Origin of the sequence: Cellulomonas sp. NPDC058312, from assembly GCF_042880135.1 — a bacterium.
GTDB lineage: Bacteria > Actinomycetota > Actinomycetes > Actinomycetales > Cellulomonadaceae > Cellulomonas.
The window spans coordinates 563,961-620,055 of sequence record NZ_JBHVZE010000003.1 but is presented as its reverse complement, the minus strand read 5'-3'; the positions used below and the strand labels follow the sequence as shown (position 1 = coordinate 620,055).

At 76.5% G+C, this 56,095-nt stretch carries 53 protein-coding genes (2 of these 53 only partly in view); 36 read left to right on the top strand and 17 right to left on the bottom strand.

The features are described from left to right. A protein-coding gene (locus tag ACFVXN_RS11810; RefSeq protein ID WP_389232164.1) for a response regulator crosses the window boundary here: on the top strand, positions 1 to 403 show its 3' portion. 257 nt of this gene lie to the left of the window's left edge; the window shows 403 of its 660 coding nt (coding positions 258–660); its start codon lies beyond the left edge, outside the window; its stop codon occupies positions 401 to 403. A 24-nt stretch (positions 404 to 427) separates the two neighbouring features. Here ACFVXN_RS11810 and ACFVXN_RS11805 read toward each other — a convergent pair whose 3' ends face one another. Further along, positions 428 to 1,582 (bottom strand): epoxide hydrolase family protein, encoded by a 1,155-nt coding sequence (locus ACFVXN_RS11805; RefSeq protein ID WP_389232161.1) that lies wholly within the window; start codon positions 1,580 to 1,582, stop codon positions 428 to 430. Between the two features lie 195 nt (positions 1,583 to 1,777). On the opposite strand from ACFVXN_RS11805, the gene ACFVXN_RS11800 reads away from it, so the two are divergent. From ACFVXN_RS11800 to ACFVXN_RS11760, 9 genes are all read left to right on the top strand, one after another. After that, the gene (locus ACFVXN_RS11800) at positions 1,778 to 3,067 is read left to right on the top strand and encodes an FAD-dependent oxidoreductase (protein ID WP_389232158.1); all 1,290 of its coding nucleotides are present in this window, start codon (positions 1,778 to 1,780) and stop codon (positions 3,065 to 3,067) included. A 169-nt stretch (positions 3,068 to 3,236) separates the two neighbouring features. Next, a complete protein-coding gene (locus ACFVXN_RS11795) occupies positions 3,237 to 4,133 on the top strand; it encodes a helix-turn-helix transcriptional regulator (protein ID WP_389232155.1) in 897 nt (298 codons plus the stop codon). Positions 4,134 to 4,176: 43 nt separating this feature from the next. Further along, positions 4,177 to 6,042, top strand: a complete 1,866-nt coding sequence (locus tag ACFVXN_RS11790; protein ID WP_389232152.1) for a CRTAC1 family protein — start codon at positions 4,177 to 4,179, stop codon at positions 6,040 to 6,042. Then, entirely contained in the window at positions 6,039 to 7,076 is a 1,038-nt protein-coding gene (locus ACFVXN_RS11785; RefSeq protein WP_389232149.1) for an enediyne biosynthesis protein UnbU, read from the top strand. The genes ACFVXN_RS11790 and ACFVXN_RS11785 overlap by 4 nt, the downstream gene beginning before the upstream one ends. After that, positions 7,073 to 8,089 (top strand): DUF1702 family protein, encoded by a 1,017-nt coding sequence (locus tag ACFVXN_RS11780; protein WP_389232146.1) that lies wholly within the window; start codon positions 7,073 to 7,075, stop codon positions 8,087 to 8,089. The genes ACFVXN_RS11785 and ACFVXN_RS11780 overlap by 4 nt, the downstream gene beginning before the upstream one ends. Further along, positions 8,082 to 9,422 (top strand): cytochrome P450, encoded by a 1,341-nt coding sequence (locus tag ACFVXN_RS11775; RefSeq protein ID WP_389232143.1) that lies wholly within the window; start codon positions 8,082 to 8,084, stop codon positions 9,420 to 9,422. The genes ACFVXN_RS11780 and ACFVXN_RS11775 overlap by 8 nt, the downstream gene beginning before the upstream one ends. Beyond that, the gene (locus ACFVXN_RS11770; RefSeq protein ID WP_389232139.1) at positions 9,419 to 10,018 is read left to right on the top strand and encodes a DUF5987 family protein; all 600 of its coding nucleotides are present in this window, start codon (positions 9,419 to 9,421) and stop codon (positions 10,016 to 10,018) included. Before ACFVXN_RS11775 ends, ACFVXN_RS11770 begins: the two co-directional genes overlap by 4 nt. Beyond that, complete coding sequence (locus ACFVXN_RS11765) at positions 10,015 to 11,637, top strand: FAD-dependent oxidoreductase (protein ID WP_389232136.1); 1,623 nt, start codon at positions 10,015 to 10,017, stop codon at positions 11,635 to 11,637. Before ACFVXN_RS11770 ends, ACFVXN_RS11765 begins: the two co-directional genes overlap by 4 nt. A 9-nt stretch (positions 11,638 to 11,646) precedes the next feature. Then, the gene (locus tag ACFVXN_RS11760; RefSeq protein ID WP_389232133.1) at positions 11,647 to 12,162 is read left to right on the top strand and encodes a DUF2505 domain-containing protein; all 516 of its coding nucleotides are present in this window, start codon (positions 11,647 to 11,649) and stop codon (positions 12,160 to 12,162) included. Here the strand turns inward: ACFVXN_RS11760 and ACFVXN_RS11755 are convergent, their stop codons facing one another. Beyond that, complete coding sequence (locus ACFVXN_RS11755) at positions 12,163 to 13,140, bottom strand: DUF1702 family protein (RefSeq protein WP_389232130.1); 978 nt, start codon at positions 13,138 to 13,140, stop codon at positions 12,163 to 12,165. Between the two features lie 212 nt (positions 13,141 to 13,352). Between ACFVXN_RS11755 and ACFVXN_RS11750 the strand changes: the two genes are divergently transcribed. From ACFVXN_RS11750 to ACFVXN_RS11740, 3 genes are read left to right on the top strand one after another with little or no spacing between them, the layout of a single operon-like run. Beyond that, positions 13,353 to 19,160 (top strand): SDR family NAD(P)-dependent oxidoreductase, encoded by a 5,808-nt coding sequence (locus ACFVXN_RS11750; protein WP_389232127.1) that lies wholly within the window; start codon positions 13,353 to 13,355, stop codon positions 19,158 to 19,160. Next, entirely contained in the window at positions 19,160 to 19,609 is a 450-nt protein-coding gene (locus ACFVXN_RS11745; RefSeq protein WP_389232124.1) for an acyl-CoA thioesterase, read from the top strand. Before ACFVXN_RS11750 ends, ACFVXN_RS11745 begins: the two co-directional genes overlap by 1 nt. A gap of 1 nt (position 19,610) precedes the next feature. Further along, complete coding sequence (locus ACFVXN_RS11740) at positions 19,611 to 20,111, top strand: flavin reductase family protein (protein ID WP_389232121.1); 501 nt, start codon at positions 19,611 to 19,613, stop codon at positions 20,109 to 20,111. Positions 20,112 to 20,205: 94 nt separating this feature from the next. On the opposite strand, the gene ACFVXN_RS11735 is transcribed toward ACFVXN_RS11740, so the two are convergent. The 4 genes from ACFVXN_RS11735 to ACFVXN_RS11720 form a co-directional block, all read right to left on the bottom strand. Continuing rightward, positions 20,206 to 20,532, bottom strand: a complete 327-nt coding sequence (locus tag ACFVXN_RS11735; RefSeq protein ID WP_389232118.1) for a hypothetical protein — start codon at positions 20,530 to 20,532, stop codon at positions 20,206 to 20,208. 13 nt (positions 20,533 to 20,545) lie between these two features. Then, the gene (locus ACFVXN_RS11730; RefSeq protein ID WP_389232116.1) at positions 20,546 to 21,352 is read right to left on the bottom strand and encodes a maleylpyruvate isomerase family mycothiol-dependent enzyme; all 807 of its coding nucleotides are present in this window, start codon (positions 21,350 to 21,352) and stop codon (positions 20,546 to 20,548) included. 95 nt (positions 21,353 to 21,447) lie between these two features. Next, positions 21,448 to 22,089, bottom strand: coding sequence for a 4'-phosphopantetheinyl transferase family protein (locus tag ACFVXN_RS11725; RefSeq protein WP_389232113.1), 642 nt, complete (start codon positions 22,087 to 22,089; stop codon positions 21,448 to 21,450). Between the two features lie 114 nt (positions 22,090 to 22,203). Continuing rightward, positions 22,204 to 22,476 (bottom strand): DUF1905 domain-containing protein, encoded by a 273-nt coding sequence (locus ACFVXN_RS11720; protein WP_389232110.1) that lies wholly within the window; start codon positions 22,474 to 22,476, stop codon positions 22,204 to 22,206. A 139-nt stretch (positions 22,477 to 22,615) separates the two neighbouring features. Between ACFVXN_RS11720 and ACFVXN_RS11715 the strand changes: the two genes are divergently transcribed. From ACFVXN_RS11715 to ACFVXN_RS11705, 3 genes are read left to right on the top strand one after another with little or no spacing between them, the layout of a single operon-like run. Then, positions 22,616 to 23,161, top strand: a complete 546-nt coding sequence (locus ACFVXN_RS11715) for a hypothetical protein (protein WP_389232107.1) — start codon at positions 22,616 to 22,618, stop codon at positions 23,159 to 23,161. Next, positions 23,158 to 24,528 carry a copper resistance protein CopC gene (locus ACFVXN_RS11710; RefSeq protein ID WP_389232104.1) on the top strand — a complete coding sequence of 457 codons (1,371 nt, stop codon included), beginning with the start codon at positions 23,158 to 23,160 and terminating at the stop codon, positions 24,526 to 24,528. Before ACFVXN_RS11715 ends, ACFVXN_RS11710 begins: the two co-directional genes overlap by 4 nt. Then, complete coding sequence (locus ACFVXN_RS11705; RefSeq protein WP_389232101.1) at positions 24,525 to 25,466, top strand: hypothetical protein; 942 nt, start codon at positions 24,525 to 24,527, stop codon at positions 25,464 to 25,466. Before ACFVXN_RS11710 ends, ACFVXN_RS11705 begins: the two co-directional genes overlap by 4 nt. A gap of 42 nt (positions 25,467 to 25,508) precedes the next feature. Here the strand turns inward: ACFVXN_RS11705 and ACFVXN_RS11700 are convergent, their stop codons facing one another. The 3 genes from ACFVXN_RS11700 to ACFVXN_RS11690 all read right to left on the bottom strand — a co-directional run bounded on the left by ACFVXN_RS11700 (position 25,509) and on the right by ACFVXN_RS11690 (position 29,021). After that, complete coding sequence (locus ACFVXN_RS11700; RefSeq protein WP_389232098.1) at positions 25,509 to 26,552, bottom strand: NAD(P)-dependent alcohol dehydrogenase; 1,044 nt, start codon at positions 26,550 to 26,552, stop codon at positions 25,509 to 25,511. A gap of 91 nt (positions 26,553 to 26,643) precedes the next feature. Further along, on the bottom strand, positions 26,644 to 27,927 hold the full coding sequence (locus tag ACFVXN_RS11695) for a glycosyltransferase family 2 protein (protein ID WP_389232095.1): 1,284 nt from the start codon (positions 27,925 to 27,927) through the stop codon (positions 26,644 to 26,646). Further along, positions 27,924 to 29,021 (bottom strand): hypothetical protein, encoded by a 1,098-nt coding sequence (locus tag ACFVXN_RS11690; protein WP_389232092.1) that lies wholly within the window; start codon positions 29,019 to 29,021, stop codon positions 27,924 to 27,926. Before ACFVXN_RS11690 ends, ACFVXN_RS11695 begins: the two co-directional genes overlap by 4 nt. Before the next feature lie 89 nt (positions 29,022 to 29,110). Here ACFVXN_RS11690 and ACFVXN_RS11685 point away from each other — a divergent pair, with 89 nt between their 5' ends. From ACFVXN_RS11685 to ACFVXN_RS11670, 4 genes are read left to right on the top strand one after another with little or no spacing between them, the layout of a single operon-like run. Continuing rightward, complete coding sequence (locus ACFVXN_RS11685; protein WP_389232089.1) at positions 29,111 to 30,280, top strand: hypothetical protein; 1,170 nt, start codon at positions 29,111 to 29,113, stop codon at positions 30,278 to 30,280. Beyond that, positions 30,277 to 31,425, top strand: a complete 1,149-nt coding sequence (locus ACFVXN_RS11680; RefSeq protein WP_389232086.1) for a glycosyltransferase — start codon at positions 30,277 to 30,279, stop codon at positions 31,423 to 31,425. Before ACFVXN_RS11685 ends, ACFVXN_RS11680 begins: the two co-directional genes overlap by 4 nt. Next, a complete protein-coding gene (locus tag ACFVXN_RS11675; protein WP_389232083.1) occupies positions 31,422 to 32,486 on the top strand; it encodes a hypothetical protein in 1,065 nt (354 codons plus the stop codon). The genes ACFVXN_RS11680 and ACFVXN_RS11675 overlap by 4 nt, the downstream gene beginning before the upstream one ends. Next, the gene (locus ACFVXN_RS11670; protein ID WP_389232080.1) at positions 32,483 to 33,319 is read left to right on the top strand and encodes a glycosyltransferase family 2 protein; all 837 of its coding nucleotides are present in this window, start codon (positions 32,483 to 32,485) and stop codon (positions 33,317 to 33,319) included. The genes ACFVXN_RS11675 and ACFVXN_RS11670 overlap by 4 nt, the downstream gene beginning before the upstream one ends. Here ACFVXN_RS11670 and ACFVXN_RS11665 read toward each other — a convergent pair. Further along, positions 33,310 to 34,563: a glycosyltransferase family 4 protein gene (locus tag ACFVXN_RS11665; protein ID WP_389232077.1), complete on the bottom strand. Its 1,254-nt coding sequence runs from the start codon at positions 34,561 to 34,563 to the stop codon at positions 33,310 to 33,312. The genes ACFVXN_RS11670 and ACFVXN_RS11665 overlap by 10 nt on opposite strands. Positions 34,564 to 34,710: 147 nt before the next feature. On the opposite strand from ACFVXN_RS11665, the gene ACFVXN_RS11660 reads away from it, so the two are divergent. Beyond that, complete coding sequence (locus ACFVXN_RS11660) at positions 34,711 to 35,013, top strand: hypothetical protein (RefSeq protein WP_389232074.1); 303 nt, start codon at positions 34,711 to 34,713, stop codon at positions 35,011 to 35,013. Here ACFVXN_RS11660 and ACFVXN_RS11655 read toward each other — a convergent pair. Then, on the bottom strand, positions 34,958 to 35,470 hold the full coding sequence (locus ACFVXN_RS11655; RefSeq protein ID WP_389232071.1) for a MarR family winged helix-turn-helix transcriptional regulator: 513 nt from the start codon (positions 35,468 to 35,470) through the stop codon (positions 34,958 to 34,960). The genes ACFVXN_RS11660 and ACFVXN_RS11655 overlap by 56 nt on opposite strands. Before the next feature lie 86 nt (positions 35,471 to 35,556). Here ACFVXN_RS11655 and ACFVXN_RS11650 point away from each other — a divergent pair, with 86 nt between their 5' ends. The 4 genes from ACFVXN_RS11650 to ACFVXN_RS11635 are packed head-to-tail and all read left to right on the top strand — an operon-like array spanning position 35,557 to position 38,946. After that, on the top strand, positions 35,557 to 36,579 hold the full coding sequence (locus ACFVXN_RS11650; protein WP_389232068.1) for a zinc-binding dehydrogenase: 1,023 nt from the start codon (positions 35,557 to 35,559) through the stop codon (positions 36,577 to 36,579). 16 nt (positions 36,580 to 36,595) lie between these two features. Next, positions 36,596 to 37,156: a cysteine hydrolase family protein gene (locus ACFVXN_RS11645; protein WP_389232065.1), complete on the top strand. Its 561-nt coding sequence runs from the start codon at positions 36,596 to 36,598 to the stop codon at positions 37,154 to 37,156. Between the two features lie 45 nt (positions 37,157 to 37,201). Beyond that, complete coding sequence (locus ACFVXN_RS11640) at positions 37,202 to 37,792, top strand: WHG domain-containing protein (protein ID WP_389232062.1); 591 nt, start codon at positions 37,202 to 37,204, stop codon at positions 37,790 to 37,792. Beyond that, on the top strand, positions 37,789 to 38,946 hold the full coding sequence (locus tag ACFVXN_RS11635) for a GDSL-type esterase/lipase family protein (RefSeq protein ID WP_389232060.1): 1,158 nt from the start codon (positions 37,789 to 37,791) through the stop codon (positions 38,944 to 38,946). Before ACFVXN_RS11640 ends, ACFVXN_RS11635 begins: the two co-directional genes overlap by 4 nt. A 25-nt stretch (positions 38,947 to 38,971) precedes the next feature. Here the strand turns inward: ACFVXN_RS11635 and ACFVXN_RS11630 are convergent, their stop codons facing one another. From ACFVXN_RS11630 to ACFVXN_RS11610, 5 genes are all read right to left on the bottom strand, one after another. Then, positions 38,972 to 40,459 (bottom strand): hypothetical protein, encoded by a 1,488-nt coding sequence (locus ACFVXN_RS11630; RefSeq protein WP_389232057.1) that lies wholly within the window; start codon positions 40,457 to 40,459, stop codon positions 38,972 to 38,974. Between the two features lie 189 nt (positions 40,460 to 40,648). Beyond that, complete coding sequence (gene nrdG / locus ACFVXN_RS11625) at positions 40,649 to 41,263, bottom strand: anaerobic ribonucleoside-triphosphate reductase activating protein (RefSeq protein ID WP_389232054.1); 615 nt, start codon at positions 41,261 to 41,263, stop codon at positions 40,649 to 40,651. Position 41,264: 1 nt separating this feature from the next. Continuing rightward, complete coding sequence (gene nrdD, locus ACFVXN_RS11620; protein ID WP_389232613.1) at positions 41,265 to 43,478, bottom strand: anaerobic ribonucleoside-triphosphate reductase; 2,214 nt, start codon at positions 43,476 to 43,478, stop codon at positions 41,265 to 41,267. Between the two features lie 270 nt (positions 43,479 to 43,748). Then, positions 43,749 to 43,958, bottom strand: a complete 210-nt coding sequence (locus ACFVXN_RS11615; RefSeq protein ID WP_389232051.1) for a hypothetical protein — start codon at positions 43,956 to 43,958, stop codon at positions 43,749 to 43,751. 75 nt (positions 43,959 to 44,033) lie between these two features. Continuing rightward, positions 44,034 to 44,987: an alpha/beta hydrolase gene (locus tag ACFVXN_RS11610; protein WP_389232048.1), complete on the bottom strand. Its 954-nt coding sequence runs from the start codon at positions 44,985 to 44,987 to the stop codon at positions 44,034 to 44,036. A gap of 290 nt (positions 44,988 to 45,277) precedes the next feature. Here ACFVXN_RS11610 and ACFVXN_RS11605 point away from each other — a divergent pair, with 290 nt between their 5' ends. From ACFVXN_RS11605 to ACFVXN_RS11585, 5 genes are read left to right on the top strand one after another with little or no spacing between them, the layout of a single operon-like run. Beyond that, positions 45,278 to 45,367 carry a potassium-transporting ATPase subunit F gene (locus ACFVXN_RS11605; protein WP_389232045.1) on the top strand — a complete coding sequence of 30 codons (90 nt, stop codon included), beginning with the start codon at positions 45,278 to 45,280 and terminating at the stop codon, positions 45,365 to 45,367. Then, positions 45,367 to 47,037, top strand: a complete 1,671-nt coding sequence (gene kdpA / locus ACFVXN_RS11600; protein WP_389232042.1) for a potassium-transporting ATPase subunit KdpA — start codon at positions 45,367 to 45,369, stop codon at positions 47,035 to 47,037. Before ACFVXN_RS11605 ends, kdpA begins: the two co-directional genes overlap by 1 nt. Before the next feature lie 5 nt (positions 47,038 to 47,042). Further along, on the top strand, positions 47,043 to 49,202 hold the full coding sequence (kdpB, locus tag ACFVXN_RS11595; RefSeq protein ID WP_389232039.1) for a potassium-transporting ATPase subunit KdpB: 2,160 nt from the start codon (positions 47,043 to 47,045) through the stop codon (positions 49,200 to 49,202). Between the two features lie 29 nt (positions 49,203 to 49,231). Continuing rightward, positions 49,232 to 49,840, top strand: a complete 609-nt coding sequence (gene kdpC, locus ACFVXN_RS11590) for a potassium-transporting ATPase subunit KdpC (protein ID WP_389232036.1) — start codon at positions 49,232 to 49,234, stop codon at positions 49,838 to 49,840. Between the two features lie 40 nt (positions 49,841 to 49,880). Then, complete coding sequence (locus tag ACFVXN_RS11585) at positions 49,881 to 50,573, top strand: GNAT family N-acetyltransferase (protein WP_389232033.1); 693 nt, start codon at positions 49,881 to 49,883, stop codon at positions 50,571 to 50,573. A 72-nt stretch (positions 50,574 to 50,645) separates the two neighbouring features. On the opposite strand, the gene ACFVXN_RS11580 is transcribed toward ACFVXN_RS11585, so the two are convergent. Beyond that, a complete protein-coding gene (locus ACFVXN_RS11580) occupies positions 50,646 to 51,890 on the bottom strand; it encodes a saccharopine dehydrogenase family protein (protein WP_389232030.1) in 1,245 nt (414 codons plus the stop codon). A gap of 180 nt (positions 51,891 to 52,070) precedes the next feature. Between ACFVXN_RS11580 and ACFVXN_RS11575 the strand changes: the two genes are divergently transcribed. From ACFVXN_RS11575 to ACFVXN_RS11550, 6 genes are all read left to right on the top strand, one after another. Further along, positions 52,071 to 52,700 (top strand): Type 1 glutamine amidotransferase-like domain-containing protein, encoded by a 630-nt coding sequence (locus ACFVXN_RS11575; RefSeq protein ID WP_389232027.1) that lies wholly within the window; start codon positions 52,071 to 52,073, stop codon positions 52,698 to 52,700. Between the two features lie 136 nt (positions 52,701 to 52,836). After that, positions 52,837 to 54,048, top strand: coding sequence for an OmpA family protein (locus ACFVXN_RS11570; RefSeq protein ID WP_389232024.1), 1,212 nt, complete (start codon positions 52,837 to 52,839; stop codon positions 54,046 to 54,048). Beyond that, positions 54,045 to 54,569, top strand: a complete 525-nt coding sequence (locus tag ACFVXN_RS11565) for a DUF3060 domain-containing protein (RefSeq protein ID WP_389232021.1) — start codon at positions 54,045 to 54,047, stop codon at positions 54,567 to 54,569. The genes ACFVXN_RS11570 and ACFVXN_RS11565 overlap by 4 nt, the downstream gene beginning before the upstream one ends. A gap of 31 nt (positions 54,570 to 54,600) precedes the next feature. Next, positions 54,601 to 54,882: a DUF4190 domain-containing protein gene (locus ACFVXN_RS11560; RefSeq protein WP_389232019.1), complete on the top strand. Its 282-nt coding sequence runs from the start codon at positions 54,601 to 54,603 to the stop codon at positions 54,880 to 54,882. Next, a complete protein-coding gene (locus ACFVXN_RS11555) occupies positions 54,879 to 55,604 on the top strand; it encodes a response regulator transcription factor (RefSeq protein ID WP_389232017.1) in 726 nt (241 codons plus the stop codon). Before ACFVXN_RS11560 ends, ACFVXN_RS11555 begins: the two co-directional genes overlap by 4 nt. After that, positions 55,601 to 56,095: the 5' portion of a sensor histidine kinase gene (locus tag ACFVXN_RS11550; protein WP_389232014.1), read on the top strand. It continues 474 nt past the right edge of the window; the window shows 495 of its 969 coding nt (coding positions 1–495); its start codon is at positions 55,601 to 55,603; its stop codon lies off the right edge, out of view. The genes ACFVXN_RS11555 and ACFVXN_RS11550 overlap by 4 nt, the downstream gene beginning before the upstream one ends.

Below are 56,095 nucleotides of genomic sequence, written 5' to 3'. Positions count from 1 at the left end.
GTCGATGCAGCCGTCCACGCACAAGATCACCGAGCTCGAGGAGCTGGGGATCGCCGCGTACCTGTCGAAGGTGGTCGACGCCGCGACGCTCTGCTCGGTGCTGACGGCGGCGGTGCACAGCTCGGGCGGCGGCGCGATCCGGGTCACGCCCGGCGTGGCGGACGCGGGCTCCCCGCAGGTGTCGCTGCGCGACGGGGACCGCGAGCTGCTGCTGCACATCGCGGCCGGGCGCAGCAACCGGTGGATCGCGCAGCACCAGTTCGTCTCGGAGGCCACGGTCAAGCGCCGCCTCGCGGACATCTACCGCGAGCTCGGCGCGTCGACCCGCGCGGGCGCGATCAGCCGCGCGTACCAGCTCGGCCTGATCCGCGACGAGGGCCGCACGCCCCCCGGCGAGCACTGACGCCCACCGGGGGGTGCGGACCGGTCAGGCGGGCAGGGCCGCGGCGAACCGGCGCAGGTCCTCGACGAACGTCCCGGGGACCTCCATCGGGGCGAAGTGCCCGCCGTCGTGCTCGGCCCAGTGCACGATCCGGCTGAACCCGGGCTCCGCGAACGCGCGGACGGGCGGCGCCGGGTCGTCGCGGTACACGGCGACGCCGAACGGCTTGTCCTGCACCGGCGGGGCGGGCGGCGGCACCGCGGCGGTCGGCAGCAGGGCGGCGTTGTCCGCGTAGAAGTGCGCGGACGACCCGCCGGTCTGGGTGAACCAGGTGATCGAGGCGCTGGTGAGCACCTGCTCGGGGGTCAGCGCGTCGGGCCCGGCGGACCAGGCGTCGTACTTCTCCAGCAGCCAGGCGAGCTGCCCCACGGGGGAGTCGGCGAGCGCGTACGCCAGGGTCTGCGGCCGGGTGGCCTGGAGCGCCATGTACGCCGAGCCCTCGGCCATGAACGCGCCGAGCCGGCCGAGCCGGGCCAGGTCCTGCGGGTCGAGGGCGCCCACGGCCGCGGGGTCGCCCGGCGGCGGGGGCGTCACGAGGAAGCTCACGTGCGCGGCGCGCGCCGCGGGGTCCATCGCGAGCAGCACCTGCGTGATCCAGGCGCCGAGGTCGCCGCCGTGCGCCACGTAGCCGTCGTACCCGAGGCGGCCCATCAGGGTCGCCCACGCGCCGGCGACCCGCGGGATCGTCCAGCCGCCGGTCGCGGGCTTCTGCGAGAAGCCGAAGCCCGGGATGTCGGGGACGACGACGTGGAACGCGTCCTGCGCGGACCCGCCGTGCGCGGTGGGGTCGGTCAGCGGGCCGATGACGTCGAGGTAGTCGGCCGCGCTGCCGGGCCAGCCGTGGGTGAGGACCAGCGGCGTCGCGTCCTCGTGCGGCGAGCGCACGTGGTACGCGTGCACCCGGACGCCGTCGATCTCCTCGACGATCTGCGGGTACGCGTTGAGGCGGTCCTGCACGGCCCGCCAGTCGAGGTCGCGCCAGCGGCCGGCGAGGTCCTGCACCCGCTTGGGCTCGGGGCCGCGCCGGCCGGGCTCCTGGTCCTCGTCGCGCCGGCCGTCGTCCGCCCAGCGCGTCCGGTCCAGCCGGGCGCGCAGGTCGTCGACGGCGGCGTCGGAGATGTCGATCGTGAACGGGTCCATCCCAGCTCCTGGGGGTCGTCGGGGTCACGTGCCTCGGACGCTAGGCCGCCGGCCCCGGCGCGCGGAACGGTCCGCGGCGACCGGAGCACGTGGGGAGTACCCGCGGCGCAGGTGGCGCACGTCAGGAGAGATCGCGGTGACGACGGCCCGGCAGCGTGGCCCGGGTCAGCACGCACCGTCCCGGGAGGTCCCCTCATGTCCACTGCCACGCACGCGGTCGTCGTCGGCGGCAGCATCGCCGGCCTGCTCGCCGCACGGGTCCTCGCGGACCACGCCGACCAGGTCACCGTCCTCGAGCGCGACGCGACGGACGTCGACGGCGTCCGGCGCGCCGTCCCGCAGGGGCACCACATCCACGCGCTGCTCGCGCGCGGCCACGAGATCCTCGAGGGGCTGTTCCCCGGGTTCACGCAGGACCTGCTCGGCCTGGGCGTGCCGATCCTCGACTTCGGGACCAGCGTCGCGTGGCACCGGGGGCCCGCGCGGTTCCAGCCGGGTCCCGCCGACATGATGTGCGTCGCCGCCGGCCGGCCGCTGCTGGAGAGCTACGTGCGCGGCCGGGTGCTGGCGCTGCCGAACGTGTCCCTCGCGCACGCCGAGGTCGAGGGCCTGGTCCTCGACGCCACGCGGCGCGCCGTCGTCGGGGTGCGGACCCCCGACGGGACCGTGGACGCCGACGTGGTGGTCGACGCGGCGGGCCGGGGGAGCCGGACGGCCACCTGGCTCGAGGAGCTCGGGTGCGGCACCGTCACCGAGGACGCCATCGAGATGGACCTGGTCTACACGACCTGCGGGTTCGCCATCGCGCCGGACTTCGACCCGATCGGCGAGGACATCGCGATCGTGTCGACCATGACCCCGGAGCTGCCCCGCGGGATGATCTACGCGCGGCTCACCGACCGGTACGCGCTGTCGCTGAACGGCCTGGGCACCCACGCCCCGCCGCGCGACTGGGAGTCGTTCCTCGCGTTCGTGAAGTCGCTGCCGCTGCCCGACGTGCACCGGTCCGTGCTGTCCGCCGAGCGGATCGAGGATCCGCACTCGTTCCGGTTCCCCGCCAGCACCCGGCGGCGGTACGAGCGGCTCGCGGGCCTGCCCGACGGTCTGGCCGTGGTCGGGGACGCGTTCGCCCGGTTCAACCCGGTGTACGCGCAGGGCATGACCGTCGCGGCGATGGCCGCCGACCGGCTGCGGACCCACCTGGAGGCGACCGACCGGTTCGACGCCCGCCTGTTCGCCCGCCAGCTCAGCCGGGTCGTCGACACGCCCTGGACGCTCGCCGCGGGCGGTGACCTCGGGTTCCCGACGGTCCGCGGCCGGCGCACGCTCGCGACCAGCATGGCGAACCGGTACGTGACCCAGGTGCAGCGCGGGGCGGTGAAGGACCCCGTGGTCGCGAAGGCGTTCCTGCGCGTCGCGGGGCTGCTCGAGGAGCCCGCGAGCCTGTTCCGCCCGACCATCGTCGCCCGCTCGCTCGCCGCCTGACCCGGTCGGGCCCGTGACCCGATCGGGTCAGGCGGGCGACCCGGTCGGGTCACGTCCTGACCCCGGAGGTCCCACGTGGGGGCCAAAGGCTCAACAAGTCCGCGTCCCGACCTCAGTGTCGGTCGCAGGGGCCCGGCGGACGGGTCCGGACGACCGAGAGGCGGGGGCCATGAACGTCGGGACAGCACAGCAACGGACCGGGGCGCTGCGCCCCGTGGGCCCGCAGCTGGTCGCACCGCGGCCGACGGCGGCGCTGCCGGAGCCGGCCGCGGACGAGTCCGCGATCCGCGCGGCCGTCGACCAGGCGGTGCTCGCGATGCGGGCCGACCTGTTCTGCGGCGCGGGGATCGCGGACATCGCGACCCGGACCTTCTACAGCAAGTTCCACTTCACCCGGGAGTTCTCCCGCCTGATCGGGACGACGCCCCGCCGGTTCCTCGCGGCGCTGCGGATGGAGCGGGCGAGCCGGATCCTGCTCACCACCGGGCTGTCGATCGCGGACGCCGGGACGATGGTCGGGTACTCCAGCGTCGGCACGTTCAGCACGCGGTTCTCGGCCCTGGTCGGGGTGTCGCCCCGGCAGTGGCGCGCGTGCGGCGGCCGGCCGGAGCCGGTCGGCGACGTCGAGGGCTGTGCCGGCGGCCAGCTGCGCGGGCACGTCGAGCTCGGCTCCGCGGCCGCCTCGGCGGACTGCGACCTGTTCGTCGGCGCGTTCGAGGACAGCATCGTGCAGGGCCCGCCCGCGGCCGCGGTGCGCCTGACCGGCCCCGGCGCGTTCCAGCTCACCGGCCTGCCGGAGGGCACCTGGACCGTCGCGGTGCTCGCCCGCGTCGCGCACCCGGTGGCCGGGGGCGGCACCCACGTGGAGTGGCTGCGCCAGTCCGCGCCGATGACCGTGTTCCCCGGCCGGCGCACCAGCCAGCTGCCCGCGCGGCTGCGGCTGCGACCGCAGCACCCGAGCGACCCGCCGGTGCTGCTCGGCGGGACGCACGCCGAGCCGGCCCCGCTCCCGCCGGCCCAGCGCAACCGGGAATACCCCCTGGACATGGTGTTCGACCAGCGTTGAGGCACGGCCGCCAGCGGACCGGACTCGACCCGAAGGAGCTCACGTGCCGACCTTGAAGTCGTTCGCCGCACCCGTCGCGGCGGTGGCCCTCGCGGGCCTGGCCTGGTTGCCCTGGCAGCCCGGCCCCTCCGCGCAGGCCACCGCCGAGGTCGCCGCCGGCGTCTCGTTCACCGCCCACGACCTGCCCGACTCCGACGGGAACCAGGAGCAGCGCACCGTCGCGCCGGCCCTGGAGCACATCCGTCCGTGGATCTCGGCGGTCGGCGCGTCGGTCGGCTCGCTCGACCTGCGGGGCCTGGGCCGACCCGGGGACGCGTGCCTCACCGACCCCCGCGACGACGCCCTGCGGGTGTTCCCCGTCCCGGGCAGCGGCGGCGAGGAGTTCGAGCCGTTCGTGCTGCACCCCGACGGCCTGCGGTGGGACGACACGATGGCGCCGATCGGCTGCGTCCCGGCGGACATCGACGGCGACGGCCGCCAGGACGTGCTCGCGTACTACTGGGGCCGGTCCCCGGTGATCTTCCACAACACCGGCCAGGACGACGGCCCGCCGAGCGCCGACTGGTTCACCCCGGTCGAGCTCGTGGAGCCCGTGCAGGTGTGGAACTCCACGGCGCTGAACGTCGCCGACGTCGACGGCGACGGGCGGCTCGACATCCTGGTCGGCAACTACTTCCCCGACGGGAGCCGGGTGCTCGACCCGCAGGCCACCGACGACCAGCGCATGCGGATGCAGCACTCGATGGGCAACGCGCGCAACGCCGGCACCAACCGCCTCTACCTCGGCGCCGAGCCCGGCCCGGGCGGGGAGCTCCGGTTCGTCGACGCCTCCGAGCGCTGGCCCGAGTCCTCCGCGACGTCGTGGACGCTCGCCCTCGGCATGCAGGACCTCACCGGCGACGGCCTGCCCGAGATGTACGTCGCCAACGACTTCGGCCCCGACCAGATGCTCGTGAACACGTCCGAGCCGGGCGACGTGCGGCTCACCGAGGTCCGCGGCGACCGCGACCTGACGACCGCGCGGTCCAAGGTGATGGGCCACGACTCGTTCAAGGGGATGGGCGTCGCGTACTCCTACGCCCCCGACGCCGACCTGCCGAGCATCCACGTCAGCAACATCACGACCGAGTGGGGCCTGCAGGAGGGGAACTTCGCGTTCTACCCGACGGGCGAGGGCACGGACCTGCTGGACGGGCGGTTCCCGTTCGAGGACCGCGCCGGCGACGTGAACCTCGCGATCAGCGGCTGGTCCTGGGACATCAAGCCGATCGACGTCGACAACTCCGGCCGCGACGGCTTCGTCCAGGCGACCGGCATGATCGTCGGCGACGAGGAGCTGTGGCCCCGCCTGCAGGAGATGGCGATGGGCAACGACCAGATCCTGTCCTCCCCGACGTCCTGGATGCGGATCGGTGCGGACGGCGACATCTCCGGCGACGAGGCGAACCGCCTCTGGGTGCCGGTGGGGGACAAGTACGCGGACGTCGGCGGCGAGCTGCCGTTCGACGACCGCACCGCGACCCGCGGCTTCTCCGTCGCGGACGTCGACGGGGACGGACGGCTCGACGTCCTGGCCGCGAACCAGTGGGCGCGCTCGCAGGTGTTCCTCAACACCAGCACCTCCCGCAACCCCACCGCGACCCTGAGCGTGACCCGCGAGGGCGAGCACGGGCCGACGCCGGTGATCGGCGCGGTGGTCACCGTCGAGGGGCCGGGCTACTCGCGCACCGCGCAGCTCTACCCCGCCAACGGGCACTCGGGCGTCTCCGGGTCCCAGCTGCACTTCGCGATGCCCGAGGAGGCGCTCGCGGACGCGACGGCCACGGTCTCGTGGCGCGACGCGGACGGCCCGCACTCCACGACCTTCGCCCTCACGGGGGGCGCCCAAGAGCTGAGGACCGACTCATGACCGACACGACGTCCGCCCCCTCGACCACCTCCGTGCTCACGCGCTCCGAGCCCGCGCCCCCGCCCCCGGCGGGCACGGCGACGCCCCCACCCGCGCCGAAGCGCGACCCGCGCCGCGCCGCGCTGCTCCGGTTCGCCATCTCCATCACCGCGCTGAACGTGGTCGGGCACCTGCTGCTCGGGTTCGAGCAGGCGCCGATCGTGCCCATCGCGGCCGTTCTGGTCGCGTACGCGGTCAGCATCGGGCTCGAGTGGCTCGACGCCTGGGCACGCGGCACGACGCCGGGCTTCGCGGGCGGCCGGACCGAGATGTTCTACTTCCTGCTCCCCGCGCACATCGCCGCCCTGGCCTGCGCGATGCTGATCTACGGCCAGAACCTCGGCATCTACCTGTTCGCGGTGGTCGTCGCGGTCGGCTCCAAGTACCTGTTCCGGCTCCGCGTCCGCGGCCGGCTGCGGCACTACCTGAACCCGTCGAACTTCGGGATCGCGGTGACGCTGATCGTGCTGCCGACCGTCGGGTTCGTGCCGCCGTACATGTTCCTCAACCGCACGGACAACCCGTTCGACTGGCTGATCCCGGTGTTCGTCCTCGGCGCCGGGACGCTGCTGAACTCGAAGCTCACCAGGCGGATGCCGCTGATCGCGGCGTGGGTCGGCGGCTACGTCGCCCAGGCCGTCCTGCGGGCGGTGTTCCTCGGGGACAACGTGTGGTCCGCGCTCGGCATGATGACCGGCGTCGCGTTCGTGCTGTTCACCAACTACATGATCACCGACCCCGGCACGACGCCGATGGCCCCCCGGCGCCAGGTCGTCTTCGGGCTCACCACGGCGGCGCTGTACGGCCTGCTGGTGGTGCTCGGCGTGGCGTACGCGATCTTCTTCGCGCTGGTCCTCACCTGCGCGCTGCGCGGCGTGACGATGAAGGTCGGCGAGGTGCGCCGGGTCCGCGCGGAGCGGGCAGCGTCGGCAGCGGCACCGGCGGCGTCGGACGCGACCCCCGCGGCGCCCGTGTCGGCGGGAGCGCGGGCGTGACCGGGGCGACGGCCGAGCGCGGCCGCGCCGCGACGCCGGTGCTCGGCCGGGCGGCGGACGGGCTGCGCGCCGCGCGGTCCCGGCTGCTGACCCCGTCCCGCACCCAGGTGGAGACCGGCCGGCGCGGGTTCCACCCGTGGGCCGTCGGCCCGAGCATCGTCGAGCCGGTCGGCAACGCGTTCCTCGACGGCTTCGCGCTCGCGTGCCGGGCGCCGACGACGCGCGACCTGCTCGACGACCTCGGGCGGCTCGAGCCGCAGTGGCGCGGGTTCGCCGCCGAGGGCGCCGCGATGGCCGTGACGATCCGGTCGCGCGTGGAGCCGTGGAGCCGCGACGCGCTCGAGCGGCTGCTGCGCCTCGGCAGCGAGCACAGCTACCTCATGCACGTCGGCGTCGGCTGGGGGCTCGCCCGGCTGCCCCGGCCCCTGTGGACCGACGTCGCCGTGCTCGACCGGGCCGTCGTGCCGCTCGTGCTCGACGGCTACGCGTTCCACGAGGTGTTCTTCCGCACCGGGTCGGTGCTGGACGCCCGCGCGACCCGGTACCCGCTCGACGCGTGGCCCGGCGGCGCCGCGGAGGCCACGCAGCACCTGGCCCAGGGGATCGGCCGCGGCCTGTGGTTCGTGGCCGGCGGCGACGAGACCCGGCTCGCGGACCTCGTCGCCCGGTTCCCCGCGGCGCAGCACGCCTCCCTCTGGGCGGGCACCGGCCTGGCCACCGCGTACGCCGGCGGCCGCGACGCCGACGGCATGCGCGCGGTCCTCGCGGCGAGCGGCCCGCACCGCGCGTGGCTGCGGCAGGGCTGCGCGTTCGCCGTCGAGGCCCGGGCGCGCGCCGGCACGCTCACCCCGCACACCCGGCTCGCCGCCGAGGTGCTCTGCGACCGGCCCTGGCAGGACGTGGTCGCCGTGGTCGACGCGCACCGCCCGCGGGTCCCCGACGGCGGACCCGGCGGCTGGCACGCGTACGACGGGTGGCGCACGGCGCTCGCGGAGACGTTCGGCGATGGCTGAGACCGCGCGCACGCTCGGCCCCGGTGCCACGGCGCGGGCGCTGCTGGCGCTCACCCGGGGCGACCGCGTCGAGCACCTGACCCGGCTCGCGGCGGCCCGGCCGCACGGGTCGGTGCTGCGGCTCCCGACCGGCCGGGTCGTGGTCGCGTGCCACCCCGACGTGGTCAAGCACGTGCTCGTCGAGCACGCCGACCGGTACATCAAGGGCATGGGCCAGCTGCACGCCCGCGAGATCATCGGCGACGGGCTGCTCACCGCCGAGGGCCCCGCGTGGCAGCGGCAGCGCGCCGCCGCCCGGCCGCAGCTGCGGGCCCGGGCGGTGCAGGACCGGCTGGGCCAGGTCGTCGAGGCCGCGCACGAGGCCGCCGACCGGCTGTGCGCGGCCGACGGGCGGCGGGTGGACCTGACGGTGCACCTCGCGTCGTACACGCTGACCTGCCTGGCGCGGACGTTCGGGTTCGACCCGCCGGACGGGCGGCGGATCCACGAGGCGTTCGAGGTCGTCCAGGACGAGGCGATCTTCCGCGCCGTGACGCAGGGCGCCGTGCCGCTGCGCTGGCGACCGCGGCGCGCCGCCGCCGTCGCCGCCGCCCTGCGCACCCTGCACGCCGAGGCCCGCGGGTCCCTCGGCGGCACCCCGCGGACCGAGGCGTGGGCGGGCGACGAGGGGATGATGTCGCTGTTCCTCGCCGGGTACGAGACGACCGCCAGCACCCTGGCGTGGGCCGCGGGATTCCTCGCGCACGACGCCGCGCTCCAGGACCGGCTCGCCGACGAGGGCGCCCGGCTCGACCGGGGGCGCACCCCGACCGTTGCCGACGTGGCGTCGCTGACCTGGGCGCACGCGGTGTTCCAGGACACGCTGCGCCTGCGCCCGCCCGTGTGGCTGATCAGCAGGCGGGCCGTCGCCGCCGACGTGGTGTCGGGCGTGCGGCTGCGCCCGGGCGACGAGGTGCTGCTGCTGCCCGGCGCGACGTCCCCGGACCGGTCGTTCGAGCCCGGCCGGGCGGTCCGCGGCGAGGGGCCGCCGAGCCCGCTGGCGTTCGGCGCCGGCCCGCGGTCCTGCCCCGGCGTCGCCCTGGCCGTGATGGAGGGCGTCGTGTGGCTCGCCGTCGTCGCGAGCCGGGTGCGGCTGCACGCCGTCCCCGACCGGGCGCTGCACCCGCTCGCCCGGATGTCCCAGGCGCCGGCGGGCGGCACGGTCGTCGACGTCCGCGCCCGCACCGCCCCGGGCGGCACCGCCCCGGCCGGCACCGCCCAGGCCCGCACCGCCCAGGCCCGCACCGCCCAGGCCCGCACCGCGCACCCCCACCCCACCGGGAGCCCCGCATGAGCCCGACCGACCCGATCCTGCGCCCCCGCGTGGCGCCGCGCGGGGAGCGCCCGACGCTCACCTCCGCGCAGACGCTCGCGCTCGAGGCGTACGCCGACACCGTGGTGCCCGGTTGCCGGCGGTTCCCCGACGACGTCGCGGTCGCCGGTGTCTCCCCGACGCCCGGGGCGGTCGAGGCCGGCGCGCTGCTGGTGCTGACCGACCCGGCGACCGGCATCGAGGACGGTGTGGGGGAGATGGCCGAGCTGCTCGACGCGCGCGCCGTCGACTGGGCGCGCGAGCAGGGCGTCGACGGCGTCGGCCGGTTCGCGGACCTCGACTACCCGCACCGGCGCCGCCTGGTCGCCGCGCTGACCGGCCCGGACGAGGACGCCCACGAGCTGTGGTTCCTCCTGGCGCTGTTCGCGACGATGGCGTACGACAGCGCCCCGCACCTGGAGACCGCCGCCGCCGTGGCCGCCGGGGCGCCCGGGCTGACCGCGATGGGCTTCGCGCCCCCGGTCGGCGGTCGGTGGCGCGCCACCCAGCCCTCGTACACGGTGCCGATGGCCCGACCGCACCCCGCGACCGACCCGACCACAGGGAGCATCGAGTGAGCGACCACGAGGAGTTCGACGCCGTCGTCGTCGGGAGCGGCTTCGGCGGCTCCATCCCGGCGTACCACCTCGCCCGCGGCGGCGCCCGGGTGCTCGTCCTGGAGCGCGGCCCGCGGCTGACCGCCGACGAGTACGACCAGTCGCTGCGGTTCGGCAGCTCGTCGACCCGGATCTTCGACTTCACCGCGGGCGACGGCATGAGCGTGCTCGGGGGGAACTGCGTCGGTGGCGGCAGCGTCGTGTACTTCGCGGCGATGCCCCGGGCGCCGCGGTTCGTCTTCGACCGCACCGGCGCGGCCGGCCAGCGGCTGTGGCCCGACGAGGTGGACCGCGACGCGCTCGACCCCTGGTACGACCGGGTGTCCGCGGCGCTGCCGGTCCGCACCCACACCTGGGACGAGGTCAGCAAGCCCGGCGGGCTGTGGGCGGCGGTCTGCGACCACGGCGGCCTCACCGCGAACCCGCTGCCGTCCGCCGTCGACACCAGCCGGTGCACCAGCTGCAACTGGATGATGTCCGGCTGCGTCGAGGACGCCAAGCGCTCGCTGCTGACCAACTACATCCCCGCCGCCGAGGCCAGCGGCGCCGAGGTCCGCCCGCTGCACGAGGTGCAGACCGTGGAGCGGGAGCCCGACGGCGGCTACCTGGTGCGCTACACCCACGTCGACCCGGTGGACTACCGGGTCACCACCGGCGAGGGCGTCGTGCGCGCGCGGGTCGTCGTGCTCGCCGCGGGCGCGGGCGCCACCCCCGTGATCCTGCAGCGCTCCGAGCCGCACCTCGGCACGATGCCCGACGCGGTCGGCCGGTACTTCTCCGGCAACGGCGAGCGGATCAACGTGGCCGTGATGGACGAGGACGCGGTCCGGGACCTGCTCCCCGAGGGGGCGACCGCCGGCGACCGGCCGTACGGCGCGTTCCAGGTCGGCCGCGGCCCGGTCGTCGCGACCTGGGACCGGCTCGACGGCACGCTGCCGGAGCACGAGCGGTTCGCGATCGAGCAGCTGTACTTCCCGCCGGGTCTCGGCACGATCCTCGCCCAGGCCCGCACCGACGACGGCCTGCCCGGCTGGTTCGGCCTGGAGAAGAAGGCGCTGCTGGACGAGTGGCGCAACTGGCTGATGCTGTTCGCGCTCGTCGAGGACGACAACGAGGGCGAGTTCGGCCCGCCGCCGCCGACCGGCAACGCGGTCCGGCTGTCCCAGCAGCTCCTCGGCCGCGGCACGCTGCGCTACCGGCCGCACGACTCCACGCTCGCCGCCTGGCGCGCGGCCGACGAGACGATCCGCCGGCTGATCGAGGGGCCCGGGTTCGGCACCGTCGACCCGTGGACCAACGACCTGGTGGGCGCGTACACCGTGCACCCGCTCGGGTCCTGCCGGGTCGGCACCGACCCCGCCACGAGCGCCCTCGACCACACCCACGAGCTGCGCGGGCACGAGGGCATCTTCGTCACCGACGGGTCCGCCGTCCCGACCGCGCTGACCGTCAACCCGTCCCTGACCATCGCCGCGCTCGCCGAGCGCGCGGTCCCGTTCGTCGTGGACCGCCTCCGGCAGCGCGGCGCGTCCGTCACCTACCGGGCCGACCTGCCCGCGCAGGTCCCCGTCACCGCCTGAGGAGTCGTCGTGGAGTTCCGATTCAGCCAGCAGGTCCCGCTGCCCGCCGCCGAGGTCGTCGCGCTGATGGGCGACGAGCCGTTCCAGGCCGAGAAGGCCGCCCGGCTCGGCGCGCAGAAGTTCGAGATGAGCACCGAGACGGGCCCGGGCGGCACCAGCACCGTCCGCACGCACCGCACGCTGCCGACCGTCGGGCTGCCCGAGTTCGTCAAGGCGCTCGTCAGGCCGGTCATGGTCGTCACCGAGACCGAGCGCTGGGAGCCCGCCGAGGCCGACGGGAGCCGCCGGGGGGTGTTCGAGATCGACGTGGACGGGGCGCCCGTCCGGTTCCGGGGGGTCGTCTCCGTGCTGCCGACGGCCGGGACGGCCGGGTCGAGCCTGACGTTCGAGGGCACGCTCAGCTCGACCGTCCCCCTGTTCCGCGCCCGCGTCGAGGAGGCCTCGGCCGCGCAGATCCGGGAGACGATGGAGGTGGAGTGCGCGGTGCTGACCGAGCGCGCGGCCCGCGGGGAGAGCGCGGCGTAGCTACGCGGCGGCGACCGGGACCAGCGCGTCCCGGATCTGCCGCCGCCACGCCTCGTACGCCGGCACGCCGCCCCGGTCGGCGAGCACCGCGCACGCGTCCACCAGGTCCGCGGCCGCCGCGACCGGGAGCCCGGTCAGCGCCGCCGTCGTGGTGGCGCTGTTCGCGGGGACCGACCCGGACTCCACCCGGGCCCGGGCGGCGAGCGCGGCGCCCAGCGCGAGGTCGGGCGCGTGCGTCCCGGCCAGGTCCCGCAGGGCGTCGAGGTCGACGTCGACCGCCGGACCCGCGAACGCGGCGGCGAGCCCCACCCCGGACCACAGGTCGCCGCGTCGCGCGGGCTCGGCCCGCTCGACCGCCGCGGCGACGTGCCGCGGCCGGCCGCCCTCGATGAACCACAGCGCCCGGCCGACGCCCTGGTCGGCGGCGCGGCCGAAGTACTCCGGCGCGCCGAGGAACGGCCAGGGCCGGGGCCGGGCGCCCGCGGTGCCCCAGCGGTCGCGGCCGAAGTACGCGAGGTCGAACCCGTAGCCGTCCACGGCGAGCCAGGACAGGGCGGGGTGGTAGCCGTCCAGGTCCAGGTCGGGCAGCGCGCGCGCCCAGAGCCGGCGCGGCAGCTTCGCCAGCGCGAACCCGATCCCGATGTACGCGAGGAAGTAGTGCGGCCGCGCGGGGCCTTCCACGAGCGCGCGCGTGCGGCTGCCGCCGGCGGTCGCGTCGAGGATCGTCGTCGCCATCACCGCACCTTCGTAGCCGAAGCCCCGCAGCGGCTCGTCCAGCAGACCGACGCGCGCGGCGACCGCGTGCGGCCCGGGCTGCTCGAGCGCCGACTCGAAGCCGACGACCACCGCCTGCGGGATCCGGTCGAGCCCGGCGCGCGCGGGCAGGTCGGGCTCGTCGAACCCGAGGTGGCGCGCGGTGACGGACGTGATCGACGGCGCGACGGCGAGCCGGAGGGCGCCGGTGAGCGAGAAGGACATGTCGGTCTCCTGCGGTCGGTGGGTTCGCCGCGACCCTAGGCAGCGCGATCCGGGCCGATCCACCGTCCGGGAGGACCTGAGCACCTGGGGAGGTGTGCCCGTCGCGCCGGCAACCGGGGAGAACTGCGCGCCCCCGGGCGGCGCGATCCTGAGGCTCGACCAGCGGTGCCGGACCACCCGCGCACCTCCCCGCCGAAGATGGAGCGAGTCCAGTGACGTCCCAGCGCATCGCCATCGTGGGGGTCGGCCTCCGGTACCCGGACGCCGCGACCCCCGAGGAGCTCTGGACCAACGTCCTCGCGGGCCGGCGGGCGTTCCGGACGCTGCCGCGCGAGCGCACCGACGTCGACGACTACGGGGACCCGGACCCCGCCGCGCCGGACAAGTTCTACGGCAGCACCGCCGCGGTGCTCCGGGACTACGCGTTCGACCGGGTGGGTCGGATGATCCCGGCGCGCACGATGGCGAGCACCGACACGACGCACTGGCTGGCGCTCGACGTCGCCGCGCAGGCCCTCGCGGCGGCCGGGTTCCCCGAGGGCGAGGGGCTGCCGCACGCCCGGACCTCCGTGGTGCTCGGCAACACGCTCACCGGGGAGTTCTCCCGCGCGAACGTCATGCGGCTGCGCTGGCCGTACGTCCGGCGGACCGTGTCGGCGCAGCTGGTGGAGCGCGGCTGGTCGGTGGCCGAGGTGGACGCGTTCGTCCGCGACCTCGAGCCGACCTACAAGGCCCCGTTCCCCGCCGCGAACGAGGACATGCTTGCGGGCGGGCTCGCGAACACCATCGCCGGACGGATCTGCAACTACTTCGACCTCGGCGGCGGCGGGTACACGGTCGACGGGGCGTGCTCGTCGTCGCTGCTGTCGGTCATCAACGCGGCGGGCGCGCTGCGCACCGGCGACGCCGACGTGGTGCTCGCGGGCGGCGTGGACCTGTCGATCGACCCGTTCGAGCTGGTCGGGTTCGCGAAGACCGGCGCGCTCGCGACGGGCGAGATGGTCGTCTACGACCGCGACTCCAACGGGTTCTGGCCCGGCGAGGGCTGCGGCATGGTCGTGCTGATGCGCGAGGAGGACGCCCGCGCGCAGGGCCGGCCGGTGCTGGCCTGCATCACCGGCTGGGGCATGTCGTCCGACGGCCGCGGCGGGATCACCCGGCCCGAGGAGAGCGGCCACCGCCGCGCCCTGGCGAACGCCTACGAGCGCGCCGGCTACCACCCGTCGACGGTGTCCTACTTCGAGGGGCACGGCACCGGCACCGCCGTCGGCGACGCGACCGAGATCGCCGCGCTCGCCTCGACCCGGGACGGCGTCGACGACGCCTGGCCCGCGGCGCTGGGCTCGGTGAAGGCCAACATCGGGCACACCAAGGCGGCGGCCGGTGTCGCCGGGCTGATCAAGGCGGCGCTGTCCGTGCACCACCAGGTCGTGCCGCCCGCGACGGGCCACGTGCACCCGCACCCGCTGCTGGGGACGCGGGCCGGCGCGATCCGCGTGCCCACCGGGGCCGAGCCCTACCGCGCCGGCACCCCGGCCCGGGCGGGCGTGTCCGCGATGGGCTTCGGCGGCATCAACACCCACATCGCGCTGGAGGGCGCGGACCCCGGACCCGTGGCGCCGGCCGTCGCCCCCGAGGTGACCGCGCTCGTCGCCGGGCGCCAGGACGCCGAGCTGCTGCTGCTCGCGGCCCCGACGGCCGAGGCGCTGCTCGCGGACGTCCACGAGCTCGCCGGGACCCTGGACCGCGCGGCGCGGTGCGAGCTCACCGACCTCGCGGTGCACCTCCAGCAGTCCGGGACGCGCGGCGCGTACCGGGTGGCCGTCGTCGCCCGCGACCCCGCGCAGGCGGTCACCCGGCTGCGGCAGGCCGCCGACCACCTCGCCGCGACGCCCGAGCCCGGGCGGCTCGTGCGCGTCGCCGAGGGCACCTGGTGCGGGGCGGGCGACCGGCCGGGCCGGATCGCGTTCGCGTTCCCCGGCCAGGGCGCCGGGCTCGGGGACGCCGGCGCCGTCGTCCGGCGGTTCGCCGCCGCGGACGCGCCCGAGCCCGCCGAGCAGGCCGGGACCGCCGGGCTGCAGCCGCGCGTCGTCCGCCGCTCGCTCCAGGCGCTCGCGGCGCTGACCGCGCTCGGCGTGCACGCGGACTCCGCCGTCGGGCACAGCCTCGGGGAGATCACCGCGCTGGCCTGGGCGGGCGCGCTCACCGACGCGCAGGCCCGCGAGCTCGCCGGGGTCCGGGGTCGCGCGATGCTCGCGCACGTCCCCCGGGACGGGGCGATGGCGGTCGTCGGCGCCGACCCGGACCGCACCCGCGCGCTCGTCGCGGGCACGGGCGCCGAGGTCTCCGGCTACAACGCCCCCGCGCTGACCGTGGTCGCCGGCCCCCGGGCGAGCGTCGACGCGGTGGTCGCGGCCGGGCGCCAGGCCGGGTTGACGGTCACGCCGCTGGCCGTCGAGCACGCGTTCCACACCGCGCAGTGCGCCGCCGCGGCCCGGGTGCTGGGCGAGCACCTGGCCGGCACCCGGTTCGCGCCGCTGCGCCGCACCGTCGTGTCGCCGGCGCTGGCCGCCGAGGTCCCGGCGGACCAGGACCTCGCGGCGTTCCTCGTCGAGCAGATGACCGACCCCGTGCGGTTCGCCGAGGCGGCCGGGCTGCTCGCCGGGCACGACCTGGTGGTCGAGGTCGGCCCGGGACGGACCCTCGGCGGGCTGGTCGCGGCGAACCTGCCGACGGTCCCCGCGGTCAGCACCGACACGGACGCCGCGTCGCTGGCCCCGTTCCTCGACGCGCTCGCCGCCGCGCACGCGCTGGGCCAGGACCTCCGCACCGACACGTTGACCCGCGGCCGCGCGCACCGGCCCCTGGCCCCCGGGCAGGAGATGACGTTCCTCGCGAACCCCTGCGAGTCGGCGCCCGAGCTCGGGTTCGTCCCGACGGCGGCGCGGGTCGATGCGGCCCCCGGGGCCGGGCCGGACCCCGCGGCCGGGGACGCCGGTGCGACGACCCTCGAGGTGCTGCTCGCCGTCGTCGCCGAGAAGGTCGACCTGCCGGTGAGCGTGCTCGGCCCGGCCACCAGCCCCCTGGACGACCTGCACCTGTCGTCGATCACGGTCGGGCAGATCACGAACGACGCGCTCCGCCGGCTCGGCCGCGGACCGCTCAGCGGCGTCCCGTCGTTCGCGACGTCCACGCTCGGCGACATCGCCGAGATGATCGACGAGAGGGGCGACGGCGAGGCGCCGACCGAGAAGGTCACCGGCGCCGGGCCGTGGATCCGCGCGTTCGGGCGGGACGCCCGGGTCGAGCCGCTGCTGCCGGGCCCGGGGCCGGCGCCCGCGACTGACGCCGCGCCCGGCGCGGACGGGTCCTGGACGCTCGTCGGCGACGTCGACGCGCTCGGCACCCAGGTCCGGGACGCGCTCGCGGCGTACGCCACCGGGGCCCCCGGCGTCCTGGTCAGCACCGCCGGGCACGGACCCGACGCCGGCGCGGACGCGATCGAGGCCGCACTCGCCGCGCTGGCCGCCCGCGCGGGCACCGGACCGGTGCCCCTGGTCGTCGTCCAGCGCGGCGACCACGGGGCCGCCGCCGCGGCGCGGTCGCTGCACCTCGAGCGGGTCGCGGCGCCGGTGACCGTGCTGCACCTGCCCGCGGACGCCACCGCGCTCGACCCCGCGGTCGCCGCGTCGCTCGCCGCCGACGTCGCCCGCACCCGCGACCACGCCGAGGTGACCTACCCCGGCGACGGCACCCGCGTGCGGCACACGTGGTCCGCGCTCGACCCCGCGGGCGGCGCTGGAGCCGCGGGAGCAGCGGGGCGCCCGGCGGCGCCGTCGTACCTCGGCGACCAGGACGTGCTCCTGGTGACCGGCGGCGGCAGGGGGATCACCGCGGAGTCCGCGCTGCGGCTCGCGACGGACTCCGGGTGCGCGCTGCTGCTGCTCGGGCGCGCGGCCGCGACAGACCCCGAGGTCGCGGCGACGCTCGCCCGCGCCGAGGCGGCCGGTGTCCGGCACCGCTACGTCGCGGCGGACGTCACCGACGCGGCCGACGTCGCCCGGGCGGTCCGCGCCGGGGTGGACGCGCTCGGTCCCGTCACCGCCGTGCTGCACGGGGCGGGCACCAACCACCCCGTCCGCGCCGCGGACCTGACCCGCGACCAGCTCGACCGGACCCTCGCCCCCAAGGTGCACGGGCTGCGCCACGTGCTCGCCTGCGTCGACCCGGCCCGGCTCCGGCTGGTGGTCGCGTTCGGCAGCATCATCGGGCGTGCCGGCCTGGAGGGCGAGGTGCACTACGCCACCGCCAACGACTGGCTCACCGAGGAGGTCGTGGCGTTCGGCCGGGCCCACCCGCACGTGCGGGTGCGGGCCGTGGAGTGGTCGGTCTGGTCCGGCGCCGGGATGGGCGAGCGCCTCGGGGTGCTCGAGCAGCTCCGGGCGCGCGGCATCGAGCCGATCCCCGCGGACTGGGGCGTCGCGCTGGTGCCCGTGCTGGTGGACGACCCGGACCTGCCGGACACGGTGGTCGTGGCGGGGCGCACCGGGTCGTTCGCGACCATGCGGCACACCCCGGCCGACCTGCCGCTGCTGCGGTTCCTCGAGCAGCCGCAGATCCACTACCCCGGCGTGGAGCTGGTGGTCGACGCCGAGCTCGCCGCCGGCACCGACCTGTACCTCCAGGACCACGTGCTCGACGGCGAGATGATCTTCCCCGCGGTGATGGGGATGGAGGCGATGGCCCAGGCCGCGGTCGCGCTGCGTCCGGCGCTGCGCGACGGGCTGGCCCTGACCGGGCTCCGGTTCGAGCGCCCCGTGGTCGTCCCCGCCGGTGGCACCGAGACCGTCCGGGTCGCGGCGCTCGTCGAGGGGGACGCGGTGCGGGTCGTCATCCGCACGTCCTCGACCGCGTTCGCCGTGGACCACTTCAGCGCCGTGGTCACCCCCGTGCCTGCGGCGCCCGACGCGGGCGACGACGACGGCCGGGACGCCGGGGCGCTGCCGCGGGTCGAGGTCGACCCCGACCGCGACCTCTACGGCTCGCTGATGTTCCAGGGCGCGCGGTTCCAGGCGGTGCGTGGCTACCGCGTCGCCCTCGCGCGCACCGCCGTCGCCGACCTCGACACCGCGGCCCGCGAGGAGTGGTTCTCGCCGGTGCACCCCCGCGAGCTGCTGCTGGCCGCGCCCGGGGCCCGCGACGCGATGATGCACGCGATCCAGGCGTGCGTCCCCGACGCGGTGCTGCTGCCCGAGGGGGTGGACCTGCTGGTCCCCGCGATGGCCGGCTACCCCGGGGCGTCGGTCGTCATGGAGGCGCACGAGGACACCCACGACGGGGACGCCTACACGTACCGGCTCGCGTGCCACGACGAGCACGGCCTCGTCGAGCGGTGGGTCGGCCTGCGGCTGCGCGCCGTCCTGCGGCACGCGCCGCGCACCCTGCGGTGGAGCCCCGTGATGACCGGCCCGTACCTGCAGCGGCAGTCCGAGGCGTTGTTCGGCCGGGGGGTCGAGGTCGCCGTCGAGCCGCACGCGCTCGCCGCGACCGGCCGGGGCGACCACCGCGCGGCCACCGACCGGGCCATCACCCGGCTGCGCCCGCGGCTCGCGCTCAGCCGGCGCGGGGACGGCCGCCTGCTCCTCGACCCGCAGACCCACGCGTGCTCGTCCCACCACCAGGACTTCACGATGGCCGTCGTCGGCCCGCGGGACGTCGCCTGCGACACCGAGGCCGTGGTCGAGCGCGCCGAGGCCACGTGGGCGGACCTGCTCGGGGACGGCTGGGCGCTCGCCCGCGAGATCGCCGCCGCGACCGGCGGGGACCTGCACGAGGCGGCGACCCGCGTCTGGGGCGCGATGGAGTGCGTCCGCAAGGTCGGCCACACCTCGGTCGGACTCGCACTGACCACCGTCACCGACGACAGCGTGGTGATCGCCGCGGGCCCGTACCGCGTCATCACCTGGGTGCTGCCCGTCGGCGGGACGGGCACGATGTTCGCACTGCTGGGAGGCAGCTGATGTCGCAGGACTACTACGAGATCCGCCACGTCGTCGGGTTCGAGGAGACCAACCTCGTCGGCAACGTCTACTACGTGAACTACCTGCGCTGGCAGGGCCGGTGCCGCGAGCTGTTCCTCAAGGACAAGGCCCCGACGGTCCTGCGGGAGGTCCAGGACGACCTGAAGCTGTTCACCCTCAAGGTCGAGTGCGAGTTCTTCACCGAGCTCGCCGCGTTCGACGAGGTGGCGATCCGGATGAGCCTGGTCGACCTCGGGCCGAGCCGGCTGGAGTTCAGCTTCGACTACGTGCTGCTCGCCGACGGCACGGAGACCCTCGTCGGGCGGGGACGGCAGAAGATCGCGTGCATGCGCGGGCCCAACCAGAACACCGTCCCGACCCGGGTGCCCGAGGACCTGGTCGCCGCGCTCGAGCCGTACCGCGGCGAGCCGGTGCGGCAGGCGGTGTGACGTGCAGGTGACCCCGACCCGGCTGCGGAGCGTGATGTCCCGGTTCGCGACCGGGGTGACCGTGTTCACGACCGCCGGCGAGCACGCCCACGCGATGACCGCGAACGCGTTCACGTCCGTGTCCTGCGACCCCCCGCTGGTGCTCGGCTGCGTCGCGCAGTCCGCGCGGATGCACGAGCTCCTGGCCCCGGGCGCGTGCCTCGGGGTGTCGATCCTGTCCGTCGACCAGGAGCCGATCGCCCGGCACTTCGCGGACCGGCGCCGGCCCCTCGGCTGGCGCCAGTTCCACGACCTGTCCTGGTGGTGCGGCCAGCGCACCGGCGTCCCGCTGCTCGCGGGCGCCGCGGCGTGGCTCGAGTGCCGGGTCGAGGCCGTCCACCCGGGCGGCGACCACGGCATCGTCGTCGCGCAGGTCCTCGCCTGCGGCGAGGGCGCCCCGGGCGCCCTGACGTTCGTCGACGGCACCTTCCGCCCCCTGCTCGCCCCCACCCCGACGCGCTGAGGTCGAGGGTTCGGAGCGGAACGGGCTCCGGAAACCCTCGACCTCGCGTGAAACCCTCGACCTCAGTGCCCGCGACGGGGGGGGGAGGAGGGGGTCAGGGGAGCGTGAGCGTGCCGGCGACTAGCGTGACGCCGTGCGGGGAAGGAGCCCCGACCAGGGCGTCGCGCAGGTGCGCCTGGAACGCCGCGAACTCCGGCAGGTCGCGGAGCACCGGTTCCACCACCGGGTCGAGGACGTGCGCGAACGTCCCGGTCCCGGTGACGTGCGCCGACAGGTAGCGGCCGGCGTGGCCGCGGGCGCCGATCGCCGCGACGACGTCCCGGACCACGGCCTTGGTCGCCTCGACCGCGTCGTCACGGACCTGGTACGTCATCACCTTCAGCGCCGGCGCCTCGTCGGTGCCGGGGGTCGCGTGGCTCATCGTGGCGCCCCGCTCAGACGGCGTCGACGCGCGGCTTGAGCGGCTGCCGGCCGGTGCCCGCGGGGCCCCGGTAGGCCTGCGCGACCTCGAGGTACGACCACGCCTCGGGACCGATGGCGTGCAGCACCAGGTCGTCCGGGTGCCGGCGCCGGGACGCCAGCAGGGCCAGGTCGACGGCCTCGCCGCACACGATGTTGGTCGCGCCGAAGTCCCCGGCCTCGACGGTGCCCCCCGACGGCAGGCTGACCGCGAACCGGAAGCTGCCGCGCGGCTCCTCGAGCCCGCGCGCCTGGTACCCGAACGCGAGCGTCCGGTGGATGAACGGCACCAGGTGCCGGACCCGGTCGGTCCGGACGACCTCGCGGCCCATGGCGTCGGCGACGTCCTGGCCGTGCGCGAACAGCTCCAGCATCCCGGCGGCCGTGAGCACGGAGACGGGCAGCGGGTTCACCAGCCACGGCACGACGTCGTCGGGGGACCGGGACCCGAGCGCGCGCCCGGCCTGGTCGACGGCGGCGTCGAACCGGGCGAGCACCTCGTCGGGCGACCCGGTGTTGAACATCCCGAGCGCGTGGTTCACGGCGGCGTCGAAGCCGACCTCGGCCGCGGGGGCGGTCATCGCGGCGAACCGGTCGGCGTCGGAGGCGGCGGTCGCGGCGAGCGTGAACACGAACGCGAGGTGGGCGACCTGGTCGCGGACCCGCCAGGGCTCGGCGGGCGTCACCTGCTCCCACGCGGACGCGTCGAGCGACGCCACCAGCTCGCGGAAGGCGGCGGCCTCGAGGAGGAAGTCGTCGAGGACCTCGGGGTTCGCGGTCATGGCCATACCTCGCTTCGATGAGACGACGTGACCTGGTCAGTGAACCCGCGGGCCCGGGGCCGGACACCTCCCGGTGTGCGCCCTTGGCGACCGGGTCAGCGCGCGTCCGGCCGCACCCCGTGCCGGTGCAGCGGGCGGGCGCCGTCGGCGACGGTGACGGACCCGGACGCGCCGCCGTGCAGCGCGACCGCGGCGAGGTGGTCGGTGTCGCCCGGCAGGTCGAGGTCCCGCAGCGCGAGCCGGGCGGGGTCCGGCAGCCGGCCCCCGGTCCGCACCACCGCGGCCGGGGCGTCGGCCCGGGCGAGCAGCAGGTCGTCCCGCGGCGCGAGCAGCCCGGTGCCCACGGCCTTGAGCACCGCCTCCCGGCGCACCCAGGACCGGGTCAGCGACCGGGCGTCCCAGCCGGCCGGCGGGCGCTCGCCGGCGGGGACGGCGTCGTGCAGGTCGTCGAGCAGGGCGCCGACCGCGGCCACCGCCTCGACGTCCACGCCCACCTCGGTGTCGCCCGCCCCGTCGTCGCCCGCCCCGGGGTCGTCAGCGGTGACGACCGCGAGCAGCACCCACGCGCCGGCGTGCGCGACCGAGAACGACGGCCCCCCGGCGGCCCGGGGCCGCCCCGGCGCGGCCTCGCCGGGGCCGTCGACCCGCAGCCCCACCGCGCGGGCGGGCACGCCCAGCGCGTCGCCGAGCACCGACCGGGCGAGCGCGCGCCCGGTGACGAACCGGTCCCGGTCCACGGCCCGGTGGAACCGGTCGGCCCGGCCGACCTCGGCGGGCGTGAGGAGCGCGACGCCCCCGCTGCCGACCGGCAGCGGGGGCGTGCACCAGACGACGACGTCCGTCCTCGCCCCTCAGCGCTTGGTGATGGTGACCGTGACCGGGTCGCCGAGGTCCTTGCCGAGCGCCTTGCGCACCTTGGCGTTCAGCGACACCATGTGCCCGCCCGTGCCGGTGACCATCGCCCCGACGTTCTCGAGCGTGACGTCGTCGACCTTCGCGTCGACCTTGACGGTCTTGCCGGTGCCGAAGAACTCGGCGGACCCCGGGATCTCCACGCAGGTCCACATGTCGCCCTTGACCTCGACGCCGATCGTCGTCTCGAAGCTGATCTGCTCAGTGCTCATGCCGTCCAACGTACCGGCGACCCCCCGCTCAGGGGTGGGGGAACGGGGTGCCGGCGCAAGTCAGGAGATCGCGCCGCGTCCCCGCCTCGCCACGCTGGTCGTGGGCCGGGCGTCCCGGTCCAGACGCGGAGGAGCGACGATGACGCAGACGACCGCCGGCCCGGCCGCCGTGCCCGGGCTGCCGAGCGCGGGCCCGCTGATGCGGGCGCTGCGGCGGCACCACACGTCCTGCCTGACCGTGTTCGCGGTGATCGTCGTCGCGCACTGGGCCGAGCACCTGGTGCAGGCGTTCCAGATCTACGCGCTCGGCTGGCCGACCAGCGAGGCGCTGGGCGTCGTCGGCCTGTGGTTCCCGTGGCTGATCCGCGCCGAGGTGCTGCACTACGCCTACGCGATCGTCATGCTCGTGATGCTGTGGCTGCTGCGCGACGGGTTCACCGGCGCGGCGCGCCAGTGGTGGATGCTCGCGTTCGGCCTGCAGTTCTGGCACCACATCGAGCACCTGCTGCTGCTGCTCCAGGCGACCTTCGGGTTCACGCTCGGCGGCGGCCCGGTGCCGATGAGCCTGCTGCAGTTCTTCGTGCCCCGGGTCGAGCTGCACCTGTTCTACAACACGATCGTGACGGCGCCGATGATCGTGGCGATGGTGCTGCACCTGCGCGCGCGGTCCCGGGCGGGCCGGTGACCGCGGCCGGCGCCGTCGTGCGCCGCCTGCTCGCCGTCGTCCTCGCGCTCGTGGCGCTGACGCTCGGCGGCGCCGGTGCCGCGAGCGCGCACACGACGATCGACCTGGTCGACCCGACCGACGGCTCCCGGCTCACGTCCGCACCGGAGCAGCTCCAGGTGCGGTTCGGGGAGTCGCTGCCGCTGCGCGACACCAGCGTGCGGCTGGCGCTGTCGTCGGGCCGGACGCTCGCGGAGGGGCCGCTGACCTCCGACTCCACCGAGCCGGCGAGCGACGAGGGCACGTTCACGCTCCCCGAGGACCTCGCCACCGGCAGCTACATCGTCACGGTCACGGCGCGCGGGTCGGACGGGCACACCCTGTCGGAGGCGTTCGCGTTCACCGTCGGGGACGCCCCGCTGGTCCGCGCGGAGGGGGCGACGTCCCCGACCGACTCCCCGGGGCTGATCGCCCTCGCAGGTCTGGCGGGGTTCGTCACCGCGGCGGGGCTGGCCGCACTCGGGTTCGGGTACGTCGCGTCGTGGTGCTGGCCCGAGGTGCTGCGCCGCCCGCTGGCGCGGCGGATCGCCGCCGCCGGCACCGGCCTGGTCGCGCTGGGGTCGCTCGCGGACCTGGCGGCGCTGTGCTGGGCGCAGGGCGTCGGGCCGGTCGGGGTGCTCGGCTCGCAGGCGGGCCGGCTCCTGCTGCTCCGGGTCGTCGGGCTGGCGCTCGTGGTCCTCGCGGGCCGGGCGTTCGCCCGGGTCGCCACGACCACCGGCACGGCGCGTGGCACCCGGCAGAACCTGCTGCTGATGGCCGCGGTGCCGCTGCTGCTCGGGGTGGTCGGGTCGTCGCACGCGGCGGGCGACGCCTGGAGCCTGGTGACGCTGCTCGCGGGCTGCGTGCACGCGGCGAGCATGGCGCTGTGGCTCGGCGGGCTGGCGTGGCTGTGGCTGTCCTCCCGGGACGACACCACCCCGACCGTCGCCGCCGCCCGGTTCTCGCGGACCGCGACGGCGTGCGCCGCGACGGCCGTCGCCACCGGGGTGTTCCTCGCCTACCGGCTGACCCAGGGCGGGTCGTGGTCGGTGCTGGCGTCGGGCTACGGGGTGCTGCTCGCGGTGAAGGTCGCGCTGGTCGCGGGGCTGCTGCTGCTGGCGCGCCGGACCCACGGCGCGCTGCTGGCGGTGGACCGCGCGGAGTCCGCCGGCGACGGGACCGGGGCGCCACCGCCCGGCACCGGGTCGGGACCGGGGCCGGTGGCCGTGCTCGCGCCGGCGACGGCCGCCCGGCTCCGCCTGACCGCGGCGCTGCGCGCGGAGTCCGTCGCGGGGATCGCGGTGCTCGCCGCCGCGGGCCTCCTCACCTCGATCGGACCGGGCGCGTGACCGCCCCGACGCCCCGGCCGGCGCCCGTCGGCGCGCCCGTCGCGACGCCCGGGACCACGACCGCGGGTGGACCCGAGCCGCGTGCCGGGACGGTCGTGGGCGTGCTCGTCGCCGTCGCGGCCGGCGTCCTGGTCGCGGTGCTCTGGTCCTACGAGTTCGTGGACGACGTCGTCGGCGGCTCGATCACCCGGCTGGTGCTCGGCGCGGACCGGGCGGTCGACCCCGGGCTGGTCGGCGCGCTGGTGTTCGCCGTCGCCGCCGGCCTGGCGGGCACGTTCACCGCCTGCAACATCGCCTGCTTCGCGTCGATCGGGCCGCTCGCCGCGCGGTCGGGGTCCACGGGGGCGTCCCGGGGCGCGCTCGTCCGGCACGCCGCGGGGCAGCTCGGCTGGCTGGCCCTGGGCATGAGCGCCGTCGCCGCGGTGTACGGCGCGGTCGTGATCGCCGCCGGTGACCGCGCGCCGATGCTCAGCGACGCCACCGTCGCGGGGCTGCCCGCGCGCCTCGCCCAGGCCTCGGCGATCAACGTGCTGTTCGGGGTGGGCCTGGCGGTGGTCGCGTCCCGCTACCTCGCGGGTCGCCCGTCGCGCAGCCGGCTCGGGGTGCTGGGGCTCGGGGCGCTGCTCGGCCTGCTGGTGGTCGGCCGGCCGTTCCCGATGTTCCGGGAGGTGCTGGACCACGTCGTCGCCGCGGGCCCGCTCGCCGGCACCGGCATGCTCGTCCTCGTGGTGCTCGGCAACCTCGCGGTGGTCGCCGTGGTCTACCTCGCGTTCGTCGCCGTGGCCGGTCCGGCGCTCCAGCGGTTCGTGCTGCGCCACCAGCGCGGCGTGCTGCGGGTCAGCGGGCTGCTGCTGCTCGCGCTGGCGGCGTTCTCGGTCGCGTACTGGGGGCTGCGCATCCCCGCGATGTTCGGCCTCGGGTGGTTCCCGTCGGTCTGACGGCCGGGTCGCGGGGGTGCGCAGCCGCACCTCAGCCGCGGATCACGCCAGCGTGGCGGTGTCGATCACGAACCGGTAGCGGACGTCGGAGCGCAGCACGCGCTCGTAGGCGTCGTTGACCTGGTCGGCCGCGATGACCTCGACCTCGGGGGCGATGCCGTGCTCGGCGCAGAAGTCGAGCATCTCCTGGGTCTCGGCGATCGACCCGATGCTCGACCCGGCGAACGAGCGCCGGTTGCCGAACAGGGTGAACACCTGCACGGGCAGCGGCTCCGGCGGGGCGCCGACGGACACCAGCGTGCCGTCGAGGCGGAGCAGCCGCAGGTAGGCGCCCAGGTCGATCGGCGCGCTCACCGTGTTGACGATGAGGTCGAACGTGTTCGCCAGCGTCTCGAACGTCGAGGCGTCGCTGGTGGCGTGGTAGTGCTGCGCGCCGAACCGCAGGCCGTCCTCCTGCTTGGACAGCGTCTGGGACAGCACGGTCACCTCGGCGCCCTGGGCGGCGGCGATCTTGACGGCCATGTGGCCGAGCCCGCCCATGCCGACGACGGCGACCTTCTTGCCCGGGCCGGCGTGCCAGTGCGCGAGGGGGGAGTAGGTGGTGATGCCGGCGCACAGCAGCGGGGCCGCGGCCTCGTACGGGATCGCCTCGGGCACGCGCAGGACGAAGTCCTGGTCGACCACGACGTGGGTCGAGTAGCCGCCCTGGGTGATCGTGCCGTCCCGGTCGACCGAGGCGTACGTCTGGGTGTTGCCGCGCAGGCAGTAGTTCTCCATGCCGGCGAGGCAGTTCTCGCACTCGCGGCACGAGTTCACCATGCAGCCCACGCCGACGCGGTCGCCGACCCGGTGCTTCGTGACGTCCGCGCCGACCTCGACGACCTCGCCGACGATCTCGTGGCCGACGACCTGCGGGTACGTGATGGGACCCCAGTCGCCGCGGACGGTGTGGATGTCGGAGTGGCAGACGCCCGCGTAGCGGATGGCGATCAGCACGTCCGCGGGGCCGACGTCGCGGCGCTCGATGGTGGTGGGGACGAGCGGCTCGGTGGCCGAGGGGGCCGCGTAGGCGTTGACAGTGAGCACAGTTCTCCAGTCGGTGTGGTGCGAGGGGGTGGCCTCCAGCAGAGCACGCCGGGCCACCACGCAGACAGACCCTGCCAGTACACCCCTCGTCTCACCACCCGCCGAGGTAGGCCTCCAGGTCGGGCTCGTCCGGCAGGGCCACCACGTCCGACGTCGTCACCGCGACGGCCGGGAACAGCGCGTCGTCCCCCCACCTGCGGCACCGCGCCCGCGCGCGCCGGGACACGACCCGCAACAGCAGCCCCCCGGCCGGGTCGCGGAGCGCGACCTCGCGCAGCCCCTCGGCCGTGACGCGCGCCACGGCGTCGGCCACCGCGGCGCCGCGGGCCAGCACCGGCTGCTCCAGGACGACCTCGACGCGCACCCGGTCGAACCGCGGGTCCGCGGGGTCGGGCCCGTCCGGGTCGACCGCGACCGCGCCGGGCACCGCAGCGCACACCGAGTCGAGGCCCACGAACCGCTGCGCGGCGCTCGCGGGCGGTCCCGGCGCGCGCACGACCACGTCGACCCGCGCCGGCGCCAGCCCGCGCGGCCGGGAGCCCGGGACCGGCACCAGGTCGGCGAGCCGCAGCGTCTCGGCGTTCTTCGCCGCGCGCGAGGCCGTGTCCCCCCGCCCCGACCAGTCGGGCCCGTCGTGCCAGGCCACCGCGGCCGGGACGTGCGCGAGCACGGCGCCGGCGAGCCACGCCCGGTACGCCCACTCCCAGTCCTCGCCGCCGTAGGACGTGAACCCCTCGTCGAACCCACCGGTCTCCGCGAAGAACGCCCGGGTGCACGCGATCGTCGCGCCGATCACGTACCGGTAGGAGCGGTCGTCGGCGTCCAGCAGGTCCCGGCTGCGGCGGTACGCGTCCACCAGCCACGCGGGCTCGGGCAGCGCGTGCGCGGGGCCGAGCCGCTCCACCGGGTCGTCGACGGGGGTGCCCGCGAGGTCGGCGTGCCGGCGGCGGCCCACCGTCACGGCGTCGGCGGTGAGCGCCGGGAGCCGGGTGAGCTCGCGCAGGTACGCCGGCTCGGGGGTGGTGTCGGCGTCGAGGAAGACGAGGACGTCGCCGCGGGCGTGCGCCGCCCCGCGGTTCCGTGCGGCGGCGAGCCGGAAGCCGCGGTCCGCCTGCCGGACCAGCCGGACGCCGTCGGGCACCCGCGGGGGCCGCGGCGAGCCGTCGTCGACGACGACCACCTCGGTGCGGTCGGCCGGGTGGTCCTGCCGGGCCAGGGCGTGCAGGGTGCGGTCCAGCTCCGCCTGCTGGTCGTAGTGCGCGACGACCACCGTGACGCGGGGCGGGGAGTCCGGGACGACGCCGTCGAGCAGGTCCCAGCGGTTCCCCGGCAGGGCCACCCCGGCGGGAGCGGTCCGGCCCCCGGGGCCGCTCACGCGCCGGCCCACCAGGTCCGGTACGCCGCGGCGACGTCGGCGAGCGTCGGCGCGAGGTCCGTGCCGGGAGGCAGGGCCGTGGACGCCGGGTCCCGCCAGGCGTGCACCAGCGCCTCCGGCAGCAGCCCGGGCGCGTAGGGGGTGAGGGTGCCGGGCCGCAGCGCCGCCATCTCGCGGGCGTACCGGGAGCTCACGACCAGGGGCCGGCGGCCCTGCTCGCCCCAGTCCAGCAGCGTGCGGGACGCGGACAGGTGCTGGTGCGCGGCGACGGGGATCCCCGGGCCGCGCAGCGCGGCGCGGAACGCCTCGTCGTCGAGGCTGCCCGTGACCCGCAGGTCGACGCCCCGGCGGTCCGCCTCCGCCCGCAGCGCGTCGACGTCATGCTCGTGCCCCGCGGACGGGCCGCCGACCGCGACCACCGCCACCTCGGCGAGCGCGTGCCCGGCGGCGCGCAGGCGGTCCGCGGCCACCGCGACCGCCCGCACCACGTCGTCGTGCCCCTTGCCGGGGTAGACGTAGCCGGCCACGAGCGCCACCAGCGCGGCCGGGTGCGCGTCCCCGAGGGCCGCCGAGGCCGAGGCCGGTGCCGTGGCCGACGCCGGGGACGCGCCGAGCGGGATCACCGCCACCGCCCGGTCGGCCGGCACCACGTCGTGCTCGACCAGCAGCAGCGCCTCGTGCCGGCTGTTCACCACGACGCCCGCCGCCGCAGCCGCGACCCGGGCGTAGCCGGACACCCGCCGCGGCAGGTTCACCACCCCGTCGGAGGGCTGCGGGACGTCGTGCAGCGTGACGGTCAGGCGTGTGACGTCCGCGACCCGCTCGACCAGCGCCGCCGCCTCCTCGGGCCCACGACCCAGCAGCCGGTCGGTCACGTGCAGGTGCACCCGCGGGTACCCCGCCGCGACGCCGACCAGCTCGGCCGGGTCGCTGACCTGCACGACCGTGGCGTCGGGGTCGAGCAGCCGGACCTGGTCGGCCACGTCGCGGGCGTAGCGGACGACGCCGTGGCGCGCCGGACCGGTCAGCAGGAGGGCGGGCGGGTCGGCGGGGGACACGGCGGTCATCGTCGTGGAGTCGCGGGAGGTCGGCAACAGCGCCACACTGCGCCTACCCCCTCGTCGCGGTGCTGCTGGAGCCCAGCGGCCGGCACCGGTCGGCGCGCGGGCCGACGAAGGACGAGATGACGCACCTGCTGACATCGACCCTGGGCGAGGACCACCCGGCACCCGTGCCGCCCGCGACGCCCGCGGTGCGCGTCGTCGCGGTCCCGGCGGCCCACCCCTACGTCGCGCGCGTGACGGCCGCGTCGGGCGTCACCGTGCTGCCCGACCCGCTGCCCGCGGGGGCGGAGCCCGGCCGCTGGTGGCCGCCGGTGGCGCTCGACCCGGCCTGGGTCGCCGCGCACGCCGCGGACGCGGACCTGCTGCACGTGCACTTCGGCACGGAGTCGTTCACCCCGGAGCACCTGGCGCGCACGCTCGACGCGGCCCGGACCGCCGGGTGGCCGGTCGTGCTGACCGTGCACGACCTGGACCACCCGCAGCTGACCGACCAGGCGCCGTACGCGGCGCAGCTCGACGTCCTGGTGCCCGGCGCGGACGCGGTGCTCACGCTGACCGACGGCGCGGCGGCGGAGATCCGCGCGCGCTGGTCGCGCGAGGCGCTCGTGGTGCCGCACCCGCGGCTGCTCGCCGACGGGGCCGTGCCGGACGCGGCCCCGGCACCCGACCGCGCGGTGCTCGTCGGGCTGCACCTGAAGGACCTCCGGCCGAACGTCGACGCGGTCGGCGCGACCCGGGCCCTCGCGGCGGCCGTCGCGACGCTGACCCGCTCCGGCCGACCGGCCCGCGCCGAGGTGCGGCTGCACCGGCAGGTCCGGGACGCCGCGGCGCGCGACGCCGTCCGGGCGGTCTGCGCCGCGGCGCCCGGGGTGGAGCTCGTCGAGCACGACCGGCTCGACGACGCCGCGCTGGCCGCGTCGCTGGCCCGGCTCGACGCCTGCGTGCTGCCCTACGTGCACGGGACCCACTCCGGCTGGCTCGAGCTCTGCTGGGACCTCGGCGTGCCGGTCGCCGCGCCCGCGGTCGGGCACTACGCCGACCAGCACCCCGACGGGTCGGTGGCGTCGTTCGCGCGCGACGGGTCGGACGGCGGCGCCGCCGGGCCCGGCGCCACTCTCGCGGTCGCGTTGACCGCGCTGCTCGACCACGGCACGGCGACCCGCCCCGGCACCCCCGCGCGCGCCGACCTGGTCCGGGTCCGCCGGGCCCGCCGACGGGCCGACGACGCCCGGGTGAGCGCGGTCCACGCCGACCTGTACCGCCGGCTCGTCGCCGGGCGTCGCCGGTGAGCGCCCCCGCGCCGCTGCGCGTCCTCGTCGTCGCCCCGCTGCGGTTCCCGATCCGCCAGCCGCACGCGGGCGGTCTGGAGTCGGCGGTCTGGAACGAGGTCCGGGGTCTGCGGGACCGCGGCCACGACGTGACGGTGATCGCCGTCGCCGGGTCCGACGTGCTCGGCCCCGGGCCGGACGAGTTCGTCCTGCCCACGCTGGACTGGCCCGCGGGCGCGCCGACCAGCGACTCCCGCTACCCCTCGGGGTCGCTGGCCCGGTCCGTCGCGGCGCTCGACCGGGCGCTGGACGTCGTCGCGCGCGCCCCCTACCGGTACGACGTGATCTCGAACCACTGCCTGCACGGCCTGCCGCTGCTCCGGTCCGCGGAGCTCGGCGTGCCGATGGTCTCCACCCTGCACACGCCCGCCGAGCCCGAGCTCGTCGCCGCGGCCCGCGCCGCGGCCGGGACGAGCCGGTTCCTCGCGGTCAGCGAGCACACCCGGGCGGCGTGGGCGCGCGCGGGCGTCCGCTCGACGGTGCTGGGCAACGGCATCGCGCCACGGGACTGGCCCGCGGGTCCGGGCGGGCACGGGCTGGTCTGGTTCGGTCGGCTCGTCCCGGAGAAGGCGCCGCACCTCGCGATCGAGGTGGCCCGCGCGGTCGGCCGCCCGCTGACGATCGCCGGCCGGGTCGGCGACCAGGCCTACGCGGAGCGGCACGTGCTGCCGCACCTGGGCGACGACGTCCGGTACGTGGGCCTGCTCCGCCGGGCCGACCTCGCCGACCTGATCGGCCGCAGCGCGTGCGCCCTGGCCACGCCGGTGTGGGAGGAGCCGTTCGGGCTGGTCGGACCGGAGGCGCTGATGTGCGGGACGCCCGTCGCGAGCTTCGCGGCGGGCGGGGTGCGGGAGATCGCCCGCGTCGCCACCGGGATGCGGACCGCGCCCGTCGGGGACGTCGGGGCGCTCGCGGCCGCGACCCGGCGGCTGCTGGACCGCACCGCCGCCGAGCCCGACCTGCGCGGCCGCGTCCGGGCGGCGGCACGCCGGCACTTCTCGCTCGACGCGCGGCTCGACGCCCTCGAGCGGGTGTTCGACGGGCTCGTGGGCGACCGGTACGACACGGCGACCGGGCTGACCGGGCTCACGGGGCTGACGGCATGACCCGGCCGACCGTCGCGTGGTACGTCCACCACCACGGCCTCGGTCACCTGGGCCGGCTGCGGGCGGTCGCGCCGCACCTGGACGCCGACCTGCTGTGCCTCAGCACGCTGCCCGAGCCCGCCGGCCTGCCGGACGGCTGCACCTGGGTCCGGCTGGACCGGGACGACGACGTCCGCCCCGGCGGGCCCGACCCTGCGCGCGCGGACCCGACCGCGAGCGGGCTGCTGCACTGGGCGCCGCTCGGGCACGCCGGGCACCGCGCGCGGCTCGCGCGGATCGCCGCGGAGGTGGCCGCCCGGCCGGTGACCGCGTTCGTCGTCGACGTGTCCGCCGAGGTCACGCTGCTCGCCCGGCTGCTCGGCGTGCCGCCCGTGGTGGTCGCCCAGCCCGGGACCCGCGACGACGAGCCGCACGCCCTGGCCCTGCGCGCCGCGGTGCGCGTCGTCGCGCCCTGGCCCGCGGGCCTGGTGCCCGCGCCGCACCTGGACGCCGTGGCGCGGAAGGTCGTGCACACCGGCGGCATCAGCCGGTTCGAGGGCCGGGTGCCCGACGCCGGCCCGCGGTCGGGCGTGCTGCTGCTGGCCGGACGCGGGGGCACGGAGGTCACCGGGGCGCAGGTCGACGCGGCGGTGCGGGCGACGCCCGGCCGCACGTGGAGCCTGCTCGGCTCGCCCGGCGGCTCGCCCGGCGACGTGCCCGGCGGGGTGCCGGGCGCGGGAGCGGGCCGGTGGGCGGACGACCCGTGGGACGAGCTCACCGGCGCGGGCACCGTCGTGACCTGGGCCGGCCAGGGCTCCGTGGCGGACCTGGCCGTCGCCGGCGCCCGGGCCGTGGTCGTGCCCCAGCCCCGGCCGTTCGACGAGCAGGTGGCGACCGCCCGTGCGCTCGACGCCGCCGGGCTCGCCGTGGTGGAGCCGACCTGGCCGGACCCGGCGCGCTGGCCCGAGGTGCTGGACCGAGCGGCGGCGCTGGCCCCGGACTGGTCGCGCTGGCGGACGGCCGGAGCCGCGGCGCGGGCCGCGGCGGCGATCGAGGACGTCGCCCGCGGACGGCTGCGGTGACCGGCGCGCTCGCGGGCTCGGGCGCCGCCCGCGCGGTCGTGACGCTCTGCTCCGGCCCGCGGGTCGCGCACCTGCGGCGCCAGCTCGCGGCCCTGCGCGCCGTCCCGCGGCTGGTCACCGTCGTCGTCTGGGTGGGCGACGACCCGCCGCCGGCCGACCTCGGCGCGGACGCCGTGCTCCGGGTGCCGCCGGGTCCGCACGGGCTGCGCCTCGCCGCGGCGCGCAACGCCGGCGCCGACCACGCGGTGCGGCTGGGTGCGGACCTGCTCGTGCTGCTCGACGCCGACTGCGTGCCCGGGCCCGTCCTGCTCGACCGGTACGAGGCCGCCGCCGCGACCCACGGCTCGGCGGTGCTGTGCGGTCCGGTCACCTACCTGCCCGCGGGCGCCGTGGTCGACGACCCGGCCGCGCTCGTCGCCGCGACCCGGCCGCACCCCGCGCGCCCCGCACCCCCCGACGGCGCGGTGCTGACCGCCCGGGACGACGAGTACGACCTGTTCTGGTCGCTGTCGTTCGCGCTCACCGCGGACCGGTGGCGGGACGGTCCGCGGTTCAGCGAGCGCTACGAGGGCTACGGCGGCGAGGACACCGACTTCGCGGCGTCGCTGCGCGCGGCCGGCGTCCCGCTCGCGTGGGTCGGCGGCGCGCACGCCTACCACCAGCACCACCCGACGAGCTCCCCGCCCTGGCAGCACCTCGACGACATCCTGCGCAACGGCGCGACGTTCGCCGACCGGTGGGGGCGCTGGCCGATGGAGGGCTGGTTGCGGGCGTTCGCCGAGCACGGTGCGGTCCGGTGGGACGGCCGGACCTGGCGGCGGACTCAGGCCTGAGGGGCGTCGTCGCGCCGGGCCGGGCCGAGCAGCGCGTCCGCGGCGGCGAGGACGTCCAGCGCGACCGCGTCCGCGGTGTACGCGTCCGCCCCGGCGCGCGCCCGGGTGCCGATCGCCGCGGCCGTCGCGGGGTCGGCGAGCAGCGCGTCGACCGCCGCGGCCAGCGCCGCCGGGTCCGCGGGCGGGACCATCCGGGCGTCCACGCCGTCCGTGCAGAAGTCGTCGTAGCCGCTGCCGGTCGTCACGACCACCGCGCTGCCGATGGCCTTCGCCTCCAGGGCCGCGTTGCCGAACCCCTCCCACCGCGACGGGCAGAGCGTCACCGCGGCCTCGCGGACGCCGCAGTAGAGGGTGTCGTCGTCGACGTGCCCGAGCCAGGTGACCCGGTCCCGCGCGCCCGGCGGCAGGGCGGCGAGCAGCGCGGGCCGGTCGGGCTCGAACCGCCGGTCGCCGCTCGCGCCGGCGAGCACCAGGCGGGCCGTGGGGTGGCGCTCGGCCACGTCGGCGAACGCCGCGAAGGCGTCCGTCACGCCCTTGCGGCGCTCCAGACGGCCCAGGAACAGCACCACCGGCCCGTCCGCGGGCGGCCAGCCCGGCGGGAGCGGCGCGACCTCGGCCGCCGCGCGGACCCGCTCCACGTCGATGCAGTTCCGGACCACCCGGGCCGGTGGCAGCGCCCGGAACCGACCCTCGGTCCAGCGCTGCATCGCCCGCGAGATCGGCACGAGCCCCGCCGACCTCCGGACCTGCCGGTCCTCCAGCGCGATCTGCAGGGCGGTGACCAGCGCGCCCCGCAGCCCGAAGGAACGGAGCGTGAACCCGGAGGCCTCCGTGGTGAGGCGGGTGCTCGTCGCGAGGTTGGTCAGCAGCGGGGCCCCGCGCGGCAGGGCGACGCCGAGCGCGCCCCACTCGGGCAGGAGCACCCGGTCGTAGGACGCCGCGCGGGAGGCGCGCCGCACCGCCAGCGCCCGGCGCAGCAGCGCGACCGGCCGGGGTCCGCGGGACGGGCGGCTCGCGGGCAGCAGGTGCACCGGGCCGAGGTCGGCGACCGCGGGCAGCGGACCGTCCGGGAGCACCAGCAGGTCGACCGCGGCGCCCGCGCGGGCGAGCGCCGGCAGCAGCGACGCGTAGTGCCGTCCGATGCCGCCGGTGTACCCGGTGAGACCGGCGTACTCCGTGACGGCGACGAGCCACCGCCCGCGCGGGGCGGGCACGCCGGGGTCGGGGGACTGGTCGTGGGGCACGCCCCATGGTCGCCGAGGTGGGCGGTCCCCGCAGGTCAGGACCTCCGTCCCCTATCGCGGGGCCCCGACCTGCCGATCGGGGGACCGAGGGCGCACGCCCGCCGTCGTCGTGCCCTCCGCCCGACCCCGCCCCCGAAGGGACCCCCTGTGCTGCGACCGACCCGGATCCTGCTGCGCGACGGCGAGTCCCGTGCGCTGCTGCGCGCCGTCGACCTGCGGGGGCACACGGTCCGCATCGAGGGGACGGCGGCGAGCCTGCGGGTCGAGGACGCGAGCACGGAGACGCTGCTGGTGGACGCGCCGATGGCCCAGCTCGAGCTGATCGACGGCGAGTCCATCCACTACACCGGCGCGGGCCGGATCATGGACTCCCGCGAGCTGCGCTACCTCCGGATCACCCTCGAGTTCGCGGAGCCGACGGAGCGGTCGCTGCCCCGCGCGCCGCGCTGACGGCTCCGGCCGCGCTGACGCCCCGCACGGCGCGGTCGAGCACCCCGAGCAGCACGGCCTCCTCCTCCGGCGTCAGGTCGCCGAGCATCGCGGCACGGGTCGCCTCGACGTGCGCGGGGAGCAGACGGTCCACCAGCGCGCGGCCGGCGTCGGTGATCGTGGCGACGACGCCGCGGTCGTCGTCGGGCGACGCCGCGCGGGTGCACAGGCCCCGGCGCTCCAGCGCGGTCACCTGGTAGGTCAGGCCGCTGCGGCTCAGCAGCACGCCGTCGGCGAGCTCGGACATCCGCAGCGCGGGGCGGTCGGTGGCGTCGAGGCGCACGAGGATCCGGAACTGCACGTAGGTGAGGTCGCCGGCGGCGCGCAGGTGGCGTTCGGCGGCCTGCTGGAGCAGGGCGCTCGCGTCCAGCAGGGCGAACGCGGTGCGGAGCTGCTCGAGCGGGCGGCGGGTGGTCACCGCACCAGGCTAGTCCTTCGAATCCGAACGACCCTGGGCTATCGTGGCCAGGTCGTTCGAATTGGAACCACCGTGGAGGCCGCCCGATGCCCGAGACCATCCGCACCGTCGTCGTGACCGCCCCCGGCACGGCCGAGGTCCTGGACGCGCCCCGACCCGCGGCCGGCCCCGCCGACGCCCTGCTGCGCGTGCGCGCCTGCGGTGTGTGCGGCTCCGACGGCTTCTACATCCACCGCGGCGGCATCCCGCCCCGGGAGGGCGCCACCCCCCTGGGTCACGAGATCGCGGCCGAGGTCGTCGAGGTCGGCGCCGACGTCACGGGCCTGCGGGTGGGCGACCACGTCGTCGTCGACCCCACCGCCGCGCGCAGCGGCATCATCGGCAACGGCGGCCCCACCGGCGGGCTCGCCGACCTGCTGCTGATCGAGGACGTGGTCGTCGGCGTCAGCCTCGCCGTCGTCCCCGACGAGGTGCCGTGGGAGGTCGCCGCGCTCAACGAGCCGATGGCCGTCGCCAAGCACGCCGTCAACCGCCTGCACCCGGTCGCGGGGGAGAAGGCCGTCGTCTTCGGTGCCGGGCCCATCGGGCTCGGCGCGCTGATCGACCTCACCCGGCGCGGCCTCGACGTCGTGGTCGTCGACGTCGTCCCCTCGCGGCTCCAGAAGGCCCGCGAGCTCGGCGCGTCCGCCGTGGTCGACTCCGCCCGCGAGGACCTCGCCGCCCGGCTGATCGAGGCCCACGGCGACACACCGCTGCGCCCCGGCGACCACCGGCCCGGCACCGACGTGTACCTCGACGTCGCCGGCGCGCCCGCGGTCATCGAGTCCGTGCAGCGCCTCGCCAAGCACGGGGCGCGGCTCAGCGTCGCCGGCGTGCACAAGCAGCCCGTGCCCGTCGACCTCGGCGCGCTGCTCAGCACCGAGATCACCATCAGCCTGTCCCGCGGCTACCCGACCGAGATCTTCGAGGTCACCCAGGACATCGTCGCGGACTGGCGCCGGTACGAGCGGATCATCAGCCACCGCGTCCCGTTCGAGCAGGTCCACGAGGCGCTGCGGCTGGCGAGCACCCCCGGCGCGGCCGAGAAGGTCGTCGTCGTCCTCCCCTGACCCGAGAGGTCCCCGCATGGCACTCAGCACGCTCGACCCCGGCGCGGCGCTCGTCGTCGTCGACCTCCAGCTCGCCACCGTCGCCGGCCCCACCGTGCGCCCGACCGCCGACGTCGTGCGGCGCTCCGCGGCGCTCGCGGCGGCGTTCCGCGCCGGTGGCCGAACCGTGGTGCTCGCCGCCGCCCGGCTCGACGCCCCGCCCCCGGGCCGGACCCAGGTCGGCGGCGGTCGCCCCCCGGTGCCGGCCGCGGCGCTCGCGCTGGTGCCGGAGCTCGACCCGCAGCCCGGCGACCTGCGGGCGGAGCACCACGGCTGGAGCGCGTTCGGCGGCACGACCCTCGCCGACGACCTGCGCGCCCGGGGCGTCGCCCAGGTGGTGCTGGTCGGCCTCGCCACGTCGTTCGGCGTCGAGTCCACCGCCCGGGCGGCGTACGACGCCGGGTTCCACGTGGTCGCGGTGGTCGACGCGATGACGGACTTCAGCGACGAGGCGCACGCGCACACGACCGGCCGGGTGCTGCCCGTGCTCGGCGAGACCGCGACGACCGACGAGGTGCTGGCGGCGCTCGCGGGCTGATCGAACACCCGTAGGGCTCTCCCTACAGGGTGTAGGTTGTGACGCATGACCCGCGCCGGACTCACCCCTGCCGTCGTCGTGGCCGAGGCCGCGGCGGTCGCCGACGAGCTCGGCTTCGACGCGATCACCGTCTCGGCCGTCGCCCGCCGGCTCGGCGTGCAGAGCGCGAGCCTGTACGCGCACGTCCGCGACCGCGGCGCCCTGCTCGACGGCGTCACCGCGCTCGCGATGGCCGAGATCGCCGCCCGGATGGCCCCGGCCATCGCCGGTCGGTCCGGCCGGGACGCCCTGCGCGGGTACGCCGACTCGTACCGCGACTACGCCCGGGAGTTCCCCGGGCGGTGGGCCGCGCTGCAACGCCGGGCCGGGCCCGCGGCCGTCGCCTCGACCGCCGCGGTCGACGTCGTCGCGCTCACCGACGCCGTCCTGCGCGGCTACGCGATCCCCGACACGGAGCGCGTGCACGTCGTCCGGCTGCTCGGCGCCACGATCAACGGCTTCGTCACCCTGGAGCAGATCGGCAGCCTCGACCACCGCGCACCCGCCCCGGAGCAGTCCTGGGACCGCGCGGTCGACGCCCTCGACCTGCTGCTCCGCACCTGGTCCGCCCTCCCCGCGAAGGACACCCCCGCATGATCGACACCCCCGTCACCCCCGACCTGCTGCACGGCGCCGCCGAGGTCGAGACCACCGACCGCGGCCTGCGCCCGCACCGGCTGCCCGCGTGGGTGCGCCGGCAGTTCCCCGACGGCCAGCTGCTCGGGATGGAGGTGCAGCCCGCCGGCGTGCGGCTCGAGGTCGCCACCACCGCCCGGACCCTCGAGGTCGTCGTGCACCCGCAGCGCATCGCCTACGTCGGCGCCGAGCGGCCGCGCGGCGCGCTGGACCTCGTCGTCGACGGCGTGCTCGTGGCGTCCGACGTCCTCACCGGCGGCGACGCCGTCGAGGTCGACCTGCGCACCGGCGCCACCGCGTTCGTGCCGGGCGAGGCCCACACCGCGACGTTCGCCGACCTGCCCGCGGGTGAGAAGCGCCTCGAGGTCTGGCTCCCGCACAACGAGCAGGTCGAGGTCGTCGGCCTGCGCGCGGACGCCCCGGTGCGCGCGGTGGCGTCGACCCGCCCGCGGTGGGTGCACTACGGCAGCTCGATCAGCCAGGGGTCCAACGCCGCCACCCCCGCCGGCACCTGGCCCGCCGTGGCCGCACGGCTCGGTGGCGCGGACCTGCGCAACCTGGGGTTCGGCGGCAGCGCGGTCGTCGACCCGTTCGTGGCGCGGGTCGTCCGGGACACCCCCGCGGACCTCATCAGCGTCAAGGTCGGCATCAACGTCGTGAACCTCGACGCGATGCGGCTGCGCGCCTTCGTGCCCGCGGTGCACGGGTTCCTCGACACCATCCGCGACGGTCACCCCGACGTCCCGCTGGTGCTCGTGTCGCCGCTGTTCTGCGGGATCCACGAGGACGCGCCCGGCCCCGGCGTCATCGACCCCGCGTCGATCGGCACCGACCAGATCCGGTTCGGCGCGGCCGAGGGTGCCGACCTCGCGCACGGGCGCCTGACGCTGCGCGTGATCCGCGAGGCGCTGGCGGACCTGGTGGAGCGCCGGGCCGACGACCCGCACCTGCACCTGCTCGACGGCCTGGGCCTCTACGGCGCGGCGGACGCCGAGACGCACCCGCTGCCCGACGCGCTGCACCCCGACCCGGCGACGCACCGGCTGATCGGGGAGCGGTTCGCGGGCTGGGCCTTCGGGGCCGGCGGGGCGTTCGCGGGCACGCCGGCAGGCTGACGACGCCCCGCGGAGCGCCGTCCGGTCAGAGGTAGCCGCCGGTCCCCGAGTCGGCGACGAACGGCTTCGGGCCGGCGGCGGTGCCCCGCAGCAGGACGGCGCCCGGCTCGGACGCGTGCCGGACGAGCAGCCAGCGCAGCCCGGTCGCCGGGCAGGTCCGGACCACGGACGCGTCCCCGAGGTCGACGCCGTCCAGGAGGCCGTCGTCGCCACCCTGCAGGTGCTGGGCGGCGTAGCCCTCGGCCACCTCCCCGCGCAGGTGGGAGGCCTGCCAGCACGCGCACCGCTGCAGGTCGACCAGCTCCTGCTCGCGTGCGCGCGCCTCGGACCGCGCGGCCTGCCGGACCAGGTTCCAGCGGCGCAGCCGTCCCATCGCCGCGGGCGCGCCGATCGCACCGACGATCACCGTCGCCAGCACGGACAGGTCCAGCACGCGGCTCTCGCCCAGCTCGACGCCGGGCGCGACGGCCTCCGAGACGAGGACCGTGACGAACAGCGCGGCGATCACCCCGACCGCCCCGGCGAGCACCGCGAACGCGACCCGTGCCGCGCGACCGCCGAACGTCGCCCTGGTCCGGCGGCGGATCAGGCGCGCGGCCTGCTCGTCGACCTCGCCGAGCTGCGGCATCGTCCGCGGCCGGGTGCGGAACGCCCCGAACCAGAGCGTCGGGACACCAGCCGCGACGACGGCCACCGGCAGGTGGATCAGCGCGGTCGCGGCCACGAGGAGCGCGGAGCCCACCAGCGCGACCAGGAACGGCATCGCCGCCGCCAGCCGGGCCACCCGCAGCGGGATCTGACGACGGAGCGCGCCGATGGCGGTGCTGCCCGGACGCAGGTCGGCGAGGGTGTCGAGCAGGAGCAGGGCCGCCGCGCCGTCCTGACGGCGGGCGAGGTCGTCGACGACGCCCTCGACGACGACGGTGTCGCGGTCGGCGCGCGGCTCGACCTCGAGCAGGGCCTGGGCCACGTCGAGCACCGTGGCGGCCACGCGCCCCGGCTCGCCGCCGCGCTGCCGCAGGTGCGCGACGGCCCGTCGCCGGACGGAGAACGGCGTGCGGTGCGCCGGGAGGCCGAGCGCGGCGTCGTCGGCGAGCGTCAGGTCGCCCGCCTGCTCGGCGGCCGCGGCGACGAGGTCCGCGTGGACCGGGGCGTGCGAGGGCGGCAGCGTCGCGCCGAACCGCAGGAGGGCGCCGCGGGCCTCGGCGTCGCCCTGTGCGGTCCAGCAGGCCAGCGCGACGACGTCGGCCCAGCCGCGCGGCTTGTCGACGAGCAGCTGCGCCCGGTCGGCGTCCGGGAGGAGCGCCAGCGCGTCCGCGGGGCGGCCGAGGACGAGCAGCAGGCGCGCGCGCTGGGCGGTCCGGGCCGCCTCGTGGTCGGCGGGGACCGACGCGAGCAGCCGCTCGGCCACCGCCAGGGCGTCCACCTCGTCCGCGGCCGTCGCCCAGGCGGACCGGAGCTCCGCGGCGTCGTCCAGGCCGGTGGGCTCCGAGGGCGGGGCGGTCGAGGTCACGGGGAGCACTATGGCGGTCGTCGGTCCCCGCGCGCAGCCCGTTGGTCCACCCCGCCCCGCGAATCGCCCGGATGGCCCACCCCCACCCCGCCCCCCACCCCCCCACCCCGCCCCCCGCGAGGGCGCACGCGACACCACGAGGGCGTACGCCACGACGTACGCCCTCGTGGTGTCGGTTGCGCCCTCGCGTCAGATGAGGGCGCGGCGGTCCACCGGGGCAGGGGGGTGGGGGGCGTCCGGGACCTGGGGGCACGGGACCGCCCGACCGGCTCGTAGGGATGCCGGGACGTCCAGCACCCGCTGGTTGCGGCTGCCGCGGAAGGCCAACCCGAGGTCCCGCTGGGCGAGCTCGAACCGGCCGTCGACCAGCACGTCCACCTCGGCGAGCAGCGCGGCCTTGTCGTCGTGCCCGGCGGCGGCCCAGTCCAGCAGCTCCTCGAACCGGTAGCCCGTCCAGCACCAGACGTCGCGGGCGTGGCCGTGCTCGGCCCGCAGCCGTCGCACGACCCGCAGGCAGACGGCGGTGCTGAGGAACGGCTCCCCGCCGAGCAGCGACAGGCCCTGCACGGCGGGGTGGGCGAGGTCGGCGGCGATCCGGTCGTCGAGGGAGTCGTCGAACACGGTGCCGTACCGGAACGACCACGCGGCCTCGTTGAAGCAGCCGGCGCAGGCGAACGGGCAGCCGCTGACGTACAGGCTGCACCGCACGCCCTCGCCGTCGACCATGACGAACGGCTTGTAGTCGGCCACCCGGTCCTGGCTGAGGCGTGCGGACTGCCAGTCGGGCCGCGGGTCGCGTGCCACGTCAGCCCCGGGCGTCGGGGCCGGCCATGTGCTTGACCCGGGACGAGATCTCGACGTGCCGGCCGTGCACCATCGGGCGCTGCTGGGGGTTGCCGAGGTAGCCGCAGGTGCGCTTGACGACGTCGCAGGTGCGGGGGTCGTCGTTGCCGCAGGCCGGGCAGGCGAACCCGCGCTCGGTGGGCGTGAAGTCGCCCTCGAAGTCGCAGGCCAGGCAGTGGTCGATGGGGGTGTTGGTGCCGAGGTAGCCCACCCGGTCGTAGGCGTAGTCCCAGACGGCCTCGAGCGCCTTCGGGTTCTGCTGGAGCACGGGGTACTCGCAGTAGTGGATGAACCCGCCCGAGGTCAGCGGCGCGTAGTCCTGCTCGAAGTCGAGCTTCTCGAACGGGGTCGGCGACTTGCGGACGTCGTAGTGGAACGAGTTCGTGTAGTAGTCCTTGTCGGTGATGTCCGGGACGGCGCCGAACTTCTTCCGGTCGAGGCGGCAGAACCGGTCGGTCAGGCTCTCGCTCGGGGTGGCGTAGACCGAGAACTGGTACCCGTGCTCGGCGGTCCAGGCCCGTGCGTGCTCGGCGAGGGTGCGCAGGACCCGCAGCGTGAACTCCTTCGCCGCGGGGTCGTGCTCCCACGCCCCGCCGAAGAACGCCGCCGCCGCCTCGTACAGGCCGATGTAGCCGAGGGACACCGTCGCGCGGCCGCCGCGGAACAGGGCGTCCACGTCGTCGTCGGGCGCGAGCCGCTGGCCGAACGCCCCGTGCACGTAGAGGATCGGGGCGTTGGCGGGCACGGCCTCCTTGCACCGCTCGACCCGGTAGAGCAGCGCGTCGTGGACGGTCGCGAGCCGCTCGTCCAGCAGCGCCCAGAACGCCTCGGTGTCGCCGCGGGTCTCCAGGGCGATCCGCGGGATGTTCAGCGTGACCACGCCGAGGTTCATCCGGCCCTCGACGACGTCCTGCCCGGACTCGTCGGTCCAGCCCTGCAGGAACGACCGGCAGCCCATCGGCACCTTGAAGCTGCCGGTGATCTCGACGATCTTGTCGTAGCTCAGGATGTCCGGGTACATGCGCTTGGTCGCGCACTCCACGGCGAGCTGCTTGAGGTCGTAGTTCGGGTCGGCGGGTTCGAGGTTCACGCCCCGGCGCAGCGTGAAGATGAGCTTCGGGAAGATCGCGGTGCGCCGCTCCTTGCCGAGGCCGCCGATCCGGATCTGCAGGATCGCCCGCTGGATCTCCCGCTCGAACCAGCCCAGGCCGAGCCCGAACCCGACCGACGTGAACGGCGTCTGCCCGTTCGACGTGAACAGGGTGTTGATCTCGTACTCGAGGGACTGCATGGCGTCGTAGACGTCCTTGCGGGTCTTCTCCTCCGCGTAGGCACGGTGCTGCGCGGGGTCGGCGATCCACCGCTCGGCGTCCGCGAGGTGCTTGGCGAAGTTCCGCTCGGCGTAGGGGGCGAGCAGCTCGTCGATCCGGTTGACGGAGCAGCCGCCGTACTGGCTGGAGGACACGTTGGCGATGATCTGCGAGATCTGCGCGGTCGCGGTCTGGATGGACCGCGGCGGGTCGACCTGCGCGTTCCCGATCCGGAACCCCTCGGACAGCATGGTCCGGAAGTCGATGAGGCAGCAGTTCGTCATCGGCGCGTAGGGGTGGTAGTCGAGGTCGTGGTAGTGCAGGTCGCCCTTGGCGTGCGCGTTCGCGACGTGGGCGGGGAGCATCCGCAGCCCGATCGCCTTGCCGACCGCGCCGGCGGTGAGGTCGCGCTGGGTGTTGAAGACGTCGGCGTCCTTGTTGGCGTTCTCGTGGACGACCGTCTGCTCCTTGCCGACCAGCTGGCCGACGGAGTGGTTGACGTCGAGCGCCCGGCTGCGCGCGAGGTCCCGCTGCACGCGGTAGTCGATGTAGGCGCTCGCGACCTCGTACTCGTGCTGCTCGAGCAGCGTGTGCTCCACGACGTTCTGGATCTCGTAGATCCGGACCTCGCCGGCGTACCGGGTGGCGAGCTCGTCGACCGCGCCGTCGACCAGCTCGGCGATCCGGAGCCGGTGCAGCGGGCTGACCTCGCCGTGCACCTCGACGAACGCCTTGGTGACCGCGGCGTGGATGCGCCCGGCGTCGAACGGCAGGGCGCGGCCGTCGCGCTTGCGCACCGTCAGGCGGGTCGGCGCCACCTCCCGCTCGTGCTCCGTCGCACGCGCTGCCACAGCCAGGTCGATCATCGTCACGCTGCCCCATCCCCGTCACCGCCGCACTACATCTAGTGCGAACTACACGGGTGTGACACTAGATCTGGTGGCGGCCCGCGTCTGGGCCCAAGGGCCCAACCGCCGCCGGACGTGCGGCGTTAGCGCACGTCGGCGCGCTGCCGCCCACGCCGAGACAGGTCCGCCGCGCCGAGGAAGGACGTCCGGTGGCCCTGTCTCGCGGCGACGGTCCTATCTGGGCGTGGGCGTGGGCGTGGGCGTGGGCGTGAGGGCGGGGGGTCGGGGTCAGACGTTGCACTCGCAGACGAGGTTGTACTCCACGACCTGCTCGCCCTCCTCGGGGCGGGCCCAGGCCTCGGCCTCCTCGCGGGAGAAGAAGCGCCGGCCCACCAGGCGGCCGTTCGGCAGCAGGACGCCGACCTCGATCTGCTCGCGCGGGTCGACCCAGCCGGTGTCGGTGGTCGGGCGGGTGTCGGTGGCCTGGTCGGTCGTCATGGCGGTGTCCCTCTCGCGGTCGCGGGCTCGCGGGCCCGGGTGGATCCACCCGGTACAACCCGGGTGCCCACGGCGTTAGTCCCCGGCGACCGCGTCCAGCGCCGCGCGGCTCGCGGCGACGACCTCCGCCTGCGCCGTCGCGCGCGACACCCCCGGCTCGCCGTCGCCGGGCTGCGGGCCGTAGTCGGCGAAGAACGCGTGCACCGCGCCCTCGACCTCGACGAACGTCGTGCTCGGAGGCAGGTCCGCGCGCGACGCCTCGACGTCCGCGGGGGTGGTCAGCCCGTCCCGCGAGCCGGACACCGACGTGACGAGCAGGTCCGCGTCGCGCAGGTCGCCCAGCGGGTAGGACGCGTGCAGGAGCAGGCCGTCGACGACGTCGTCGTGCGCGGCGGCGAACGAGGACGCGGCGACCCCGCCGAGGGAGTGCCCGCCCACGGCCCAGTGCTCGACGCCGTCGAACGCCGCGATCGCGGACGCCGACTGGTCCACCGACGTCAGGGCGATCCCGAGCGGCTCCTTGAGGGCGACCACCAGGTAGCCGGCCTCGGCGAGCGGCCGCAGCACGGCGGCGGTGGCGCGGACGTCGACGCGGGCGCCGGGCGAGTAGACCAGACCGGTGGTGGGCTCGGCGCCCCGCGGGACGAACGCGTACCAGCCGGCGGCCTCCTGCACCTCGACGGCGTCGTCGCTCACGAGCGCGTCGAGCGCCGGCTGCGTGGCGGGGAACGGCCGGAGCCACGCGGTCGCCGCCGCCAGCACCGCGCCCAGCACGAGCACGACGACCGTGCCGACGGCCCGCAGCACCCGGCGCCGGGCCGGTCGCCCGGCGTCGCGCCGGACCCACCCGACGACGGCGGCGGCCAGCAGGGCGGCGCCGGCGACCGCGCTGACCGCGAGCAGCGCGCCGAGCGACGGGTGCTGGTGCGCGACGGCGTCCCCGGTGGAGGCGATCGCCCACCCCGGTGCGACGAGCAGGGCGACGCCGACGAGGGCGCGCAGGGCGAGGACGAGGGTCCGCGAGGTCACCCGGTGAGCATAGCCGCGATCCTCAGCATGCTGAGGATCGCCCGCGGTGCACGGGAACCGTCAGGACCGTGCAGCGGGCCGTATGGGAACCGTGAGGACGGTCGGCAGGCCCTCCGGGCGGGCGTCTGATGGTCGACGGCCCTCCACGCGGGGGCCGCCGCAGCGGCCGACCGGCCGGCGCGGCCCGCACGTGTCGTCGGGAGTCCTGTCGTGCTGGACGTGGTGTTCATCGGGGGCGTGCTCGCCCTGTTCGCGCTCGTGGGAGCGGTGGCGGCGGGGGTCGAGAAGCTGTGATCGTCGTCGACCTGGTCGCGGCCGCCCTCGGGGTCGCGGCGCTCGGCTACCTGCTGTGGGCGCTCGTGCAGCCGGAGCGGTTCTGATGGCGGGCTGGCAGGCGGTGGCCCAGGTGCTCACCGTCGTCCTGGTGCTCGCCGCGCTCCACCGCCCCCTCGGCGACTACATGGCGCACGTCTACACGAGTCCGCGGGACCTGCGGGTCGAGCGCGGGTTCTACCGGCTGATCGGAGCCGACCCGGCGTCCGAGCAGAGCTGGCGGTCCTACGTCCGCAGCCTCCTGGCGTTCTCGCTGGTCGGGGTGCTGCTGGTGTACCTGCTCCAGCGGGTGCAGACCTGGCTGCCGTACGACCTCGGGATGCCCGCGGTCGGCGAGCACCTCGCGTTCAACACGGCGATCTCGTTCGTCACCAACACCAACTGGCAGTCCTACTCGCCCGACGTCACCCTCGGGTACGCGGTGCAGGTGCTCGGCCTCGCCGTGCAGAACGTCGTGTCGGCCGCCGTCGGGATGGCCGTCGCGGTGGCCCTCGTGCGCGGGTTCGCCCGGCGCCGGTCCGGGACGATCGGCTCGTTCTGGGTCGACCTGACCCGTGGCACCGTGCGGATCCTGCTGCCGGTGGCGGTGCTCGCCGCGGTGGTGCTGATCGCCGGCGGCGTGATCCAGAGCTGGTCCGGGTTCACCGAGGTGACGACGCTGGCCGGCGGGACGCAGTCGATCCCGGGCGGGCCGGTCGCGTCGCAGGAGGCCGTGAAGCTGCTCGGCACGAACGGCGGCGGGTTCTTCAACGCGAACTCCGCGCACCCGTTCGAGAACCCGACGGCGTGGACCTCCCTGTTCCAGGTGGTGCTCATGCTGGCGATCCCGTTCAGCCTGCCCCGGACGTTCGGCCGGATGGTCGGCAGCGCGAAGCAGGGGTACGCGGTCCTGGCGGCGATGGGCGTGATCTTCCTGGTCAGCCTCACCCTGCTGACGGTCGTCGAGCTGCGCGGCGCCGGCACCGCCCCGGAGCTCGCCGGCGCCGCGATGGAGGGCAAGGAGCAGCGGTTCGGCGTCGCGGCGACCACGCTGTTCGGCAGCGTCAGCACGCTCACCTCCACCGGCGCGGTCAACGGCATGCACGACTCGTTCACGGCGCTCGGCGGCCTGTTCCCGATGCTCAACATGATGCTCGGCGAGGTCGCGCCCGGCGGCGTCGGCTCCGGGCTCTACGGGATGCTCGTGCTCGCGGTCCTCACGGTGTTCGTCGGCGGGCTGATGGTCGGGCGGACGCCGGAGTACCTGGGCAAGAAGATCGGCCCCCGGCAGATCACGCTCGCGTCGCTGTTCATCCTCGTCACGCCGACCCTGGTGCTCGCCGGGACCGCGCTGAGCTTCGCGGTCCCCGCCGTGCGCGCCGACGTCGAGGCGACGTCGATCTGGAACCCCGGCCCGCACGGGTTCTCCGAGGTGCTCTACGCGTTCACCTCGGCGGCGAACAACAACGGGTCCGCGTTCGCGGGCCTCACCGCCAACACCCCGTGGTTCAACACGGCGCTCGGCGTCGCGATGCTGCTCGGTCGGTTCGTGCCGATCGTGCTGGTGCTCGCCCTCGCCGGCTCGCTCGCGGCGCAGGACACGGTCCCGTCGACCGCCGGCACGCTGCCGACCCACCGGCCGCAGTTCGTCGGCCTGCTCGTGGGCGTGACCGTCGTCATCACCGCCCTCACCTACTTCCCCGTACTCGCGCTGGGTCCCCTGGCGGAAGGTCTGTGAACACGATGTCCTCCACCCTCACGCACGCCCCGGCGACGCCCGAGGCCACCGCGGCCCGGGCCGCCGCGCCCCGCTCGTTCGGCCCCGCGCAGCTGCGCGACGCGCTGCCCGGTGCCGTCCGCAAGCTCGACCCGCGCCTGATGTGCCGCAACCCGGTGATGTTCGTCGTCGAGGTCGGCGCCGTGCTGACCACGGTGCTGGCCGTCGCCGAGCCGTTCCTCGGCGGTCCGCAGGAGTCCGGCGGCACCGCGATCCCGGGCACGTTCACGGCGGGCATCGCCGTCTGGCTGTGGCTCACGGTGCTGTTCGCCAACCTGGCCGAGTCTGTCGCGGAGGGCCGCGGGAAGGCGCAGGCCGACAGCCTGCGGCAGACCCGGTCGAGCACCACCGCCACGGTCGTCGTCGACTACGACGCGACCCGCGACCCCGGCGCCGAGCGGGCCGGCACCCGGACCGTCGCGTCGCCGGACCTCACGCTCGGCGACCTGGTGGTCGTGACCGCCGGGGAGCTGGTCCCCGGGGACGGCGACATCGTCTGGGGCATCGCCTCGGTGGACGAGTCGGCGATCACCGGCGAGTCCGCCCCGGTGGTCCGGGAGTCCGGCGGCGACCGGTCGGCCGTCACCGGCGGCACCCGCGTGCTGTCCGACCGGATCGTCGTGCGGATCACCTCCAAGCCGGGTGAGACGTTCGTCGACCGGATGATCGCCCTGGTCGAGGGGGCGGCGCGGCAGAAGACCCCCAACGAGATCGCGCTGAACATCCTGCTCGCGTCGCTGTCCGTGGTGTTCGTGGTCGTCGCCCTGACGCTGAACCCGATCGCCTCGTACGCCGGGGCGTCCGTGAGCGTGCCCGTGCTGGTGGCCCTGCTGGTCTGCCTGATCCCGACGACGATCGGCGCGCTGCTGTCCGCGATCGGCATCGCCGGCATGGACCGGCTCGTGCAGCGGAACGTGCTCGCGATGTCCGGCCGCGCCGTCGAGGCCGCGGGCGACGTGACGACGCTGCTGCTCGACAAGACCGGGACGATCACCTACGGCAACCGGCGCGCGACCGCGTTCGTCCCGCTGCACGGCGTCGACGCCCGCGCGCTCGCCCGGGCCGCCGCGCAGGCCTCCGCCGCCGACCCCACGCCGGAGGGCCGGTCGATCGTCGACCTCGCGCTCGAGCAGGGCGTCGACGTCCCCGCGGCGGCCGCCGGCACCGAGGTGGTGCCGTTCACCGCCCAGACCCGGATGAGCGGCATCGACCTCGCCGACGTGACCCGCATCCGCAAGGGCGCCGGCTCGGCCGTCGTCGCGTGGCTCGAGGAGGAGGGCGCGCTCGCCCCCGCGGTCCGGCGCGAGCTCGACGAGCACGTGCGGCGGATCTCCGGCGACGGCGGCACCCCGCTGGTCGTCGCGGTGCAGGACTGGTCCGGCGCCGGGCAGGTGCTCGGGGTCGTCCACCTCAAGGACGTCGTCAAGGAGGGGCTCGCGGAGCGGTTCGCCGAGCTGCGGGCGATGGGCATCCGCACGGTCATGATCACCGGCGACAACCCGCTCACCGCCAAGGCCATCGCCGCGGAGGCGGGCGTCGACGACTACCTCGCCGAGGCCACGCCGGAGGACAAGCTCGCGCTCATCAAGCGGGAGCAGGCGGGCGGCCACCTGGTCGCGATGACCGGCGACGGGACGAACGACGCCCCCGCGCTCGCCCAGGCGGACGTCGGCGTCGCGATGAACACCGGCACGTCGGCCGCGAAGGAGGCCGGCAACATGGTCGACCTCGACTCCGACCCGACGAAGCTGATCGACATCGTCCGGATCGGCAAGCAGCTGCTCATCACCCGCGGCGCGCTCACCACGTTCTCGATCGCCAACGACATCGCCAAGTACTTCGCGATCATCCCGGCGATGTTCACGGGTGTGTTCCCCGGGCTCGCGGTGCTGAACGTGATGGGCCTGAGCTCGCCGGCGTCCGCGATCCTCTCCGCGATCGTGTTCAACGCGCTGGTGATCGTGGTCCTGATCCCGCTGGCGCTGCGCGGTGTCCGCTACCGCGCGGCGGCCGCCTCGGCGGTCCTCGGCCGCAACCTGCTGGTCTACGGCCTCGGCGGCGTGGTCGCGCCGTTCGTCGGGATCAAGCTCGTCGACCTCCTGGTCAGCCTGATCCCCGGCTTCTGACCCCGCCCCCCTGATCGAAGGACGCTTCCATGAGCTCCCCCCGCACCACCTGGCCGCACGTCGCCGTCGCGCTGCGCGCGATGCTCGTCCTCACCGTCGTGCTCGGCGTCGGCTACCCGCTGCTCGTCACCGGCCTCGGCCGCGCGATGCCCACCCGGGCGGACGGGTCGCTCGTGACCGACGCCGACGGGCGGGTCGTCGGGTCGTCGCTGATCGGCCAGTCGTTCACCGACGCCGACGGCGAGCCCCTGCCGCAGTACGTCCAGCCCCGCCCGTCCGCCGCGGGCGACGGGTACGACGCCGCCGCCTCGGGCGGCAGCAACCTCGGCCCGGAGAACCCGGACCTGGTCGCCGCCGTCGAGGAGCGGCGCGCGGCCGTGGCCGAGCTCGAGGGGGTGGACCCCGCCGACGTCCCGGCGGACGCGGTCACCGCCTCCGGCTCGGGGCTGGACCCGCACATCAGCGCCGCGTACGCCGAGCTCCAGGTGCCGCGTGTGGCCGCCGCGCGCGGGATGACCGAGGACGCGGTCCGCGACCTGGTCCGGGACGCCACCACCGGGCCCGACCTCGGGTACCTCGGGCAGGCGGGGGTGGACGTGCTGACGCTCAACCTCGCGCTGGACGCGGCCCGGCCGTGAGGACCGTGCGGCCGTGAGCCCCGCGCCTAGGCTCGGGCGCATGACGGCCGACCTGGTGGACGTGACCCTCGACGACCTGACCGCGGATGAGGTGGCGGGCGTGCACGACCGGCTGCTCGCCCCCACGTTCCGGCCCGACGAGCTGCTGACCCTCGACGAGCTCCGCTCCGGGTTCACCGGGCCGGGCGCCGCGCCGTCGGTCGTCGTGCTCGCGGACGGGCAGCCGGTCGCGGTGATGCTCGGCGGCTGGTTCGCCGACCGCCGGGCGCTGCTGCTGACCTACCTCGCCGTCGACCCCGACGCCCGCGGGCTGGGGCTGGGGACGCGGCTGCTGCGGGACGTGCTCGGCCGCTGGGCCGCGCAGGAACCGGGCGCCCTCGTGCTCGCGGAGGTCGACGACCCCCGGCACTGGCCCGCCGACGCCACCCAGGGCGACCCGGTCGCGCGGCTGCGGTTCTACGGGCGGTACGGGGCGCGGCTGATCCCGTTCCCGTACACCCAGCCGGCGCTGCGTCCGGGTGCGCGGCCGGTCGACGGGATGCTGCTGCTCCGGCTCGACCAGAACCCGGGCGTCCCCGGGGAGACGCTGGCGCGGTTCCTCACCGAGAACGCCGCAGCCCCCGGCGGGCCCGCCGGCACCGACCCCGCCCTCGCGCGGGCGGTGGAGCGGGCCCGGGCGCTCGACCTCGACGCGGCGCTGCTGCCGGTGGAGCGGTGGGCCGAGGTCGGGTGACGGGGCCCCGGTCTCCCGGCCGGTGGCGGCGACCGACCACGCAGCCCGGCCACCCGGCTCCGCTCGGGCCACCTACCCCGGTCCGACCGGCGCCCGCACCGCGTCGAGCCGGAACCCTCGCGCCCGCAGCCGGTCCACCAGCGCGTCCCCGAGCCCGGTCGCGGGGGTCAGCGAGCCGGCCCGGTCGGGCAGCGTCGCGTCGTCGAGCGCGAGCGCGAGCCCCGTCTCGCCGAGCATGACGGCCGTCGCGGCGTACCCGGGGTCGCCGGCGGCCTCGACCCGGGCCGCGTAGGTCCGGCCGTCGCGGGTGCGGGCCAGGAACCGGTGCCGGAACCGTCCCGCGCGGCGGGTGGCCTCGTCGGGCCCCTGTCCCGGGGCGGGGAGCGCCCGCGAGGCGAGCGCGCGGACGGGCGGGAGGGTCAGGGCCGCGGCGCCGAGGCCGGTCGCGGCGGTGACGGCGAGCGCGACGGCCAGCCCGCGCGGACCCCGGCCCGCGTCGACGTGCTCGGTGTAGGTCAGGTCGCGGCCGTAGGCCCAGCCGGTCAGCGCGTTGGACCGGCGCACCACCCGGGAGTTGAACGGGGCCATCACGAACGGTGCCGCCCAGCGGCCGTCGACCAGCGCCGGGGCGAGGCCGCGCGGCTGCGGTGCGTCGGGCTCGGCGGCCCGGTCGGGGGACAGTGCGTACGGGTCGGCGTGCAGCCGGCGGGCGGCCGGGTCCGTGCGCACGGCCCCGAGCTCGTCGAGCATCGACGCGACGGTGCCGCCGGAGACGCCGCCGCGGGCCCGGACGAGGGCGTGCACGGCGGTGAGCCCGCCCGCGTCGTCCGCCTCCGCGGCCCGGTGCAGCAGGTGCACGCCGAGGTCGGACGGCACGGAGTCGTAGCCGCACGCGTGCACCACCCGCGCGCCGGTGCCGCGCGCGCGGCGGTCGGTGGCGTCGATCGCTGCCCGGACGAACCCGAGCTCGCCGGTGAGGTCCGCGTAGTGGGTGCCGGCGGCCGCGCACGCCTCGACGACCGGCAGTCCGCGCCGGGCGTAGGGGCCGACGGTGGTGACGATCGCGGTGGCCGACGCGGCGAGCCGGTCGAGCGCGCGGCGGTCGTGGACGTCGACGACGACCACGGGCCACGTCCGGGCGGACCCGGGGAGGCGCGCGCGCACCGCCCGGAGCCGGTCGAGGTCCCGGCCGGCGAGCGCCACCCGCGTGCCGGTCGGGGCGTGCAGAGCCAGGTGCTCGGCGGTCAGCGCGCCGACGAACCCGGTGGCTCCCAGCAGCACCAGGTCGTGCTCGCGGGCGGTCGTCGGCTGGGGCACTGCTGCCTCCCGGGGGTGCGGCGGGCGGCGGTCGCCCGCGTGCGGCCCGGCCACCGTAGGCGCGGGCCCGGCGGGGGCGCGACCGGGGGGGGGGGGGGCGACCGGCGGAGCCCGACCCGTGGTGCGCGACCGGCAGAGCCCGGACCGTGGTGCCCGACCGGCTCGCGTACCGTCGCGACGGTGACCTCGCTGCTGCTGCTGTCCCTCGGCCTCGGTGCCGTCCCCGCGTTCCTCGCCGCGCACGCCCCCACGGGTCGGGCGCTGACGATCGGGTACGTCCCCGACGCCGCCCGCGCGCACCCCGACGCCCCGTACGTCGCGGCCGAGCGGGCGGGCGTCGCCGCGCTCGGGCACGCGCTCGTCGACGTGCGGCTCACGGGGGCCGACCCCCGCGGGGTGGCCTCGGCGCTCGACGGCGTGGACGCGTTGTACGTCGCGGGGGGCAGCACGTTCGCCCTGCTGGACGCGCTGCGGACCTCCGGCGCGGACGCCGTGGTCGCCGAGCGGGTGCGCGCGGGCCTGCCGTACATCGGGTGCAGCGCCGGGTCGGTCGTGGCCGGGCCGAGCATCGAGCCCGTGTCGTTGATGGACGACCCGGCCGACGCGCCCGACCTGACCGACCTGCGCGGGCTCGGCCTGACCGACGCCGTGGTGGTGCCGCACGCCGACGGGAAGCTCCCGCCCTACCCGCTGGACCTGATCGGACGCACCCTGGCCCGGTACGGGCCGGACCACGAGCTGGTGCCGCTCTGCGACGACGAGGCGCTGCTCGTGACCGGGCCGGGGTGGTCGGTGGTCACCTCGGGGTGACGGTGGTCGGGATGTCGGCGGCCTCGACCACGGCGATGCCCCGGACGTGGTGCGGCGGGCGCCGTGTCGCAGGACTGCGACGCCCTCGCGACCGGCTCGCGACCCGTCGCGGCGACCGGTCACCTACGGTGCTGCCATGTCGCACACCGTCCGCGGCCGCGCCGCCCTGGTCGCCGCCTCGCTGCTGCTGCTCACCGCGTGCGGGGCCTCCGGGTCCGACGCCGCCCGGGAGCGCCCCGACCGCGCGCCCGCGCCGACCGAGCGCAGCACCCGCGAGCCCCGCACGACCCCGACGCCCCAGGTCCCGGCCGTCGCCGGGTACGCCCCCGGGGAGATCCCGCCGGTGCCGCTGATCGTGCTCCCCGACCTGTCGATGCTCGACGCGTCGCTCGCCGGGTTCGCGCTCGACGTGGACGCGGCTGTCGGGGACGTGCCCGGCGTGACGGTGACGCCGACGCACTGCGACGCGACCGGGGCCGTCGAGTCCGGTCGGGGAGCGCTGCTCGCGTACGGGGACGGGTCGGGTGTGTTCACCGCCCCCGACGGGTCGGTGGTCAACTACGGCGACGGCTCCGGCACCTACGCCCTCAACGGCACGACCGTGACGGTCTACGGGGACGGGTCCGGCACCTACGCGGCCGGTGGCACCTCCGTCGTCAGCTACGGCGACGGCTCCGGGGTCTACGACGACGGCACGACGCACGTCTACGTGCACACCGACGGCTCCGGCGGCTGGTCGCGCGGGGACCGGTCGGTCGTCAACTACGGCGACGGGTCCGGGGTGTACACCGACGGCGAGGTGCAGGTCGTCAACTACGGGGACGGTTCCGGCGCCTACACGGACGCGGACCTGTCGGTGCAGAACCACGGCGACGGCACGGGTCTGGTGAACGGCGTCCCGGTCGAGGTCGACCCGCTGCCGCAGGTGCCCCGGCTGGGGGCGTTCCCGTCGATGGGGGTGATCGCCCCGGTGCCGTCCTGCGGCGCCACGCTCACGCTCGACTCCGGCGTGCTGTTCGACTTCGGATCCGCCGAGATCCGCCCCGACGCCGACGCGGCGCTCGACGCCCTGGCGACGGCGCTCGCGGGGGTCGCGGCCCCCGCCGGCTCGGTCGAGGGGCACACGGACTCGGTGTCGTCGCCCGCGCTCAACCAGCGGCTGTCCGAGGACCGGGCGCGGGCGGTCGCGGACGCGCTCGCCGACCGCGGCGTCGGCACCGCGTTCGACGTCGTCGGCTACGGCGAGGACCGGCCCGTCGCGCCGAACGAGGTCGACGGCCAGGACAACCCGGCGGGGCGGCAGCTCAACCGGCGCGTGGAGATCCTGCTGCCGGGGGTGACGTCGTGACCACGCGGTGGGGGGCGGTCGCGGCCGCGGGCGTGCTGGGCGTGGCGCTCGCCGGGTGCAGCGTCGAGGTGGTGGACGACGAGCAGCCGAGCGCGCCCGCGACGCAGGACGACGGCGCCCCGGACGGCACGCCGTCGCCCCGGCCGACGACGCCGCGTGACCCGGTGCCCTCGGCGGACCCCGTCGACGGCCCCGACCTGCCCGGGCGCACCGACCTGCGGCCGCTGACCACCGCGCAGACCGCGTGCGCCGGCGGCGAGGCGGGCACCACCCGCGCCACCGAGGCCGTGGAGGTCACCGACGCCTGCGGCACCCTGACGGTCGCCGGCGCCGGGTCGGTGGTCGTCGCGGGCGACGTGACGGACGTCGTCGTCGAGGGCGCCGGGGCGCGGGTCGCGGTCAGCAGCGCCGCGACGGTGACGATCGACGCCGCCGACGTCACCGTGACCTGGGAGTCCGGTACGCCGGTGGTCACCGACCTCGGCGCCGGCAGCACCTACGGGCAGGCGGGCACCCGGTGACCCACCACGACGAGCAGCAGGAGGACCGGCGATGAGCGCGCCGCACCCGTACCACCCCGCCCCGCAGCCGGTCCCGGTCGTGCCCCGGCCGACCAACGTGCTCGCGGTGGTCACGCTGGTCCTCGGCCTCTGCGGGTTCGCCCTGATCCCGGTCGTCACCGGCCACGTCGCGCTGCGGCAGATCCGCGCCCGCGGGGAGGGCGGCAGCGCCGCGGCCGTCGTCGGGCTCGTGCTCGGCTACCTGGCCGTCGCCGGGTACGCGGTCGTGCTGCTGGTGGTCGGCGGGCTCCTGGTCTGGGGCGGGCGGCAGTGACCGACGCCCCGCCCCGGGTGCTGCTCGTCGACGACGAGGAGGCGATCCGCGAGGGGCTGGCCTCGTTCCTCACCCGCAGCGGGCTCGAGGTCGCGACCGCCGCCGACGGGGAGGCAGGGCTCGCCCTGCACGCCACCTGGCACCCCGACATCCTGGTGTGCGACGTGCTGATGCCGCGGCTCGACGGCCGGTCGGTGGTCCGGCGGCTGCGGGCGGCGGGCGACTGGACGCCCGTGGTGCTGCTGACGCAGGTCGGGGAGTCGTCCGAGCGGTCGGCCGCCCTGGAGGAGGGCGCGGACGACTACCTCAACAAGCCCTTCGACCCGCAGGAGCTGCACGCCCGCGTCCGGGCGGTGCTGCGCCGCGCGGTCCCGGGTCAGCCGTCCCTGGCCGCCGCGGAGACGCTGGTCAGCGGCGACCTGGTGCTGGACCGCACCGCCCGGCGGGTCCGGCTCGCGGGCCGGGAGGTGACGCTCACCCCGAAGGCGTCGCTGCTGCTCGACTACCTGATGACCCACCCCGACGAGCTTCACACCCGCGAGCGGCTGCTGCAGGCGCTGTGGGGGTTCGAGCTCGCGGTGAGCAGCCGCGCCGTCGACCACCGGGTCGCGGAGATCCGCCGGGTGCTGGGCGACGACGCCGCCGCGCCCCGGTACGTCGAGACCGTGCCGTCGCTGGGGTACCGGTTCTGCGGCACCGTCCACCGCGGGGCCCGCGCGTGACCGCGTCCGGCCGTCCCGCGCGGGCGGTGCTGCTCGCGCGGACCCCGGTGCTGCTCGCGCTGGCCCCGGCCGTGCTCGGGCTGCTCGCCGCGGCGGTGGTGCTCGCGTCGGGTCGGTCGCTGCGCGTGCTCGTCGGGGCGCCGCTGCCGGTCGTGCTCGGGGGCACCGGGCTGCTGGTGACCGGCGTGCTGCTCGCCGTGGCCACCGCCGGCCGCAGCCGCCGGACCGCCGTCGCCTCCGCGACCGCCGAGGCGGCGCGCGTGGCTCGCGAGGAGGAGCGCGCCGCGCACCGCCGGTTCCTGCTGCGCCTGGACCACGAGATGAAGAACCCGGTGACCGCGCTCCGCGCCGCGCTGCCCGGTGTGGTCCCCGACCCCGCGGACCTCGACCCCGCGCGGGCGCGCGCCCACGACACGCTGCAGCAGCAGACCCTGCGCCTGTCCGGGCTGGTCGCGGAGCTGCGCAAGCTCGCCGAGCTCGAGACCCGCCCG

Coding starts and splice junctions, on each gene's coding strand:
- ACFVXN_RS11800 (WP_389232158.1), top strand. CDS start 1,778: ATGTCCACTGCCACGCACGCGGTCGTCGTCGGCGGCAGCATCGCCGGC.
- ACFVXN_RS11730 (WP_389232116.1), bottom strand. CDS start 21,352: ATGACCGCGAACCCCGAGGTCCTCGACGACTTCCTCCTCGAGGCCGCC.
- ACFVXN_RS11770 (WP_389232139.1), top strand. CDS start 9,419: ATGAGCCCGACCGACCCGATCCTGCGCCCCCGCGTGGCGCCGCGCGGG.
- ACFVXN_RS11640 (WP_389232062.1), top strand. CDS start 37,202: ATGACCCGCGCCGGACTCACCCCTGCCGTCGTCGTGGCCGAGGCCGCG.
- ACFVXN_RS11560 (WP_389232019.1), top strand. CDS start 54,601: ATGAGCGCGCCGCACCCGTACCACCCCGCCCCGCAGCCGGTCCCGGTC.
- kdpB (WP_389232039.1), top strand. CDS start 47,043: ATGTCCTCCACCCTCACGCACGCCCCGGCGACGCCCGAGGCCACCGCG.
- kdpA (WP_389232042.1), top strand. CDS start 45,367: ATGGCGGGCTGGCAGGCGGTGGCCCAGGTGCTCACCGTCGTCCTGGTG.
- ACFVXN_RS11675 (WP_389232083.1), top strand. CDS start 31,422: ATGACCCGGCCGACCGTCGCGTGGTACGTCCACCACCACGGCCTCGGT.
- ACFVXN_RS11745 (WP_389232124.1), top strand. CDS start 19,160: ATGTCGCAGGACTACTACGAGATCCGCCACGTCGTCGGGTTCGAGGAG.
- ACFVXN_RS11720 (WP_389232110.1), bottom strand. CDS start 22,476: ATGAGCACTGAGCAGATCAGCTTCGAGACGACGATCGGCGTCGAGGTC.
- ACFVXN_RS11615 (WP_389232051.1), bottom strand. CDS start 43,958: ATGACGACCGACCAGGCCACCGACACCCGCCCGACCACCGACACCGGC.
- ACFVXN_RS11715 (WP_389232107.1), top strand. CDS start 22,616: ATGACGCAGACGACCGCCGGCCCGGCCGCCGTGCCCGGGCTGCCGAGC.
- kdpC (WP_389232036.1), top strand. CDS start 49,232: ATGAGCTCCCCCCGCACCACCTGGCCGCACGTCGCCGTCGCGCTGCGC.
- ACFVXN_RS11795 (WP_389232155.1), top strand. CDS start 3,237: ATGAACGTCGGGACAGCACAGCAACGGACCGGGGCGCTGCGCCCCGTG.
- ACFVXN_RS11645 (WP_389232065.1), top strand. CDS start 36,596: ATGGCACTCAGCACGCTCGACCCCGGCGCGGCGCTCGTCGTCGTCGAC.
- ACFVXN_RS11570 (WP_389232024.1), top strand. CDS start 52,837: ATGTCGCACACCGTCCGCGGCCGCGCCGCCCTGGTCGCCGCCTCGCTG.
- ACFVXN_RS11685 (WP_389232089.1), top strand. CDS start 29,111: ATGACGCACCTGCTGACATCGACCCTGGGCGAGGACCACCCGGCACCC.
- ACFVXN_RS11735 (WP_389232118.1), bottom strand. CDS start 20,532: ATGAGCCACGCGACCCCCGGCACCGACGAGGCGCCGGCGCTGAAGGTG.
- ACFVXN_RS11635 (WP_389232060.1), top strand. CDS start 37,789: ATGATCGACACCCCCGTCACCCCCGACCTGCTGCACGGCGCCGCCGAG.
- ACFVXN_RS11775 (WP_389232143.1), top strand. CDS start 8,082: ATGGCTGAGACCGCGCGCACGCTCGGCCCCGGTGCCACGGCGCGGGCG.
- ACFVXN_RS11755 (WP_389232130.1), bottom strand. CDS start 13,140: ATGTCCTTCTCGCTCACCGGCGCCCTCCGGCTCGCCGTCGCGCCGTCG.
- ACFVXN_RS11805 (WP_389232161.1), bottom strand. CDS start 1,582: ATGGACCCGTTCACGATCGACATCTCCGACGCCGCCGTCGACGACCTG.
- nrdD (WP_389232613.1), bottom strand. CDS start 43,478: ATGATCGACCTGGCTGTGGCAGCGCGTGCGACGGAGCACGAGCGGGAG.
- ACFVXN_RS11785 (WP_389232149.1), top strand. CDS start 6,039: ATGACCGACACGACGTCCGCCCCCTCGACCACCTCCGTGCTCACGCGC.
- ACFVXN_RS11650 (WP_389232068.1), top strand. CDS start 35,557: ATGCCCGAGACCATCCGCACCGTCGTCGTGACCGCCCCCGGCACGGCC.
- ACFVXN_RS11585 (WP_389232033.1), top strand. CDS start 49,881: ATGACGGCCGACCTGGTGGACGTGACCCTCGACGACCTGACCGCGGAT.